Consider the following 57,409-nt stretch of genomic DNA (forward strand, 5'->3'; position numbering starts at 1 on the left):
TCGGGTAAGAAAGCCACGCGCGAAACCCTGGCCGGATAGGCGGCCTTCAGCCCGGTTACAACTGCCCGTGAAAACAGAAAAGCCGCTTTTGAGCGGCTTTTCTGTTTGTTGCTGACGTAGCAAGCGGGCGGCGCGTTGCTTAGACGACGTGCTGCTCGTCTACTTTCTTACCGCCGATGTGCAGCGTCGTGCCCTTGCCGTACTGCTTCGAGAGCAGATCGCGATACAGGCCCGGCCGCTGGCGCAACTCTTCGGGACTGCCGTCGTCGATCACCTTGCCCTGGCTCATCACGATGATCCGGTCGAAGTTATTCAGCGTCGACAACCGGTGTGCGATCGCAATCACCGTGCGACCCACCATCAGCCGGTCGAGCGCCTTCTGGATCGCTTCTTCCGACGCGCTGTCGAGTGCCGAAGTGGCTTCGTCGAGCAGCAGGATCGGCGCGTTTTTCAGAATCGCTCGCGCAATCGCGATCCGCTGGCGCTGTCCGCCGGACAGCTTGACACCGCGGTCGCCGACGATGGTGTCATACCCTTCCGGCATGGCTTCGATGAAGTCGCTGCAACGGGCTTCGCGCGCGGCGGTGAGCACTTCTTCCCGGCTTGCTTCAGGGCGGCCATAAGCGATGTTTTCGTACACCGTGCGATGGAACAGCGAGATATCCTGGGGCACCAGTGCAATGGTATGGCGCAGGCTGTCCTGGGTGATCGTGGCGATGTCCTGGCCGTCGATCTTGATTGCGCCGCCCTGCGTCTCGTAGAAACGCTGCAGCAGTGCCAGCACGGTGGATTTACCCGCGCCCGACTTGCCGATCAGGCCGACCCGCTGGCCCGGCTCGATATGCAGATCGAAGTGGTCGAGAATCGGCCGGCGGCGCGGATAGGCAAACGTCACGCTTTCGAAATCGACCCGGCCGCCTTGTGGCACGAGTTCGGTGGCGCCGTCGCGATCCGGCATGCCGTGCGGCTCGAGCAGGGTGCGAACGGCTTCCGCGAGCCGCGCGACGTGCTGCGTGACGTCGACCAGCGCCACGGCCAGATCGCGCGTGCCGTGCAGAATCGTGAAGCCGAGCGAGCTGACCAGCACGATATCGCCGGAGGTTGCCTTGCCTTGATCCCACAGCCACAGCGCCCAGCCCAGCAAGCCCGCCGACAGCAGCGCGGTAATCACGGCATGCAGCAGGCGCAGCTTTTCCAGATAAAGCAGGCTCTGCTGGCGCGCTTCCATTTCCGCTTTGACGGTCGCACCGAAACGCTGCTGTTCGCGAAACGTCATGCCGAACGCACGCACGAGGCCCATGTTGCTGATCACGTCGACCAGTTCGCCGTCCACCGACGCGGCTTTCGTGGCGAAATGGTGATGCCGCGCCGAGCCACGCCCAGCGAGCTTGTAAAGCACGACCGACAGAATGGCCGAACACAGCATGAGGCCGCCTGCCATCAGCGGATTCACGGCGATGATCATGACAATTGCGCCGAGCACCGCGATACACGGCGGCAGCACGTTCCAGGCGGTGGTGTTTTCGGCGGTGTAGACCGCATTCGAAGTTGCCGTGATGCGGCTCGCCAGCATGCCCGGCTGTTTCTCCGAGTAGTAAGTAGGCGAGTGCCCGCTCAAATACTGGAACAGGTCGCGCCGCAAGTCGCCGGTGACAGCGACGAACGTATGCGCGGCAACCCAGCCGCCGACCCGCCACAGCATGTTGTCGGCGGCGATCAGGCCGACCAGGATGGCGAACGCGCCCCACAGTGGACCTGGGTGATGCCGGCCTTCGCCGAGCACGTCGATCAGATGCTTGATCGCGTATTGCGAAGCGAGCGCACAGCCCACGGCCGCAAATACGCTGCACAGGACGATCGCATGGGCGAGCGGATGGCGGCGGATAAAGCGGAAAAGAAACGCAAGCGGCCTATGCGCATAGCTCGCAAGCTTTGCGTTCTGGGCATTACGCTGGGCGATGGTTAAGTGTTCCAATTGATCGTGAGGTTTGGTGTGTTCAGGTTGTGCATGCAAGGCATGGGCCACAGCAAAAGCGTTCGCCGCGAAGCCGATGCTTCGCATTGTAAACATGCAAAAGCGATTGCGCCCTGTGTATCCGGGCAATGGCGCGACTGATTTCGCGATAGACGACCGCGACCTACTGTTGCTCGACCCGCCGATGGAGCGGTGGTTCACGCAGGTTGCGGAATATTTCGGGATATAATTACAAATTGCATTCAACTGCGGTGCGGCAATTCTTCAATGCCTGCCGGCAAAGTTGACACAGGAGCTTACAGCTGCCGCCTTCGGGTCAGCGTTACAAGTCAGTTGCTACTGTAGAACTGTCTTATAAAACAAGGGTTTGTAAAGTGTTTCACCTTTGTAACAACGTAAAGACTTTGAAATGTTGTGGTGCAGCGAGATGCCCGGCACCGATAATGCATGCTTTGTTGGCCCACCGAAATTTCTGACAGTTTGTCAACGTAGGTGCCATGTGTGCGTTTACCGGCACATGCGCAGACAGCGAACAGCTGAACTGGGCTCACTACCCAAGCGATCCATCGCAGGATTTCTCGAAAGAATCAGGCCCGCGCCGGCATATCCGGCCAGACTGCCCTGGCGAGCAAGCGAGTCGCTTTTACCAAACGCAGTATTTTTGCCTGATTTTTTACGAGGAGTTCTTCATTATGCGAATCGCTCAAATCGCTCCCTTGCACGAGGCGGTTCCTCCCAAGCTTTACGGTGGTACGGAACGCGTAGTGTCCAACTTGACCGAAGCGCTGGTTGAGCAGGGCCATGACGTTACGCTTTTCGCAAGCGGTGATTCGCAAACCTCGGCGAAACTCGAAGCCTTCTGGCCGCAGGCGCTGCGCCTCGACCCGACCATCCGCGACGTGATGGCGCCGCACATGCTGCTGCTCGAAGAAGTGCGCCGCCGCGCGGACGAATTCGACGTGCTGCATTTCCACATCGATTACTACCCGTTCTCGCTGTTCGCCCGCCAGCCGGTGCCGTTCCTGACCACGCTGCATGGCCGCCTCGATCTACCGGAACTGCAACCGATCTTCAATACGTTCAGCGACGTGCCGGTGGTGTCGATTTCGGACAACCAGCGCATCCCGCTGCAACAGGCGAACTGGCTGCAAACCGTTTATCACGGTCTGCCGGAAAACGTGCTCACGCCGATCAAGGACGTCGAGCCGGGCTACCTCGCATTCCTCGGCCGCGTCTCGCCGGAGAAGGGTCTCGACCGCGCGATCCGCATCGCCGGCCAGGCGGGCATGAAGCTCAAGGTCGCCGCCAAGATCGACAAGGCCGATCGTGCCTATTACGAAGAAGTGATCAAGCCGCTGATGGCACTCCCGCACGTCGAATACATTGGCGAAATCGGCGAAGCCGAAAAGCGTGAATTTCTCGGCAACGCGCATGCACTGGTGTTCCCGATCGACTGGCCAGAGCCGTTCGGCCTGGTGATGATCGAAGCCATGGCGTGCGGTACGCCGGTCGTCGCGTTCAATCGCGGTTCGGTGCCGGAAGTGATCGAAAACGGCGTGTCGGGGTTCGTCGTGGAAGACGAAATCAGTGCGGTTGCCGCTGTGAAGCGTCTGCACACGCTGCCGCGCGCCAAGGTGCGTGCAGCGTTCGAATCGCGTTTCTCGTCGAAGGTAATGGCGCAGAACTACGTCGCCACCTACGAAGAGCTGCTGCGTCAGAAGCATCGCACGGTGCTGCGCGAAGTCAACGCCAGCTAATGTGCGGTAAGTAAAGGCAGTTGGACCGCCTTGCTGGAGCGCTTTCGGCGCCCCAACTCGGCGCCCCCAGCGATCAGATGGTCCGGCTGCGCCCCAGGAACGCCCCGCGTGCATCTCGCCCACGGGGCGTTGTTGCGTGAGCGCCGCGTTTTGGCGCGTGAGTGGCAGAAAGTACGGTTTTGGGGCCGGCAGCATGAGCCTGTCTCCGTAATATCCCTATAATGGCCGTGCCGCAAATTTGGCTGCGGCGCCGCCGACGACAGGAGGATGCCTTGGCGAGAACGAAAGAGACGCGTGCGAACGCGGCGCCCGGCGCCGGAACGATTTTCGCGCTGCGCGCCATCGGTCTCGTGCTCCTCGCTCGTTGGCTTTTTTCGATGGCGCAGATGGACCTGGGCTCGTCGCTGTCGGCGATGGTGTCCTCGCCTTGGGCGTGCATCAACCTGGTGTTCCTGTTCCTGCTGATCTTCCTGCCGGGCGCGCGTGCCGTGGCTGAGCGTCCGCTGCATCCGTTGCCACAATGGTTGCGGCAAGCGCTGCGCGTGTTTGCTTTCCTTGGATTCCTGTTTGCGGTCTGGTCGGTCGGTGCGTTTGCGGCGAGCGCCGGCTGGCGGCGCGCTGCACAGGCGGTGGCGGCCACCAACGGCTGGCTGTTGGCGGCACCGGCGTTGTACGCGGCGGTCGTGTGGATTTGCCGGCCGCGCGCACTGTGGCGAACCAATATCGCCGCACGACGCTTTGCGATCGGCCGCTATGCGGTCGCGCTCGATCCGGCCACGCGCACAGTGGTCGTCTGGGCCGAGCGTCGCAAGGTGGGTCAGTACGACGCCCGCGAATTGTCCGTGCGATGGGCGACGGGTCAAGGCGGGAGCGCAAGGCCGACGCCTGCTCCTGCGGTGGCGTTCGGTGTTGCCGGCGAACCAGGTGGGCCTGCTGCGCCGCTCGGCTCGGCCGGCGGCGCGCCAGCGTTGGCGCGCAGTGGTTTTGGCCGCCGTCCCAAAATCGAATTGCTGTGGGATTCGCCGGCTGCGGCAGGCCACAATCGACAAACCGTGTTCCGCGCCGCACTGACTACCGAGGGCGATCGGGTCGCCGCACGTGCGCTCGACACATCGTTGCAGCAAGTCTGAATCTGCCGCATTGTTCAGTCGGCCGCACCCGGCGGCCGAAGCTGGCGTCGTAAAGTAAGCTGTAGTCGATAATAATAAGAAGAAGTGCCGCCCCGCGTTTCCAGTGGGCGAGTGGGACATACATCGATCGTATTGCGTCGTTTGCAGGAGTCGCTATGCTGGTTCGCTGGTTGCTTGCCGCCCTTCATCTGCTCGCTTTTGGCTTCGCCCTTGCGTCGATTCTCCGGCGTACCTGGTCGCTGCGGCGAGCCAGCGTGCCCGCAGCGTTGCGATCCGTATTCCGCGCCGACACGAGATGGGGTATTTCGGCGCTGGTGCTGATCGTCACCGGTCTGATGCGCGCCTTCGGCAGTTTCGAAAAGGGCGCCGACTACTACCTGCATGAGCCGCTCTTTCACGTCAAGATGACGCTGCTCGTGCTGATACTCATCCTCGAAGTCCCGTCAATGCTCGCGCTGATGCGTTGGCGCGCCTCTGTCAGAAAAGGCACTCCACCTGATTTGCGAAAAGCGCGTTTGTATGCGCATCTCAGCGTGATCCAGACGGTGCTGCTGGTGTTGATGGTGTTCGCGGCTACCGGCATGGCGCGCGGTATCGGGTTGCCTGCGGGCGTGGTCTAGTCGCGCGTTGAAGCGCTGGCCGGTTCGATCGCGTTCGTCGCATTGGACAGCGATGCGCCGAATGCATGCAGAACCGTCAAGCGGGTTACGTGAGAATCGTGGCGGATGAACGAAGGAGGGCGTGCGTAACCCCAGCAGAAAACGCCGCTTACCGGCGGCTTCTGCGTGACGCTCCGCACGCTTGCAACAATTTACTTCTCTACCACCAGGCTTGAATCATCGAGCCGATTCGCCTTCGCGCCGTCGGTCTTGTGCGTGATCTCCGAATCGCTCAAGCCCTTGATCAACTCCAGCGCCTGACGTTCGAACAGCCGCCTGTAGAGGCCGTTCTCGAGTCTGATCAACGCCTCGTGACTGCCTTCCTCGGTGACCTTGCCCTTGTCCAGCACCAGCAGCCTGTCCAGCGCGCGCACGGTGGAAAGACGGTGCGCCACCACCAGTGTCGTGCGGCCGACCATCAGCCGCTCCATGGCGTGCTGGATAAGCACTTCGCTTTCGCTGTCGAGGCTCGAGGTCGCTTCGTCCAGAATCAGGATCGGCGCGTCCGCGAGAAACGCCCGTGCGATAGCCACGCGCTGACGTTCGCCACCCGAGAGTTTGACGCCGCGTTCACCCACCAACGTGTCGTAACCTTGAGGCAGTGTCGCGATAAAGTCATGCGCACTGGCGAGCCGCGCGGCGCGTTCGATCTCGGCGCGGCTTGCGCCGGGCCGTGCATAGGCGATGTTCTCCGCCAGCGAGCGGTGAAACAGCAACGGCTCCTGCTGCACGATCGCGATCTGGCTGCGCAACGACGCCTGCCGTACACGGGCAATGTCCTGACCGTCGATCGTGATCCGGCCTTCCGAAATGTCGTATAGCCGCTGGATCAGCTTGATGAAGGTCGTCTTCCCGGAACCCGAGTGCCCAACCAGCCCAACGCGTTCTCCTGGCGCGATACGCACGGAGAAGTTGTCATAGAGCGGCGTGGTTTTCGCGCCATAGTGGAAAGTGACGTGCTCGAAGCGAATCTCGCCTTTGCCGATCGCGATCGGGCCCGCGCCGGGGCGGTCTTCGATACCTAACGGCTGGTTCTCCAGCGACACCAGTTCTTCCATGTCGTTGACCGAACGCTGCAGGTTGCGGATGTGCATACCCACATCGCGCAGATAGCCTTGCAGCATGAAGAACATCGTCAGCGCGAACGTGATGTCGCCAACGCTCGCTTCACCGCGTACCCACAACAGCAACGCGACGCTGAGAATGGAGGCCTGGATTGCCACCAGCATGCCACCCTGCAAGCCGCCGTTGATCGTGCCGCGCGTCCACGTCCGGCGCGTGCGATGACGCCACTTGCCGATCACGCGTTCAAGCAGAACCTCTTCACGCTCTTCGGCGCCGAACGCTTTCACCACGCCATTGCAGCTGACGGCGTCGGCGAGGGCGCCGCCCATACGCGTGTCCCATGCGTTAGCGAGCCGTGCGGCGGGCGCAACGACGCCGAGCGACACGGCCACGGTCACCGTGATATACAGCACCGAGCCGATACCAACGACCGCGCCCATTACCGGCCAGTGCCAGCCGAGCAGCACCGTTGCGCCGACCAGCATGGTCAGCGATGGCAGCAGCGCGACCAGCAACGTGTCGTTGAGCAGATCGAGCGCCCACATGCCGCGCGTGATCTTGCGTACCGTGGATCCGGCAAAGCTGTTGGCGTGCCAATCCGTCGAGAACCGTTGCACGCGATGAAACGCGTTCGCGGCGATGTCACTCATCATCTTGAGCGTCAGTCTGATGAGGTTGAAGAACACGCCCTGGAGAAGCAGCGTGGCGCTGAGCCCAAGCACGCCCAGCACGCAGAAAGCGGTAATCGCAGCGTGCCACGCGACGGCGTCGCCGGCAGAGCCCGATGCGATCGCGTCGACGAGCCGGCCGGCGAACATCGGCGTGAATATGTCTGCCAATGCCGAGAGCAGCGCCAGCGCGGCAATTGCGAAGATGCGCCAAGGCTGTTTGGCCCAGTGACGGAAGGTGAAGCCGAGGACATCCCTGAAGGCTTGTCCACGAAAGTCGAGTTTTTTTCTAGTCATTTGTCACGACCCGGTGGCGCGTGAGCGCACCGAGGTTCCAGTCAGAAGCGAAAGGAAGAGACAGTCAAGCAAGCCGGGATGTGTTGCCGACAACGATGCCGGCAACGAGACTACGGACTGTCTGGAATTTGCGCGGACGGTCTGTTCAGGCAGAACCGCGTGAGCGACGACGCGACTAACTTAAAGTCGCGAGAATGGTCGTGAGACCATCCCAGGGACGACGATATGCACTGCGAACATGTGACGCCTCCCTGTAGTCGAATGAGGTGGTGAAAATAGACGGGGCGAGTGCCCGAGGACTGACTATATCAGCAGTATTTGGCGACTGCAATCGTACGAATGTTCGGTATTGACTTCGACACGGAGGAGGCGCATGTACGCTTCAGTGCGCCCGTACGTGATCAATCCGCAGCATGCCTGCGTGCAAAAGCAAAAAAGCCCTCGACTTACGTTCGAGGGCTTTCTCTTGCGGGTCACGCGAATCTGGTGGGTGGTACAGGGATTGAACCTGTGACCCCTGCCGTGTGAAGGCAGTGCTCTACCGCTGAGCTAACCACCCGAAGAGAGCCGAATTATGTCAGGGTTTTTTACGCTCGTAAAGTACTTTTTAAGCGGTTTGCTCATCCGCTGCCGGCGTGGGTTCGAGGCGCCACACGCTCGTGCCTTTGACCGCTTTGTCCAGACCGTCGAGGACGGCTTGATGTTCGGCGACTTCGTTGTCGCTCGCGGCAATCACGACCAGATTCAGCGAATCGATCGCGATGCGTGGCGCGTGCGCGTCGCCACCACCGTGCGAATCGCCGAGCATGTCGATGACGAGGCTTTCCTGGCCGCGTGTCATCGCCAGATAAACCTCGGCGAGCAATTCAGAGTCGAGCAGCGCGCCGTGCAGGGTGCGGTGCGCGTTGCTGATGCCGAAGCGATCGCATAGCGCGTCGAGTGAATTGCGCTTGCCCGGGAACATCTGCTTGGCGCGCGCCAGGGTATCGATGATCTCCCCGCAGTAGGTTTTTACCGGCGGCAAGCCCAGCAGCGCAAATTCGGCGTCGAGAAAGCCAATGTCGAACGGCGCGTTGTGAATGATCAGTTCCGCGTCTTGAATGAAGTCGCGAATCTGATCGGCGATCTCGGCGAATTTTGGCTTGTCGCTGAGGAATTCGGTGGTCAGCCCGTGAACCGCGAGTGCGCCGGGATCGCTCTCGCGTTCCGGGTTGATGTAGAAGTGCAGGTTGTTGCCCGTGAGCCGGCGGTTCACCATTTCGACGCAACCGAGTTCAAGGATCCGGTCGCCGGTTCGTGCATTCAGGCCGGTGGTTTCGGTATCGAGGATGAGTTGACGCATGTCGGATTAGCCTGCTCTAAAAAAATCAGCGAAAAAGAAGGGCGCGCGCTTAGTGTTGCGGCGGACATCACGGCACGCATCATATTTCTGCGAGTGACGCGACACCGCGATTGGCCAGTTGATCCGCACGTTCGTTTTCCGGGTGGCCGTTGTGACCGCGCACCCAGCGCCATTCGATTTCGTGCTGCGCGACGAGCGCGTCGAGCCGCTTCCAGAGATCGGCGTTCTTCACCGGCTGCTTCGCCGCAGTGATCCAGCCTTTTTTCTTCCAGCCGTGAATCCACTCGCTGATACCTTTCTGCACGTACTGCGAGTCGGTGTGCACGACGGCCTTGCAGGGGCGCTTCAGCGCCTCGAGCGCGGCAATCACGCCCATCAGTTCCATGCGGTTGTTGGTGGTGTTGGGTTCACCGCCGAACAGTTCTTTTTCCTGGTCGCCGAAGCGCAGCAGCGCGCCCCAGCCGCCACGGCCGGGGTTGCCCTTGCAGGCGCCGTCGGTATAAATATCGATGATGTCGGAAGTCATTGGGTGTGGTTGCGTGTGTTCGGAGTGGCGGCGGGCGCGAGGCCCGCGGCGAGGACAGGTTTCTTCACTTTCAGCGGGCCGACGAGGCGCATGCCGCGCACGCGCTTGATCGCCTTGATCATGTAGGTGGCGCCGAAAATCGGCCACCAGCGGTCGCCGGCGGCTTCCATGAAACCGTAGCGGGACAGCCATTGATCGCTGCCGAGCGGCGGACGATAGCAGCCGAAGCGCCCGCGTTCAAGGTCGAAACCCAGCAGCTTGATCCAGTCTTTCAGGCGAGTGAAGGCGATCAGGTCGACTGCCGCGGGCACGAACGGCCGGCCGGTCATCTTGCCGACCGATTGACGCGCGCCCCAGAGCGACAGCGAATTGAAGCCGAGAATGATCAACTGGCCTTCGGGCATCAGCACGCGCTCGGCTTCGCGCAGCAGCCGGTGCGGGTCGCTCGTGAATTCCAGCGTATGCGGCATCACGATCAGGTCGACACTTTGTGCTTCGAACGGTAAGTCGAGCAGGTCGCACCAGACAGCGCTGCGTCCGGCCGGCGCAGGCAACCCCGCCGGCCGACGTTGGGCGGCGCTGTTGCCCGAGCCATTCGCGGTACGCCCCAGGCCGCGCGGAAAAGTGTAGGGCGCGCTTGCGCCGCTCGCTGCGTCGAGCACGAGTCCGCGGCACGGCATGCGGTTTTCGCGCAAGGCGTCGAGTTGCGGCAGGCCGAGTTGCAGCGCATGGTAACCGAACACGTCCGAGACCACGCGGTCGAGCTGGGTCTGCTCCCACTCGAGTACGTAGCGGCCGGGTGGCGAATCGGTCCAGGCAGGCCAGTCTATAATTGCTCGGTCAGTCATTTCAGAGAATGCGTCGCCTATGAATGCGCTCGAGTACGTACCGGTCCCGGCGTTTGAAGACAATTACATCTGGGTCGTTTCCGACGGGTATCACGCGGTGGTCGTCGATCCGGGTGAGGCCGCGCCCGTGCGCGCCTATCTGGCGAAACGGGGTTGGCGGCTGAGCGCTATTTTACTCACGCACCATCATCAAGACCATGTCGGTGGGGTGGCCGATCTGCTGAATGGCCAGGCCGTTCCCGTGTATGGCCCCGCCGGTGAAGCGATCCAGCACCTTACGCACCGTCTCAAAAACGGCGATCACGTGACGATTGCGGCTCCCGCACTCGAATTCAGCGTGCTCGACGTGCCTGGTCACACGAGCGGTCATATTGCCTATTTTCAGGCCGCCGACCCGCGCGGCACGCCGCACGTGTTTTGTGGCGACACGCTGTTCGCGTGTGGCTGCGGCCGCTTGTTCGAAGGCACGCCCGCGCAAATGCTGGCGTCGCTGGATTCGCTTGCCGCGCTCCCCGGCACGACCGAGGTTCACTGCGCACACGAGTACACGTTGTCGAACATCCGCTTCGCGCTCGCCTGCGAGCCGGGCAACGTCGAACTGCACGCCTGGCGTGACACAGCGAGCGAATTGCGTGCGCGTCACGTGCCGACGCTGCCCACCACCATCGCCCACGAACGCGCGGTGAATCCATTTTTGCGCGCGAGCAATCCGGCGATTCAGGCAACCCTGCAAGAGCAACTGCACGAAAAAGTGCCCGATCGTTTGGCGGCGTTTACGCTGATGCGCGAATGGAAAAACCGCTTCCGTTGACCCGTTCGGCATCAGGGTATTCCTCACGCGAAGAATCGCAAAAATTCGCCAAGCCCAAGATTTCCTTGATTTTTTTCGTAATTTTCCGATTGACGTAAACGTTGCCGTTTCGTACTATCGGCTGCAAATTCCAGCCCTTGTGGAAGCCGAGACGTTCATGCGATTTATCTTTAGTGCGTTGTTGGTCCTGACGCTCGCCGCTTGCGCGAGTCAGGGACCGGCGACGAATAGCCCGACCACCGCAACAAACCCCGCCAGTCAGCAAGCCGTAGCCGATGCCCTTCGCAAGACAGCCACCGCCAAAGAGACGATCAACGTCGACCAGGGCTCGGTCACTCAACTGACGAGCGCGGACGCCGACTTGTGGGGTCGTATTCGCCGTGGTTTTCAAATGCCGGATCTGCAAACCGACCTCGTCGACATGCAGGTCAACTGGTATGCGCAACGCCCGGACTACGTGCAGCGCATGACCGAACGCTCGCAGAAATATCTGTACCACATCGTCGAAGAGCTCGAAGCACGCCATATGCCGACCGAGCTCGCCTTGCTGCCGTTCATCGAATCCGCGTACAGCCCGCAGGCTCTATCGGTGGCGAAGGCCGCCGGCATGTGGCAGTTCATGCCGGGCACGGGCCGCACCTACAACCTCAAGCAGAACATGTGGCAGGACGAGCGCCGCGACGTGCTGGCCTCGACCAGCGCTGCGCTCGACTATCTGTCGCGTCTGCATGACATGTTCGGCGACTGGCAGCTGGCGCTCGCCGCCTACAACTGGGGCGAGGGCAATGTGCAGCGCGCGATCGCGCGCAACGAAGCGGCAGGGCTGCCTACCGACTACCTCAGCCTGCGCATGCCGAACGAGACGCGCAATTACGTGCCCAAGCTGCAGGCGGTGAAGAACATTGTGATGAACCCGCAGATGTACGGGCTCACGCTGCCGTCGATTCCGAACCACCCGTATTTCGTGACGGTCACGACCTCGCACGACATCGACGTGGACATGGCGGCGAAACTCGCAAATCTCTCCACGGATGAATTCCGCTCGTTGAACCCGTCGTTCAGAAAGCCGGTGATTCTCGGTGCCACGCAGCCGCAGATCCTGCTGCCGTTCGACAACGCGAGCGCGTTCGAGCGCAATCTGAAGGCGTACTCTGGTTCGCTGTCGTCGTGGACCACGTACACGGTCACGGAGCGCGCCGCGCCGGCGGCGATCGCGCAAAAGATCGGTGTCGACGCCGACACGCTGATGGAAGTGAACAAGATTCCGGTCGGCATGCGTTTGAAACCAGGTTCCACGATCGTCGTGCCGCGTGGCTCGGACGATGACGAAGACATCAGCGCCGACGTTGCCGAAAGCGCGGTGCTGGCCATGGAGCCCGACGTCCCCGATACCCGCAAGATGCTGATCCGCGTACGCCGCAATCAGTCGATGGCCGCGATCGCCGTGCGTTACGGCGTGTCGATCGGTCAGTTGAAGGCGTGGAATCGTACGCATCGCGATCAGGTGTCGCGCGGGCAAGTGATCGTGCTGCACGTGCCGGTCGGCAAGGCGATGCCGAGCGAACCCGGTCCGGAGCGCATCGCGACCGACGTGCAAGGCGGCGGTGTCGAGAAGATCGGTACCCGGGTCGCAGACACGAGGAGCGATTCGCGCTACGATAAGAAGAAGGGCCGTGGCCGCTCCGCCGTGGTGAAGGTGTCTGAGCCGGTGGGCAAAGCCAGTAAGCCGACAACGTCCGGCGCCAGCAAGGGCAAGGTGGCGAAAGTGTCGGCTTCCACGTCCAGCAAGGCGTCGAAGGCCGCGGCGAATAGCCGCCCGAAGACCGCGGCCAACGCGAAGAAGGGTAAGTAGACCAAAAGCGGCTCCCACGGTAGTGACCACATGCGTTGCGGGGGCAGCGCGTGGATTGCGCTCCGATCACGCACCGTGTTATTCCAACGCCGTCACCTGTGGTGACGGCGTTTTTCATTCTGCAGATCAATTCAGGCGAATTTCGCGCATTTCATTTATCTTTCGTGCTTCGGCTTTCCCGGCCGCTCATTCCAAAGCTTATGTCGTCGACCCAGTTGCGCGTTTTTCTTCTGTTTTCCGCCGGTTACTTCGTTTCGTACGTGTTTCGCGGCGTCAATCTCGGTTTTGCGCCTTTCATCACGCACGATCTCGGTCTGTCGGCCACTGATCTCGGCTTGCTGACCAGCCTGTATTTCCTCGGTTTCGCGGGCGCGCAGATTCCAGCCGGCGTGCTGCTCGATCATTACGGCGCGCGCCGCGTGACGGCAGTCACCATGTTGTTTGCCGCGCTCGGAATATGGATGTTCGGCGCAGCGCACAGCGTCGGCATGATGATGTTTGGGCGGTTGCTGATCGGCGTCGGCGTCTCGGTATGTCTAGGCGCTGCCTTCAAGGCGCTGGCGCAGCATTTCGAGCCGGGGCGTCTGCCGTTGATGAACGGGCTGGTGATGGCGATTGGCGGTTTCGGCGGCGTGATGGTCGGCTCGCCGCTCACGTGGGTGCTGAGCTTCGCCAGTTGGCGTGCGGTCTGTATCGGTCTGGGCCTGCTGACGGTGGTGGTGGCGGTGGCGCAGTGGACGCTTGCGCCTGATGCCAGGGAAACGCACCGCCAGGCCGGCATCGGCGCTCAGTTCAAAGGCACTCTGCATATCTTGAGAAGCGGCGCGTTCTGGAAGATCGGGTCGTTTTCCATCGTCACGCAAGGTGTTTTCTACGCGATGCAGTCGCTATGGGTCGGTGCCTGGCTGCGCGACGTGCAGGGTTTCGCGCCGCGTGAAGCCGCATCGCTGGTGTCGATTCTCGGCTTTGCGATGATGGCCGGCTGCGTTGGTTTCGGCGCGGCGGCACGCGGTCTGGAGCGGCGCGGAATCTCGTTGTATGTGTTTTGCGGCATCGGCATGGCGCTCTACGTGCTGACCCAACTGCTGATCATGTTCAACGTGCCGCTACCGGCGAGCCTGCTGTGGGCGGCATATGGAGTCTTCGGCGGCACCGGCATTCTCAGCTACGCGGTGATGGCGCGGCACTTCCCGGCGCAGATGATCGGCCGGGTGAATACCACGCTGACGCTGATCATTTTTCTGCTGATTTTCGGCTTCCAGATTGGCGTCGGCGCTGTGCTGTCGCGCTGGCCGGCCAAAGACGGTCATTATCCGGCGGCCGCGCATCTAACCGCCTGGGGCATTCTGGTGGCGTTACAGGTGTTGAGCGCGGTCTGGTACGTGTTGCCCGGCCGCGCACGGCTTCAGCCAGTGCGCGTGCGCGCCGAACAGGAGGTTTAAAGCCGTCGCGCAGGGTTTCGCAGGGTGGCGTCATATTTACCGGTCTTATCCCGATTCTGACCCGTGTAAATTTTGTCCAGTGGCCTCCGGGTCATGCGCAGCAAGGCTTTGACCGGCTTCATGTCTTACCCGGCTAAGCCGGCCCGCCATCTCGGATTTGGAAGGACGGGTAGTTTCGCGCTATAATTCCAAGGTTTGAGCTTATCAACCCGCACCCTAGCGCCTACCTCTCCCATACCGTTCATCCGCCGCGCGCTTTTGACGCCCCGCACCCCAGCCGATCAGTCCACACAATGGACCCATCGCGCCCCTTGCGACGTCACTAGCAGTACGCGAGCGAGTCTGCGCGCGCATCATCGATGCGTTTCGCTGCGGCTCGCAGTCGGATAGACAGGTCGGCAACAGGGTGTTCCCCAAGGAGTCTCCCGTGTTGCCGTCATTTTCTCCCGCTTTGCTCGCACTCGCCGACGGCACGGTCTTTCGTGGTTACTCGATCGGCGCCCCCGGGCATACGATCGGCGAAGTCGTGTTCAACACTGCTATCACCGGCTATCAGGAAATCCTGACTGACCCGAGCTACGCGCGCCAGATCGTGACTCTCACGTATCCGCACATCGGTAACGTCGGCGTGAATGCCGAAGACGTCGAAGCTACGAAAGTCCATGCCGCCGGCCTGATCATCCGTGATCTGCCGGTTCTCGCGTCGAACTTCCGCATGGAGCGCACGCTCCCGCAATACCTCAAGGACGAAGGCGTGGTCGCCATCGCCGGCCTCGACACGCGCATGCTGACTCGCGTGCTGCGCGACAAGGGTGCGCAGAACGGCGCGATTCTCGCCGGCTCGGATGACGAAGCCAAGGCAATCGAACTCGCGCGTTCGTTCCCGGGTTTGTCGGGCATGGACCTCGCGAAAGTCGTGTCGACGAAAGAAAGCTACGAATGGACCCAGACCGAATGGCGTCTGGGCACCGGCTACGGCACGCAGAACGCGCCGAAGTACCGCGTGGTCGCATTCGATTACGGCGTGAAGTACAACATCCTGCGCATGCTGGCCGAACGCGGCTGCCACGTCACCGTGCTGCCGGCGCAAGCTTCCGCTGCCGACGCGCTCGCGCTCAACCCGGACGGCGTTTTTCTGTCGAACGGCCCCGGTGATCCGGAACCGTGCGATTACGCGATCGCGGCCACCAGGGAGTTGATCGAGCGCGGCATCCCGACCTTCGGCATCTGCCTCGGCCATCAGATCATGGGCCTCGCGCTCGGCGCCAAGACCCTCAAGATGAAGACGGGCCACCACGGCGCGAACCATCCGGTGAAGGATCTCGGCGACGGCCGTGTGGTCATCACGTCGCAGAACCACGGTTTCGCGGTCGACGCCGACACGCTGCCGGCCAATGCCCGAGTCACGCACATCTCGCTGTTCGATGGCACGCTGCAAGGCTTTGCGCTGACCGACAAGCCGGCGTTCTGTTTCCAGGGCCACCCGGAAGCGTCGCCCGGTCCGCATGACATCGCCTATCTGTTCGACCGCTTCACCGCGTTGATGGACACGAAAAAGGCAGGCAAGACCGCCGCGGCCGCAGCGGCATAAGCAGCAGCGTGTGATGCGCCCCGGCGGCGCGCGGCTCGCGACGTGAACAGCGCTCTCAGCGCATGCACGGCGAGCCGCACACAACAGAGCGCGCGCAACGCTGAAACGCAGCGCGCCGACGGAAAGAATTCAGGAATACATTAGCGAGAGCGTTATGCCCAAGCGGACAGACATTAAAAGCATCCTCATCATCGGCGCGGGTCCGATCATCATCGGCCAGGCGTGCGAGTTCGACTACTCGGGCGCGCAGGCATGCAAGGCGCTGCGTGAGGAAGGCTACAAGGTTATTCTCGTCAACAGCAATCCTGCGACGATCATGACCGACCCGAACACGGCCGACGTGACCTACATCGAGCCGATCACGTGGGAAGTGGTGGAGCGCATCATCGCCAAGGAGCGCCCGGACGCGATCCTGCCGACAATGGGTGGCCAGACCGCGCTGAACTGCGCGCTGGATCTCCATGCGCATGGCGTGCTGGACAAATACAAGGTCGAGTTGATCGGCGCCTCGCCGGAAGCGATCGACAAGGCGGAAGACCGCCAGAAGTTCAAGGATGCAATGACGAAGATTGGCCTCGGTTCGGCCAAATCGGGCACTGCGCATTCGATGGAAGAAGCGCTGCAGGTGCAGGCCGACATCGCTGTGCAAACGGGTAGCGGTGGTTATCCGGTCGTGATCCGTCCGTCGTTCACGCTCGGCGGTTCGGGCGGTGGCATCGCGTACAACCGCGACGAATTCGAGGAAATCTGCAAGCGCGGTCTTGACCTGTCGCCCACGCGCGAACTGCTGATCGAAGAATCGCTGCTCGGCTGGAAAGAGTACGAGATGGAAGTGGTCCGCGATAAAAAGGACAACTGCATCATCGTTTGCTCGATCGAGAACCTGGACCCGATGGGTATCCACACCGGCGACTCGATCACCGTCGCGCCGGCGCAAACGCTCACGGACAAGGAATATCAAATCCTGCGAAACGCGTCGCTCGCCGTGCTGCGCGAGATCGGCGTGGACACGGGCGGTTCGAACGTGCAGTTCTCGATCAATCCGAAAGACGGCCGCATGGTCGTGATCGAAATGAATCCGCGCGTGTCGCGTTCGTCGGCATTGGCGTCGAAAGCCACGGGTTTCCCGATCGCCAAGATCGCGGCCAAGCTCGCGGTCGGCTACTCGCTCGACGAACTGAAGAACGAAATCACTGGCGGCCAGACCCCGGCTTCGTTCGAACCGACAATCGACTACGTCGTCACCAAGATCCCACGTTTCGCGTTCGAAAAATTCCGCGAAGCCGATTCGCGCCTGACCACGCAGATGAAGTCGGTCGGCGAAGTGATGGCAATCGGCCGCACCTTCCAGGAATCGTTCCAGAAGGCGCTGCGCGGTCTGGAAGTGGGCGTAGACGGTCTGGACGAAAAGACAGACAACCGCGACGAGATCATCCGCGAGATCGGCGAAGCCGGCCCGGATCGCATCTGGTACGTCGGCGATGCCTTCCGTATCGGCATGACGGCCGAAGAGATCTTCGAAGAGACTTCGATCGACCCGTGGTTCCTCGCGCAGATCGAACAGATCATCCTGAAGGAAAAGGCATTGGCAGGCCGTACGCTGGCAAGCCTCTCGAAGGAAGAACTCAAGTACGTGAAGCAAAGCGGCTTCTCGGATCGCCGCCTTGCCAGGCTGCTCGGTGCGAAGCCGGCAGAAGTGCGTCAACGCCGTATCGAGTTGAACGTACGCCCGGTCTACAAGCGCGTCGACACGTGCGCGGCCGAGTTCGCCACGAAAACCGCTTACATGTACTCGACCTACGAGGAAGAGTGCGAAGCGAACCCGACGAACAACAAGAAGATCATGGTGCTGGGCGGTGGCCCGAACCGGATCGGCCAGGGCATCGAGTTCGACTACTGCTGCGTGCACGCCGCGCTCGCCATGCGCGAAGACGGCTACGAAACGATCATGGTCAACTGCAACCCTGAAACCGTTTCGACCGACTACGACACGTCTGATCGCCTGTACTTCGAATCGCTGACGCTCGAAGACGTGCTCGAAATCGTCGACAAGGAAAAGCCGGTCGGCGTGATCGTGCAATACGGCGGTCAAACGCCGTTGAAGCTCGCGCTCGACCTCGAAGCGAACGGTGTGCCGATCATCGGTACGTCGCCGGACATGATCGACGCCGCGGAAGACCGCGAGCGTTTCCAGAAGCTGCTGCAGGACCTCGGCCTGCGTCAACCGCCGAACCGTACCGCGCGTGCTGAAGACGAAGCGCTGAAACTCGCCGAGGAAATCGGCTATCCGCTGGTGGTGCGTCCTTCGTACGTGTTGGGCGGCCGCGCCATGGAAATCGTCCACGAGCCGCGTGATCTCGAGCGCTACATGCGCGAGGCCGTGAAGGTCTCGCACGATTCGCCGGTGCTGCTCGACCGCTTCCTCAACGACGCGATCGAATGCGACGTGGATTGCATCTCCGATGGCGAAGCCGTGTTCATCGGCGGCGTAATGGAGCACATCGAACAGGCGGGCGTCCACTCGGGCGACTCGGCTTGCTCGCTGCCGCCGTACTCGCTGTCGCAGGAAACCATCGCGGAACTGAAGCGGCAGACCGGCGCAATGGCGAAGGCGCTGAACGTGATCGGCCTGATGAACGTGCAGTTCGCGATCCAGCAAGTGCCGCAGGCAGATGGTTCGAAAGAGGACGTGATTTACGTGCTCGAAGTGAATCCGCGTGCATCGCGTACCGTGCCGTATGTCTCGAAGGCGACCAGCCTGCCACTCGCGAAAATCGCGGCGCGCGCGATGGTCGGCCAGACGCTCGCACAACAGGGCGTGACGAAGGAAATCAACCCGCCGTACTTCAGCGTGAAGGAAGCCGTGTTCCCGTTCGTCAAGTTCCCGGCAGTCGATCCGGTGCTCGGACCGGAAATGCGTTCGACCGGTGAAGTAATGGGCGTGGGGCAGACGTTCGGCGAAGCCTTGTTCAAGTCGCAGCTCGCGGCGGGTTCGCGTCTGCCGGAGTCCGGCACGGTGCTGTTGACCGTGATGGATGCAGACAAGCCGAAGGCCGTCGAAGTCGCGCGCATGCTGCACGAACTCGGCTATCCGATCGTCGCGACCAAGGGCACGGCTGCCGCGATCGAAGCGGCCGGCGTACCGGTCAAGGTCGTCAACAAGGTGAAGGACGGTCGTCCGCACATCGTCGACATGATCAAGAACGGCGAAATCGCGCTGGTCTTCACGACCGTCGACGAAACCCGTGCTGCGATCGCCGACTCGCGTTCGATCCGCATGAGCGCACAGGCGAACAAGGTCACGTACTACACGACGATGTCCGGCGCACGGGCTGCAGTTGAAGGTTTGCGCTATTTGAAGAACCTGGAAGTCTATGATTTACAAGGCCTCCACGCTCGCCTAAACTAAGGCTTCGAATACCTGTCCAAGATGTAAGTGCCGCGGTTAAGCGGCGTTCCGCAGGTGCTGTGGCCCGGGTTTTGCCCGGAACGTCAGCCTCCGCGGGATGCACTTAACCGCGGTGATTTTTTTTACGGCTGTTTTTTGCATAGAGTTGTTTATGAGCACTGTTCCATTGACTAAGCGCGGCGCGGAAATGTTGCGCGATGAATTGCAGCGCCTGAAATCGGTTGAGCGTCCCTCGGTGATCAATTCGATCGCGGAAGCGCGTGCCCAGGGCGATCTGTCTGAAAACGCGGAATACGACGCGGCGAAGGAAAAGCAGGGCTTCGTCGAAGGTCGTATTGCCGAAATCGAATCGAAACTGGCCGGTGCGCAGGTAATCGACCCGTCCAAAGTGGAGGCGGACGGCCGCGTGGTGTTCGGCGCCACGCTCGAACTCGAAGACCTCGATTCGGGTGCGAAGGTCAAATACCAGATCGTCGGCGACGACGAAGCGGACATCGACCACGGTCTGATCTCGATCAGCTCGCCGATTGCGCGCGCGTTGATCGGCAAGTCGGAAGGCGACGTTGCCTCGGTGCAGGCGCCGGGCGGCGTGCGCGAGTATGAAATCATCGCAGTTAGCTACGTTTGAAGGCCGCTCCGGTGTCCTTGATGCCGCATCGACTGTTCCGTCTGCTGACGGTGGTGTGGGTCGGTAGTCTGTTGACTATCGGCTATGCCGTCGCGCCGGTGCTGTTCACCTCGCTCGACCGGATGACGGCGGGCGCGGTGGCGGCGCAACTGTTTCGTATTGAAGGTGTGCTGGGCGCGGTGTGCGGCATTTTGCTGCTGGGTCTGGCGAACGTGCTGGTTCGCCGCGGCAGCGACGTTTATCGTCGTTTGCGCTGGTTGATCGCCGGTATGCTGGTGTGCGTGCTGGTGGGTTACTTTGCGTTGCAGCCGTTCATGAATGCAATGCGCATTGCCGCGCTGGAGGCGGGCAGTGATGTCGGACATTCGGCTTATGCGACGCGTTTCGGCATTCTGCACGGCGTGTCGAGCCTGTTTTACCTGATCGAAAGCCTGCTGGGCCTGGCACTGGTGTGGAAGCTGCCGGCAAGCGTCGGCGTGGAGACGGCAGAGCAGGGCGCTCGCAGCGCTACGGGGAAGGTCGCTGGTTAAATGCTGCTGTTCGGCCTTGCTTGAGCGGGGTTTGGCTGTAGAGTTACAGTTACTCAAGCGGCGTTACCCAAGTGGCCTGAGCCGTTCACGCCAAGGTGCGGACACCGCCCGCACCCCTCACACCCGCTTACTTCGACGACTGGTGTGCGCGCTTCGCGCTGGTCTGGCGCTTCTTGGCGCGCTTGACGTTGCCGCCTTGCGTAACGCGTTCATTGCCGCGCACCACGACTGCTTTTGCCTTCGGCTTGCGCATCGGGATTTCGCTGGGTTTCACTACCGTGACCACGCGCGGTGCGCGGCCTTTACCCGGTTTGGCTTCAACAGCCGCTTCGCGGGCGCTCGGCAGGGCGCCGCGCTTGGCCTTCACGGCCGGTTGTGCTGCTGCTTCCGGTTTCCAGATCACCAGCAGCTTGCCGATATGCTGGATCGGCGCGGCGTTCAGCGTGTCGCAGATCTGTTCGTAGATAGCGATGCGCTCTTCGCGTTCGTCGCCGAATACGCGGATTTTGATCAGCTGATGTGCGCCAAGGTGGACCTTGATTTCCGACAGCACAGCGTCGGTCAAGCCTTCGGCGCCGACGAGCACGACCGGTTTGAGCGCATGTGCCTGGGAGCGCAATTCGGCGCGTTGGTCGGAAGAGACTTTAAGGGCTGGCATGGAAAGTGGGAGACTCGACTAAAATGGCGGCACCTGCAGCCCGGATAGATTCGGGCCATGGCGCAGGGCGGCGCGTCAGAACAACAGAATCGCGGATGACTGCCAGTTTTGGCGGTGGCCGCGCGAATTAACCGCGTATTATCCCCTAAAGCGCGACATCACGCAGCAAGAGTTCTACCTTTAATGGCAAAAAACAAGTTCAATACCGCGTGGCTGCACGATCACATCAACGACCCGTACGTAAAAATGGCGCAGCGGGAGGGTTACCGCGCCCGCGCTGCCTACAAGCTGAAGGAAATCGACGAGCAGGACAAGCTGATCCGGCCAGGCCAGGTGATCGTCGACCTCGGCTCGGTGCCGGGCAGCTGGAGCCAGTACGCCCGTAACAAGCTTGCCAAGGGCTCGCAGCGCGATGCCGAGCGCGAGGGCGGTATCGACGGCACCATCATCGCGCTGGATATGCTGCCGATGGAGCCGATCGCCGACGTTCATTTCATTCTGGGCGACTTCCGCGAGGACTCGGTTCTCGAAAAACTCGAAGAATTAGTCGGGGAACGCCAGGTCGACCTTGTAATTTCGGATATGGCGCCCAACCTGTCGGGAGTGGCGGTGGCGGATGCCGCGCGAATCGAGCATCTGTGCGATATCGCGATGGAGTTCTCGCAAAACCACCTGAAACCGGATGGCGCCCTTTTAGTCAAATGTTTTCATGGCAGCGGTTACAGCCAGATTGTCGAAAAGTTCAAGCGCCAGTTCAAGGTGGTAGCGGCCCGCAAGCCGAAAGCCTCGCGGGACAAATCGTCAGAAACGTTTATTTTGGGTAAGCATCTCAAGCGGCCCGCGTAGGTTCGCTGCGGACCGTTCCGCATCTGCCGTTAATGTGCCGGAGGCGCCGGAAATTTGCGCTCTGATGGCCCGCTGCGCTATTTATGTGGTAGCGAAACGTTATGGCAGGGGTCTGCGGACTGGATTAGAATGCTTTCGTGGTGCCGCAAGGCAAATGTAGGCGCCCGTCTAAGTGAAGGAGTGGTGCTTTGAACAACAATATGTTTTCGAAAGCAGCAGTGTGGCTGGTTATCGCACTGGTGCTGTTTACGGTGTTCAAGCAGTTCGACAAACCCCGTGTCCAGGAAGGCGTTTCCTATTCGCAGTTCATGGACGACGCGAAGAACGGCAAAGTCAAGAACGTCATTGTCCAGGGGCGGAACCTTACGGTCACTCCAGCAGACGGCCAGAAGTACCAGATCGTGTCGCCGGGCGACATCTGGATGGTCGGCGATCTGATGAAGTATGGCGTTCAGGTGAGCGGCAAGGCTGATGACGAACCGAATGCGCTGGTGTCCGCGCTGTACTACCTCGGACCGACGATCCTGATCATCGGTTTCTGGTTCTACATGATGCGACAGATGCAGGGAGGCGGGAAAGGCGGTGCGTTCTCGTTCGGTAAATCCCGTGCACGTCTGATCGACGAAAACAATAACGCAATCAATTTCACCGACGTCGCCGGTTGCGACGAAGCCAAGGAAGAAGTCTCCGAGCTGGTCGACTTCCTGCGCGATCCGCAGAAATTCCAGAAGCTGGGCGGGCGCATTCCGCGCGGCGTGCTGCTGGTCGGGCCGCCGGGAACGGGTAAGACGTTGCTGGCGCGCGCTATCGCCGGCGAAGCGAAGGTACCGTTTTTCAGCATCTCGGGTTCGGACTTCGTTGAAATGTTCGTCGGTGTCGGCGCGGCGCGTGTGCGCGACATGTTCGAGCAGGCCAAGAAGCATGCACCGTGTATCGTGTTCATCGACGAAATCGACGCGGTCGGCCGTCATCGTGGCGCTGGTATGGGCGGCGGTAACGACGAACGCGAACAGACCTTGAACCAGATGCTGGTCGAGATGGACGGCTTCGAAGCGAACTCGGGCGTGATCGTGATCGCTGCCACGAACCGTTCGGATGTGCTGGATAAGGCGCTGCTTCGTCCGGGCCGTTTCGACCGTCAGGTGTACGTCGGTCTGCCGGACATTCGTGGCCGCGAGCACATCATGAAGGTTCACCTGCGCAAGGTGCCGATTTCGAACGACGTCGACGCAGCGGTTATCGCACGCGGCACGCCGGGCTTCTCGGGCGCCGATCTGGCGAACCTGGTCAACGAAGCGGCGCTGTTCGCGGCTCGCCGTGGCAAGCGCATCGTTGAAATGAACGACTTCGAAGACGCGAAAGACAAGATCTTCATGGGACCGGAGCGCAAGTCGGCCGTGATTCGCGAAGAATCGAAGCGCGCTACCGCGTATCACGAGTCGGGTCACGCGGTCATCGCCAAGCTGTTGCCGAAGGCCGATCCGGTGCACAAGGTCACGATCATCCCGCGCGGCCGTGCGCTGGGTGTCACGTGGCAGTTGCCGGAGCATGACAACGAAACGTATTCGAAAGACTACCTGCTGGACCGCCTCGCGATCCTGTTCGGTGGCCGTGTTGCGGAAGAGCTGTTCCTGAACCTGATCAGCACCGGCGCGTCGGACGACTTCAACAAGGCAACGGCTACGGCGCGTGCCATGGTGGCTCGCTTCGGCATGACGGACGCACTCGGGCCGATGGTCTACGTCGACGACGAAAACGACGCAACGCCGTTTGGCCGTGGTTTCACACGCACCATTTCGGAAGCGACGCAGCAGAAGGTCGACGCGGAAATCCGCCGCGTGCTGGACGAGCAGTACAACCTCGCCAAGCGCCTGCTCGATGAGAACCGCGACAAGGTCGAAGCCATGACCGCCGCACTGATGGAGTGGGAAACGATCGACGCTGATCAGATCAACGACATCATGGCAGGCCGTCCGCCGCGTTCGCCGAAGAGCTCGCCGCCGCCGGCAAGCGACGCCTCCTCGGGCGGCAGCCCGGGCACTGAGGTCAAGCCAGGCAGCGCGACCGCGCCGGCCTGATAGGCGACCAGTAGAAAGTGCGGGCCGGTGTGTTTCACACCGGCCCGTTTTGCATTTATCCGTTTTACGTGATTGACCACTAAGTGTCGAAAGTCGAATTTCCTTTTCTTCCCATCCCCGAACCGCTGCAATGCGGCCGCTTCAAGCTGACCTTTGAACGCCCGTTGGTCATGGGCATCCTGAACGTCACGCCCGATTCTTTTTCCGACGGCGGCCAATATGCCATGCGTGGCGATGCGCTGCGCCAGGCCGAGCGCATGCTGCTCGACGGCGCGGACATCATCGACATCGGTGGCGAATCGACCCGCCCAGGTGCACCGCCGGTGCCGCTCGACGAAGAACTGGAGCGGGTGATTCCGCTGGTCGAACAACTCCATGGCGCAAATGTGCCGCTGTCGATCGATACCTACAAGCCGGAAGTAATGCGCCATGCATTGGCGGCGGGCGCGGACCTGATCAACGATATCTGGGGTTTCCGGATGCCAGGTGCGGTTGACGCCGTTCGCCACAGTGAATGCGGTTTGTGCGTGATGCACATGCTCGGTGAGCCACAGACCATGCAGCTCGGTGAGCCCGTCTATGACGACGTGGTGAGCGAGGTTCGGCAGTTTCTCGAAGATCGGGTGGCCGTGCTGAAGCAGGCGGGCATCGCCCGTGCGCGCATCAGCGTGGATCCGGGCTTTGGTTTCGGCAAGGCGGTAGTCGAACACAATTACGCGCTACTCGCGCATCTGCCGGACACGGCGCCGCAGGCCGATCCGCCGTACCCCATTCTCGCCGGCATGTCGCGTAAGTCGATGGTCGGCGCGGTAGTCGGACGCCCGGCGCCGGAGCGCGTCGCGGGTAGCATCGCCGCAGCGGTGTGTGCCGCCGAACGCGGCGCGGCAATTCTGCGCGTGCACGACGTCGCGCAAACAGTGGATGCATTGAAAGTATGGGCGGCCATGCGCGACGCGGCGAAGCATAGCCCGCGCGCGGCTGAGTCCAAAAGCCAAGGAGGAAGATAAAACATGGCACGTCGTTATTTCGGAACGGACGGGATTCGAGGCAAGGTTGGCGAAGGGCCGATTACGCCGGAGTTTGTATTGCGGCTCGGCTATGCCGCCGGCAAGGTGCTCGCGGGCGCGGACCGCTGGGCGAGAACGGGCACGCGCCCCACGGTGTTGATCGGTAAGGACACACGGGTGTCGGGCTATATGCTCGAAGCCGCGCTCGAAGCGGGCTTTTCTGCGGCCGGCGTCGACGTCATGCTGGCCGGGCCGATGCCGACCCCGGGCATCGCCTATCTAACGCGCGCACTGCGGCTGGCCGCGGGCGTGGTGATCAGCGCATCGCACAACCCCTACTACGACAACGGCATCAAATTCTTCTCCGCCGACGGCAACAAGCTGCCCGACGAAGTGGAATTGCAGATCGAAGAGCAACTCGATCTGCCGCTCGCCTGCGCGGCGTCCGAGCAACTCGGCAAGGCGCGCCGCCTCGACGACGCAGCCGGCCGCTACATCGAATTTTGCAAGAGCACCTTCCCGGCAGCGTTTGACTTGCGCGGCCTGAAGCTGGTGGTCGATTGCGCGCACGGTGCCGCGTACGACGTCGCGCCGCATGTGTTCCACGAACTCGGCGCCGATGTGATTCCTATCGGCGTCGCGCCGAACGGTTTCAACATCAATGACGGCGTTGGCGCGACCGCTCCGGACGCGCTGGTGCGCGCAGTGCGCGCGAACCACGCGGACCTCGGCATCGCGCTCGACGGCGACGCCGACCGGCTGCAGGTCGTGGACGCGGCAGGCCGCCTGTATAACGGCGACGAGCTGCTGTACGTGCTGGTCAAGGACCGGATGGCGACCGACGGCAAGGTGGAAGGTGCGGTCGGCACCTTGATGACCAACATGGCGGTCGAAGTCGCGCTGCAGCGAGCCGGCGTGAAGTTCGTCCGCGCGGCGGTGGGCGACCGCTACGTACTTGAGCAGTTACGCGAGCACGGCTGGCAACTGGGGGCAGAGGGCTCCGGCCATATTCTCTCCCTTGACCGCCATTCGACCGGTGACGGCATCGTGTCGGCCCTGCTGGTGCTGGCCGCGATGAAGCGCAGCGACAAAACGCTCGCCCAACTGCTCCATGGCGTGACGCTGTTCCCACAGAAGCTGGTCAACGTGCGGATGCAGCCCGGCGCCGACTGGAAGGGCAGCGACGCGATCCGCAACGCTATCAGCAAGGCCGAGGAAGCGCTGAACGGTCGCGGCCGTGTGCTCATTCGCGCTTCGGGCACGGAGCCCGTTCTACGCGTGATGGTCGAAGCGGAAAATGTCGACGACGCGGTTCGCCACTCCGACGCGATTGCCAGCGCGGTCAAGCAAGCTACGGCCTAAACCATGCGTCTCGCCGGGAAGGCGAGAAACGACAGCGTCAAAATGCCTTCCCGCCGCTAATACGACAGCGGCGGGCGGCAAGCAACGCGTCCCGCCACGGGCCTGGCGGCAACGGGCGGCGGCCGGGGTTGTCCCGCTGCCGTCCCGCAGATGAGGGATAAGTACTCCGTCCTGCCCCGCGAACCGGCGAACTGCCAGCGAGCCATCAAAATTTTCTGCTGCACCCCTCTCTTCACACGCAAACGTTCGCGCCCCATCTTTTTCGCCTAATCTGTAGAGCGGTGCCCGAAACTCCGCTAAACCGGCAATTTGTGCGCATTAACACCTTTCACCTTGGTAATCCTACTGTCACAACGGTTTCACGGTTAGTCACGTTACTGTCACAAAGAGACCCTAAGCTTCGCGGTGTTCGTGTTATTCGCTCACACCGCTCACACCCTTGGAGGTCTCATGAAATTGATGCAAACCGTGTTCGCTGGCGTCGCTGGCGCGCTTTTCGCGATCGCAGCGCAAGCCGCAGACATCACCGGCGCGGGCAGCACCTTCGCAGCACCGATCTACACGAAGTGGGCTGACGCCTACCAGAAGTCGGGCGGCGGCAAGGTTAACTATCAAGGTATCGGTTCGTCGGGCGGTATCAAGCAGATCGAAGCGAAGACTGTCGATTTCGCTGGCTCGGACGCTCCGCTGAAGGACGATGAACTCACGAAGGCAGGCCTGTTCCAGTTCCCGACGGTTGTCGGCGGCGTGGTTCCGGTTGTCAACGTGCCGGGCGTGAAGGCCGGTGAAGTGACGCTGTCGGGCGAAGTGCTCGGCGACATCTACCTGGGCAAGATCAAGAAGTGGAACGATCCGGCGATCGTTGCGCTGAACCCGAAGGTCAAGCTGCCGGATACCGACATCGCCGTGGTTCGCCGCGCTGACGGTTCGGGCACGAGCTTCATCTGGACGAACTACCTGTCGAAGGTCAACGCAGACTGGAAGTCGAAGGTCGGTGAAGGCGCAACGGTCAGCTGGCCGACGGGTACGGGCGGCAAGGGCAACGACGGCGTCGCAGCCTTCGTGCAACGTCTGCCGGGCGCGATCGGCTACGTGGAATGGGCGTATGCGAAGCAAAACCACATGACGTACGTCAGCTTGAAGAATTCGACGGGTGCTGTGGTCGAGCCGAAGACGGAAACCTTCAAGGCAGCGGCTGCGGGTGCTGACTGGTCGAAGTCGTTCTACCAGATCCTGACGAATGAGCCGGGCAAGGACGCATGGCCGATCGTCGGCGCAACCTTCGTGCTGCTGCACACCACGCAGGAGAAGGCTCCGCAAGGTACGGAAACGCTGAAGTTCTTCGACTGGGCGTTCAAGAACGGCACCCAGGCTGCAAACGATCTGGACTACATCTCGTTGCCGGAATCGGTCACGGCTGAAATTCGCACGCAGTGGAAGTCGAAGGTGAAGGACGCTGCCGGCAAGCCGATCGCTGACTAAGCGTTGCAGTAAAGCATCCAGCAATACATTGGCCGTCCTCAATCGAGGACGGCCAATGGCATTACCCCGGCATTAGCCCAGCATCATCCGCCGCACGACAAGTGTCGTACGGCAACTGGAAACAGGTCCATCAGGCTCTCATGTCCGATATCCATTTAGCGCCTGGCACGGCGAGGTCGACGCCACCCGGCAGCGCGTCGCAGCAGAAAGCGCCCAGCCGCGCCGGCGACGTCATTTTCGGCGGCCTTGCCCGTCTCGCGGCCATCATCACCCTGTTGCTACTCGGCGGCATCATCGTTTCACTGGTCGTCGCCTCCATGCCGTCGATCAAACAGTTCGGCCTGGCGTTTCTGTGGACCGCCGACTGGGATCCACCTAGCAAGCAATTCGGCGCATTGGTGCCTATTTACGGCACGATCGCGACCTCGCTCATTGCACTCATCATCGCGGTGCCCGTCAGTTTCGGCATTGCGCTCTTCCTGACCGAACTCGCGCCCGCGTGGCTGCGCCGTCCGCTCGGTATCGCCATCGAACTACTTGCCGCGATCCCGTCGATCGTCTACGGCATGTGGGGTCTGCTGGTGTTCGCACCGATTTTCGCGGCGTGGTTCGAAAAGCCCCTCGGCGCCGTGTTGGGTGGCATCCCGTTCGTCGGCGCGCTGTTTCAGGGTGCGCCGATCGGCATCGGCATTCTGTGCGCAGGTGTAATTCTCGCGATCATGATCATTCCGTACATTGCCTCGGTGATGCGCGATGTGTTCGAAGTCACGCCAGTCCTTCTGAAGGAATCGGCATATGGCATCGGTTGCACGACCTGGGAGGTGATGTGGAAGATCGTGCTGCCCTTCACCAAGAGCGGCGTGATCGGCGGCGTGATGCTTGGCCTCGGCCGCGCGCTGGGCGAGACGATGGCGGTGACTTTCGTGATCGGCAACACCAATCTGCTCGATAACGTCTCGCTGTTTTCGCCGGGCAACAGCATTACCTCGGCGCTCGCCAACGAATTCGCGGAAGCGGATCCGGGCCTGCATACGTCGGCGCTGATGGAACTCGGGTTGATCCTGTTTGTGATTACTTTCGTCGTACTGGCGATCTCGAAGTTCATGCTGCTTCGCCTCGAAAAAGGGGAGGGCGCGAAATGAGGCAGCCCACCTTGAATATGCCGGGTTCGAACGACGCCGACGCGCTCGAAGCAATGCGCGTGCGCCTGCAAGGCCGCCGCCGCGCGAAGAATGCGCTGGCGCTGACCATGTCGCTCGCGGCCATGGCGTTCGGCCTGTTGTGGCTGGTGTGGATTCTTTATACGACGCTGCGGCTCGGCATCGGCGGTTTGTCGATCGAATTGTTCACGCAATCCACGCCGCCGCCGAACACCGATGGCGGCGGTCTCGCCAACGCGATTGTCGGCAGTGTGATGCTGGTTGCGCTCGCAACGTTCGTCGGGACGCCGATCGGCATTCTGGCGGGTGTCTATCTCGCCGAGTATGGTCAGAAGGGCTGGCTTGCGGGTCTCACGCGTTTCATCAACGACATCCTGTTGTCGGCACCGTCGATCGTGGTGGGTCTGTTCGTGTACGCGCTGGTTGTCGCGAAGATGGGGCACTTCAGCGGTTGGGCGGGTGTGTTCGCGCTCGCGCTGTTGCAGATTCCGATCGTGATCCGTACCACCGAGAACATGCTGAAGCTGGTGCCGAATGCACTGCGTGAAGCCGCTTTCGCACTCGGTACGCCGAAGTGGAAGATGGTGATGTCGATCACGCTGAAGGCCTCGATCGCGGGCATTATCACGGGTGTCTTGCTTGGCGTCGCGCGGATTGCCGGCGAGACCGCACCGCTTCTGTTCACGGCGTTGTCGAATCAATTCTTCTCGATGGACATGAACCAGCCGGTCGCGAACCTGCCGGTCACGATCTACAAGTTCGCGATGAGCCCGTTTGCGCAATGGCAATCGCTCGCGTGGGCCGGCGTCTTCCTGATCACGCTCGCGGTGCTGGGATTGAACATCCTCGCGCGCACGATCTTTTCGAATAAGTAAGGGCGGAGTGTAATCCGATGAATATGGCAGAAACTCAACTCAATCCGGCCACGCGTCCGACGGCGCCCGCCGGTTTCGATCCCGCCCAAAGCGGCCAGGCGCAAGCGCCGTCGCGTCCGAAGATTGAGATCAACGACCTGAATTTCTTCTACGGCAAGTATCACGCGCTGAAGAACATCAATCTGCGGATTCCCGAAGGCAAGGTGACCGCGTTCATCGGGCCGTCGGGTTGCGGCAAGTCCACCTTGCTGCGCACGCTCAACAAGATGTACGCGCTCTATCCGGAGCAACGCGCCGAAGGCGAGATCCTGATGGACGGCGAAAACCTGCTGACTTCCAAGCGCGATATTTCGCTGCTGCGCGCGCGGATTGGCATGGTGTTCCAGAAGCCGACACCGTTTCCGATGTCGATTTACGACAACATCGCGTTCGGCGTGAAGATGTTCGAAACGCTGCCGCGCTCGGAAATGGACGATCGCGTGGAATGGGCGCTGACCAAGGCCGCGCTGTGGAATGAAGTGAAGGACAAATTGGGCCAGAGCGGCTACGGCTTGTCAGGTGGTCAGCAGCAGCGTCTGTGTATCGCACGCGGTATCGCGATCCGTCCCGAAGTGCTGTTGCTCGACGAACCGTGCTCCGCGCTCGACCCGATTTCCACCGGCCGCATCGAAGAGCTGATCGCCGAATTGAAGAGCGATTACACGGTAGTGATCGTCACACACAACATGCAACAGGCCGCGCGCTGTTCGGACTACACTGCCTATATGTACCTCGGTGAATTGATTGAATTCGGCGACACCGAAAAGATCTTCATCAAGCCGGTCCGCAAGGAAACCGAGGACTACATCACTGGCCGCTTCGGCTAAGCCGCCGCGCAAAACAACGGAGTACGACATGTCCGATAAACATCTGTCCAGCCAGTTCGACGCCGACCTGAACCTCGTTTCTTCGAAGGTTCTCGAAATGGGCGGTCTGGTCGAGTCGCAGATCGTCAATGCGATGATCGCGCTCAACAACTTCGACCTCGATGTATGTGAACAGGTGATCGCGGCCGAAGAGCGCCTGAACACGATGGAAGTCGAGATCGACGAAGAATGCAGCAACATCATCGCGCGCCGTCAACCGGCCGCGCGCGACTTGCGCCTCCTGATCGCGATTTCGAAGACCATTACGAATCTCGAGCGCGCCGGCGACGAAGCTGAAAAAATCGCCAAGCGCACCAAGCGTCTGATGGAAGACGGCGCCTCGCGCAGCATCAATATCGCCGAAATCAAATTGTCGGGCGAAATGGCGGTGTCGATTCTGCGCCGCGCGCTGGACGCTTTTGCGCGTCTGGACACGGTTGCCGCCGCGCAGATCATGCGCGACGATAAGGCGATCGACGAGGAATTCCGCGCCTTCGTGCGCAAGCTGATTTCGTACATGACCGAAGATCCGCGTTCGATTTCGGTGGGCCTCGATTTTCTGTTCATCGCCAAGGCGATCGAACGGATCGGCGACCACGCGAAGAACATCGCTGAATTCATCATCTACATCGTCAAGGGCACCGACGTGCGGCACAAGTCGCGCGACGCGCTCGAACGCGAAGCACTCAGTTAATCAGTTATAAGGACCAGAGGTGCCGATGCCCAGCAGCATTCTCGTCATTGAAGATGAGCCCGCCATTTCCGAACTGATTTCGGTGAATCTTCAACACGCCGGGCACTGCCCGATTCGCGCGTACAACGCGGAGCAGGCGCAGAACCTGATCAGCGACGTACTGCCCGACCTCGTGCTGCTCGACTGGATGTTGCCGGGTAAGTCAGGTATCGCGTTCGCCCGCGATCTGCGCAACAACGAGCGCACCAAGCATATTCCAATCATCATGCTGACCGCACGTGGCGATGAACAGGACAAGGTGCTCGGCCTCGAAATCGGTGCCGACGACTACGTCACCAAACCGTTCTCGCCGAAGGAACTGATGGCGCGTATCAAGGCGGTGTTGCGCCGCCGCGCGCCGCAGTTGACCGAAGACCTGGTTGCGATCAACGGCCTCAAACTCGACCCGGCAACGCATCGGGTAGCGGCGCACGCCGAAGGCAGCGAGATCAAGCTCGATCTCGGCCCGACCGAATTCCGTCTGCTGCACTTCTTCATGACGCACCCGGAGCGCGTGCACAGCCGCACGCAACTGCTCGATCAGGTGTGGGGCGATCACGTATTCGTCGAAGAGCGCACAGTGGACGTGCATATCAAGCGTCTGCGCGCGGCGCTCAAGCCGGCAGGATGCGATGCTATGATTGAGACGGTACGCGGCAGCGGCTACCGGCTCGCGAAGAGCGCGTGACGTTGCGGTAGCACCTTTCTCTTCGATCGCTGGATTCGCTAGAACATGAACATCATCTGGGCGCGCTCCATCGTGTCGGTCGTGCTGCTGGCTGTTCTGTGCGTGGTGGTCGGCGCACTCCTGAACGTCAAGGCAGGGCTGGTCCTCGCGATTGTCTTGCTGCTCGCGCAGAGCTTCATCAGTACCTTCCACAAGCAGCGTTTGTGGCGCTTGCTCGACGCGCCGGTCTATGGTGAAGTGCCGAGCGCCCCCGGCATCTGGGGCGAAATCTATTACCGTCTGCATAAGCTTGCAAAGCGCTGGCATGCGCAGGTGCGTCAGGTCGAGCAGCAGCATTCGCGTTTCATTCAGGCAATTCAGGCCTCGCCGAACGGCGTGGCGATGCTCGACGATCACGATCAGATCGAGTGGTGCAATGCGATCTCCGAACTCCATTTCGGGCTTGATGCGAAGCGCGATCTGCGCCAGCACATCACGCATCTGGTGCGTCAGCCGGATTTCGTGCGCTATCTGAATTCGCATCGCTACGAAGAGATGCTGATCATGCGCGGCATGGGCGACAAGCGCCAGAACGTGCTGTCGGTGCAGGTGTTTCCGTACGGCGAAAATCGCAAGCTGGTGCTGTCGCAAGACATCACCGAACTGGAGCGTACCGACGCGATGCGGCGCGACTTCGTCGCCAACGTGTCGCATGAACTGAAAACGCCGCTCACGGTGCTCTCCGGTTTCCTGGAGACGATGCGAGAGCTGCCGCTAGGCGAAGCCGAGCGTGCGCGCTACCTCGAACTGATGGAGCAGCAGGCCTCGCGGATGCGTCATATCGTCAACGACTTGCTGGTACTCGCGAAGCTTGAAGGTGACAACAAGCCGCCGAGCGATCAGATGATCGACATGCGCGCGGTGCTGCGGCATCTGAAGGACGACGCCCAAAGCCTGTCGAGCGATCATCACAAGATCGTGTTCGACGCCGACGAAGGGCTGACCGTCACCGGCGTGGAAACGGAACTCCTCAGTGCGCTTGGCAACCTCGTGACCAATGCGATCCGCTACACGCCGGACGGCGGTGCAATCGCGGTGACCTGGCACGCCAACGGCGGCAGTGCGGTTTTTTCGGTCACTGACAGCGGGCTGGGGATTCCGGCTGCGGACATTCCGCGTTTGACCGAGCGCTTCTATCGCGTCGACCGCAGCCGCTCGCGCGATACGGGCGGGACGGGCCTCGGTCTCGCCATCGTCAAGCATGTGCTGCAACGGCACGATGCGCAGCTCGACGTGAAGAGCGAGGAGGGACGTGGCAGCACGTTCACCGTGCGCTTCCCGGTGTATCGCACGGCGCGTCGGCAACCGGCACCGGCCTGAGAATAGCGGCCTGAAAAAAAGCCCGCCTGTAACAAGGCGGGCTTTTTTATGCGTACTGCCGCTTCAGCGGTACGCAAACACAATCACGAACTCACGAACAGAATTTCCCCAGCAGGCTCATCTGCGCATTGCGCGAGGATTTTCCCGGTCGGCGGCGGCGATAGTGGCCGTCGCTTTGCATCAGCCACGCGGCCTGGTTGTCGCCGAGAAACGCTGACAGGCCTTCGGCAATCACACGCCGCTTCAGGCGGCGGTTGTTGACCGGGAACGCCACTTCCACACGGCGGAAGAAGTTACGATCCATCCAGTCGGCGCTCGACAGATATACCTGTTCCTTGCCGCCGTCGTAGAAGTAGTAAATGCGATGATGCTCGAGGAAACGTCCGACAATCGAGCGCACGGTGATGTTCTCCGACAAACCCGGCACGCCCGGCTGCAACGCGCACACGCCGCGCACGATCAGATCGATCTTCACGCCGGCCTGCGATGCTTCGTACAACTCGGCAATCACCGTGGGTTCGAGCAGCGCGTTCATCTTCGCGACGATGCGCGCCTTTTGTCCGACACGCGCGTGATCTGCTTCCGCGCGAATCGCATCGATCAGTTTCGGATGCAGCGTGAACGGCGACTGCCATAGCTCATGCAGCCTCAGTTCACCGCCGATGCCGGTCAGTTGCTGGAACACGTGGTGTACGTCTTCACAGATTTTCTGATCGGCGGTCATCAGGCCGAAGTCGGTATAAAGCCGCGCGGTGCGCGGATGATAGTTACCGGTGCCCAGGTGTACGTAACGCTTGAGCGTGGTCTTGCCGCCCGACGACACACGCCGCACGATCAACATCATCTTCGCGTGGCACTTGTGGCCCACCACGCCGTACACGACGTGCGCGCCCACTGCTTCAAGCTGTGACGCCCAGTTAATGTTGGTTTCTTCGTCGAAGCGCGCGAGCAGTTCGACCACTACCGTCACTTCCTTGCCGTTGCGTGCCGCTTGCATCAGCGCGTCCATCAGCGGGGAGTCGGTGCCGGTGCGATAGATGGTCTGCTTGATGGCCATCACGTTCGGGTCTTTAGCTGCCTGCAGCAGCAGCTCGAGCACCGGTTGAAAGCTCTCGTAAGGATGATGCAGCAGCACGTCGCCCTGATCGATCACGTCGAACATGCTGATGCTGTTGGCGATTTGCTGCGGAATCGCGGGAATATGCGGCACGAATTTCAGGTCGGGCCGGTCTACCATCTCCGGCAATTGCATCAGCCGTACCAGATTGACAGGGCCGTCGGCGAAATAGCAATCCTTGGTGGTCAGGCTGCTTTCATCCAGCAGGCGACGCACGACATGCGCGGGCGTGTCCGCCGACACTTCGAGCCGCACCGCATTGCCCAGATGCCGCGCGGGCAATTCGCCCTGCAACGCGACCCGCAGATTGGTGATTTCGTCTTCGTCGACGAACAGTTCGCTATTGCGCGTGATGCGGAACTGATTGCAGGTGCGCACCACCAGATTCGGGAACAGCTCGCCGACAAAGCGCTGCAGCAACGAGCTCAGCAGCACGAAACCATGCGGATAGCCCGACAGATCCTGCGGCATGCGCACGAGCCGGGGCAAAGCGCGCGGCGCCTGCACGATGCCCATCATCGCCTGACGGCCGAACGCATCCTTGCCTTCGAGTTCGACGACAAAGTTCAGGCTCTTGTTGAGCACGCGCGGAAACGGGTGAGCCGGATCGAGGCCGATCGGCGTGAGCACCGGCAGCAGTTCGTCGAAGAAGTAATTGCGTGCCCATTCGGTCTGCGCTTCGTTCCATGCTTCAGTGCCGTGAAAATAGATGCCTTCTGCTTCGAGCGCGGTGAGCACCGTGTCGTGCAGCATGGTGTACTGGCGATGCACGAGCCTCTGCGCGCGCTCGACCACGAGGTCGTACACGTGCTGGAGCGACATGCCGTCCGGAGACAGCGCACCCGGGTTGTCGCGCATCTGCTCCTGAAGTCCGGCCATGCGGACTTCGAAGAATTCGTCGAGATTGCTACTGGTGATGCAGATGAAACGCAAGCGTTCGAGCAAAGGGACGGCTGGGTCGGCAGCTTGTGCCAACACACGCTCGTTGAAACCCAGAATGCCCAGCTCGCGATTCAATAAGGGGTAGCGGATGGACATCGGCAGCGAGAATGGAATTTCAGGAAGGGAGACGAAAAGACGCTCGGAAATTCTCACAGTATGATGACGTTGTTATGACATTCTCAATGTTATAAATTCTACGCCGTATTCGTTGCGTGTCGTCATTATGACGCAGTGCATATGGGACCATAGGGCACCCCCATTACTGCGAGGCGACATCGTGAGGTCCGGTACGCTTAAAATGGCGTCTTTGAACAGCGCGGCCGGCCATAAGGCGCCCAAGATACCCGGTGGGCACCCGGCACCCTCTGCATCCAACGCCGCCGCGCACGCGCGCATGGAGTCCGCTTACCCGATGGTCAATACGCCACAACTCCTTGCTGCCGTCGACCTTGGCTCGAATAGCTTCCGGCTGATCGTGGGCCGGGTCGAGGAAACCGACGCGGGCAGCCAGATCTATCAGGTCGACGCATTGCGCGAGTCGGTGCGTCTTGCCGCCGGTCTGTCGCGCGACAAGATGCTGGATCGCGCCTCGCAGGTGCGCGGCTGGGACGCGCTCAAGCGCTTTGGCGAGCGGCTGCGCGACTTTCATCCCGATCACGTTCGTGCCGTTGCCACCAACACGCTGCGTATCGCCAAGAACGCGAGCGAGTTCCTCGGTGAGGCGCAAGCCGCGCTGGGCTTTCCAATCGAAGTGATCGCCGGGCGTGAAGAAGCCCGTCTGATTTATGCCGGGGCTGCCCACTCCGTGCCTGCGAGCGCGGGCAAGCGCCTCGTGGTGGACATCGGCGGTGGCTCGACGGAATTCATCATCGGTTCGCACTACACGCCCATCAAGATGGAGAGCCTGTATATCGGCTGCGTGAGCCATAGCCGCGCATTCTTCCCGGCGGGCAATGTCGACGAATACACGATGCGGCAGGCCGAACTCGCCGCGGGCCGCGAAATTCAGATCATTTCCGCCGAATACAAGAAAACCGGTTGGGAACAGGCCATCGGCTCGTCCGGCACCGCGCGGGCGCTCGCCGAACTGGTCGAGGCAAATGGCTTCAACGATCCGGGCATTACGCACGGCATCTCGCGCGGCGGGCTGGAGCGCCTCAAGCGCGCGCTGATCAAGGCGGAAAACGTCAATCGTCTGAAGCTGGTCGCGTTGAAGGGCGATCGCATTCCGGTGCTGGCCGGCGGGTTGTCGATCATGATCGCGGTGTTCGACGAACTCGGTGTCGATTACGTCGATACAACAGACGGCGCGCTGCGCCTCGGAGTGCTCTACGACTTGCTGGGCCGTTCGCAGCACGAGGATATGCGCACGGTGACGGTGGAGGGCTTCATGCGCCGTTATGGCGTGGATCGCGCGCAGGCGGGGCGTATCGGTGAACTCGCGGTGCGCTTTTACGACCAGTTTGCCGAGCCGGATCAGGAGCGTCGCGTCGAGAACCACATGTTCCTCGGCTGGGCTGCGGCCTTGCATGAAATCGGGCTGTCGATTTCCCACAGCGCCTATCACAAGCATTCGGCCTATATCGCCAGCAACGCCGACATGCCGGGTTTTTCGCGCACCGACCAGGCGCGGCTCGCCGCACTGGTGCTCGGCCACGCGGGGAAACTCGGCAAGCTGTCGCAAACGCGCGAAGTGGAATGGCCGTTGTTGTTCTGTCTGCGGCTCGCGGCGCTTTTGTGCCGCCGACGTGCGGATGTCGGCTTGCCGGGTATCGCGGTCGCGCAGGTCAACGGCGGTTATGAAGTGCGTTTGCCGAACGAGTGGGTGGCTAACAATCCCTTGACCGACTACAGCTTGACCCAGGAGGCAGCGGAGTGGGAGAAGGTTGGCATCCCTTATCGCGTGGTCTACACCGACGATTGAGCGTCATGCTGTGTAAATGAAAAAGCCCGGCGGAATGGCCGGGCTTTTTTTATGCGCCTTGTCGTCAACCGAATTAGCCGGCCGGTTTGCGCGCCGTGCCGTGCCGCTTAGCGCGGCGATGCGTCGCCGAGGAAGTGCCGTGCGTAACGCGCGTTGATATCCGTCAGACGCAACAGCGTCAGAAAGTCCGCCGTATTGAAGTCAGGATCCCAGGCCGGTGCGCCGCAAATCTTCGCGCCGAGGCGCAGGTAACCCTTGACCAGCGGCGGCGGTGCGACGTCGGCACCGGTTTGCAGTTCTTCGACCGGCAGCGGCGTGTGCGGGAACGCGCGATATTCCGGCGTCGTCAGCGCGTTGTCGCGCAGCGAGCAGTAAAGATTCGCCGCATAGTGGCCGCCGTCGACCATCGCGACGCTCGCGCAGCCGAGCATCGTCTCGTAGCCGTTATGCTTCATGTATGCGGCGAGCCCTGCCCACAGCGACATGATCACCGAGCCGCTGCGATAGTCCGGGTGCACGCACGAACGGCCCACTTCGACCATCTTCGCGCGCAGATGCGTGAGACGCGACACGTCGAATTCGCTTTCGGCATACAGGCGTCCGATACGGGCGGCCTGGTGGGGCGGCAGCGCGCGATATGTGCCGACCACCTTCAGCGTGTCGAGATCGCGCACCAGCACGTGATCGCAGTATGAATCGAACGAATCGACGTCGAGGCCGGCTGGGCCAGTCAGACGAGCACCCATTTCATCAGCGAATACACGGTAGCGCAGACGCTGGGCCTCGCGCAGTTCCTCGTCGGTGCGTGCCCACGTAACTTGCAGGCGATGCTGGGCGGTGACCGTCTCTTCGGCGCGCGGCAGGCGACGCGTTTCGAAGATCGAAGCCAGGGGCAGGGTGGGCGTCGGCAGTTCTCGCATGTGGCGTCCTGGTCGAAAAAAGGGAGATTTCTTTTTTCGCCAATGTAGTAACGCCTGGTGACGCTCGCATGGCAAAGCCATGACGATTGGATGACGGCCCGTAAGCTGCGTGCGCGCGGCTTGTAATGTCGTGGGCCGGGGCGGCCCGTGTGTTGTTTCTGCGCGACCGTTGCGACTTGCGGGCCCTGCGGCTGCTTTGCTCGCCAGGCCGCGTAGCCGGTTCAGATCAGATCGGGGGTCATTGCCGCGCGCAGCACGGCCTGGTCGTCACCATGGCGTTCACGGCTTTCGATCCACCATAGGCCGGCTTTCTTGAGCGGCCAACTTGCTTCGCTGTTGCCAAGCAGACGCGCCGCAACGTGGCCGAGCGTCGGTTGATGGCCGACGATCACCACGGTCTGTGCGATGCCTGCTGACCAACCGGCGGCCTTGAGCACATCGTCCGCGCTGGCGTTGGGCGCGAGTTCGCGCACCACGCGATACTGGTCGCTCAAGGTCTCGGCGGTCTGAATGGTGCGCACTGCGGGGCTCGCGAGGATCACTGCGTCGTCGGGCAGGCGGGTGCGCAGCCACTTGGCGACGTTTTGGGCCTGTTTGCGGCCTCGCGTGGTGAGCGCGCGGGCGAGATCGCTGGCGGCGAATTCTTCAGCTTCGGCGTGACGCCAGAGGATCAGATTCATGCGTGTCTCCTTGACTCTGGTTGCGGCGTAGACAGCAGCGCCGGGTTTTCAATCACTGTCGCATGCGGGTTCGTTAGGACGCAAGGCGGCGGCGCGGGCGGATGGTATAAGCGTCGGATTATGCCGGTACACGTTGGTATGTGGGTTGGTGTATATGTCGAGGCGAAACGTATTGAGCGCTCGCGCAATTTTCACGCGGCTTTTACGTGGTTTTCATCGAGTCAGCACGTGATCTGTATGAAACCCATCGCGCCATAGGCCTGAGTTTGCATCAGTCCGCGCGGACCCCCGAGCGCCTGCCGCCCAAAAAGCAAAAACCCGCGAAGCCGAAGGCGACGCGGGTTTCGTATTGCTTTTTCGTGGTCGGAGCGAAAGGATTCGAACCTTCGACCCTCTGATCCCAAATCCTAAGTCTTAATCAAACCTTCTGACATTTGTAAACACTGGAATGCAGTCCTATAAAGCCTTTCGTGGTAAAGTGACGCACTTGGGGAAACTTGAGTAAACCGCAAAAAACCGCGAAAAAGTTACCCCTGAGTTACCCCGGCGTTACCCCAGCGAGGCGAGCATGGCTCAAACAATCAACTTCACGAAGGAAAGCATCGGCGCACTGCCGACCCCAGCAACGCGCGCCGAGTATGCGGACGGCGGCGGCCGGGCGAGCGTCAATGGCCTGCTGCTGCGCGTCACTCCGACCGGCGTTAAATCCTTCTGCGTGCTGAAACGGATCAAGGGCGGCAAGCTGGAACGCTTCACGCTGGGCCGGTTCCCCGATCTGACCGTTGAGCAGGCGCGACGGAAAGCAACAGACGTGCTTTCGACCGTGGCGAGTGGCGACAATCCTGCTGAAGTGCGCCGGGCGATCAAGGGCGAACTGACGTTTGCGCAAATGTTCGAGGAGTACACCCGCCGTCACGGCCAGGCGAACAAGCGGACATGGCGCGAGGACGTGCAACGGTTCGAGGACTATCTGGCCGCGCCGATTGGTCGCAAAAAACTATCAAAGGTTGAGCGGCGCGATATCCGGGCGATTCACGAAGAGATCACCAAGGGCGGGCACGCCACGACGGCTAATCGCGTCCTCGCGCTCATTTCTAGCGTGTTCGGGAAAGCGATTGAATGGGAGTACGCCGAGGCGAACCCGGCGACCGGCATCAAGCGCAACAAGGAGCGCTCGCGTGAGCGGTTCATCCAGTCCGACGAACTGCCGCGATTTTTCGCCTCGCTTGCCGAAGAGCCGAACGAAACCATGCGGGATTTCTTTCTCCTCGCGCTGCTGACCGGCGCACGCCGCAGCAATGTGGCGGGCATGAGATGGGCTGACGTGTCGATGGAGCGCGCGGAGTGGCGGATTGAGCGGACGAAGAACGACGATCCGCAGACTGTAGCGCTATCGCCCGAAGCGCTGCAAATCCTTGCTTACCGGCGCGAGGCGACGGATTCGGAATTCGTGTTCCCCGGCGAAGGCAAGCGCGGCCATATCGTTGAGCCGAAAAGCGGATGGCGGCGCATCTTTGACCGGGACGAACTGAGCCAGCTAATCACGCGCATTGAGGCGGCGGGCGAAGCGTTCGAAGGAAAAGACGGCGAAGCCATTGCGCGCAGTCTGACGCGAGCGCGGGAGCAGGCAGAGAAGCTGAAGATTCGGACGGATGGCGCGCGCATTCCCGATCTGCGCATCCACGATCTGCGGCGCACCCTTGGAAGCTGGCAGGCGGCGGCAGGGGCGAGCCTCGCAGTGATCGGCAAGAGCCTGAACCATCGCACGGTGACTGCCACGGCGATCTATGCACGGCTGAACCTTGATCCTGTTCGAGAGAGCGTAGGGCGTGCCACTTCCGCGATGATGGCGGCGGTGGGCGATGCCGGGGACGTGCTTCCCTTCAAACGACGGAGCCAGCAATGAGCGACGCATACGAGTTCGAGAGCGACTGTCTCAAAGAGGCATGCTGGGATAGCGAGCGGGCAGCGTACCGCCTCGCCGGAGTTGACCCTGACTGGCACGAACACGATGAGCAGGAAGGGCATACATTCGGATTTCTGCCGGGTGGCTGGTCGAACGGAAATACTCGCAACGCAGACAACATTCTGGCGGCGCTAGGCCAATGGCGCGTGCTTACAGATGAAGCTTTGAAATTTGGGCAGGTAAAGACGGGCAATCCGCGTGAGTGGATCGAGTGGGCGATTGCGCGCGGTCTTACGCCGGAATGGCTTGATGCTGCATATCGCGACCCGGCGATGCATGCCTTCCTGCCGCCGCCTGAGATTGAGCCCGCGATGCAGAAACTCTTCAATCCCACCAACACCCCGAGGGAGGAGCGCGATATCGCATGGTACGTGGGATGGGTAAAGGAGCAGATATATGCCTCAGTTGATTGCGATGATAGGGATACGTGGACTGACGACACGAAGAGCAAAGCCGTTCAGGCACTCTTGCTGAAAACCTTCCCTGAGTTGAGAGGGGGGCGCGCGAGGAGCATCGATAAGGAGGCGCGCCCAGCGTGGATGAAAGGGGGAGGACGGCCGCGAGGCAAGGCGTAAAAGGGGTAAAACCCTTTCATCTGTTTTCTTGAAGTGACTATCGGTTTAATGAGCCCTGTACCGCAACGCGAGAGTGTCTCGCACAGCGGAGAACCTTGATGAGGTATGGAGCCATGAAAACCAAAACGAATGCACCCGCAGCGCCGCAATCGACTGGACTGTCCGCGAACCTGACGCCTGAGCAGGCCGCCGAGATTCTCGGCGTCTCACCGTACACCCTCTCTAACTGGCGCGTTGGCAAGCGTCAGCCTCTCCCCTATGTGAAGCTGGGCCGCTTGGTCCGCTATCGACGCGCCGATATCGAGGCGTTTCTCTCGTCCAATCTCGTCTCCGACCTGTAACGGAGGCGATGATGGCTATTCGAGCATTCACCCCCGAACAGAAGCAGATACTCGTTGGCGACTTCGCGCGCCGAGCCGTGACGGACATCGGAGATAGAGAGATCGATGTTCATGCGCTGGCTCGTACTATCAGCGTCACGTTGAGGCATCAAGGTTTCCTGAACGCCCGCATTGATCCCGAGGATTTAGCTCGCGAATGCGCCAAGGCGAGGGAGAGCAAGAATGCGTGACGATTTCCACCCAAAAAGTATTCGCGCTCTGCGCAAAGAGCATCGTGATTCATGCGAGTGTAAGCGATGCCTCAGAAAGCGCGGCTTGAGAAAGAGAAGCGGCAGTAAGTGGCGGCACGGTAAGCGTATGGTGCGCGATCTCATGAACGGCCACATTGATCCCGATTTCTCCCTCGAAACATACAGAGCGGCAGGGGGCAAAAATGCCTGATGCCTTCGACCCGAAAAAGCGCATTCGCATTCCACGCGAGGGACATATCGAGGGGTGCGAGTGCAAGCGATGTCGCAGAAAGCGTAATGCCAGCATGTCCGATCCTTCGTTAGTGACGGAGAGCGAGGCACAGCGTCTCCTTGACGCGGCGAGAGTGACCGTTGCGCCAGTGCAGAAGTGGAAGTTACTTCGAGAGCCGCCTATAGAGTGCATCCAGTTCGGCCGCATGGTGCGTTACAGACGAACAGACGTATCGCGATTAATCAAGGCGTTGAGAGCATCCGGGGGCTAACAGATGAATGAGACCGCACAAAAAGAACGGGCCGCCGAGGGACAGGCAGGGCGGCCCAAAGATACGACGATGATGAGTAGGCAGGATAGCACGATGGTTCAAGCGGCTTTGCTGTACGCCGCCGAGGGGCTGTCTGTGTTTCCGGTCAACTCTATCGGGAGCGATGGCGAATGCACATGTGGCAAAGGTGCGAAATGCCGTACACCCGGCAAGCATCCGCTTATCGAAGACTGGCAACACAAAGCGACGCGCGATGCCGACACTATCCGCCAATGGTTCCGCAAACACCCGCACGCAAACATCGCGTGTCACGTTGGCAAGTCCGGTATGGCAGTCATCGACATCGACCCGCGCAACGGCGGCAATGAGAGCTTTGTGCAGCTACAGCACGAGCATGGTCCGATAGCAGCAGAGATGGAGGCATTGACGGGCGGCGGCGGTAAGCATCTCTACTTCCGCGCTCCCGCAGACGCTCACCTTCCCGCCAAGCTGGCAGACGGCATCGACCTTCAGCGGGGAGACAAATACGTTGTTCTCCCGCCCTCCCGTCATGCGTCCGGCAAGCGTTATGCATGGGCAGATGGCAAGGGTATCGACGGGCGGTGCATGCTCGATGACTTGCCCGAGTGGTGCGCCAAGGGTCCGAGGTTGAAGGTAGTGCAAGCCGCCGTATCCGATGACCTCGAAGACGATATGCCCGAGATGACGCGTGCGCTAAATATGTGGCGCAACGAAGCCGCAGAGCGCGACCTTGAGAGGGTAGCGAGCGCACTGAAGGCGATACCGGCCGATGATCGGGAGACATGGCTCAAAGTTGGCGCGGCGCTCGAAGGAGACTTTGGCGAAGATGGACGCGAGCTATGGGACGAGTGGGCGCAAGCGTCGCCTAAATACGATGGCAGCGACCAGGAGCGGACGTGGAATGGCTTCACGAGCAGACCGGGCGGCGTCACCATCGCGACCATCTTCCATCTCGCGAAAGAGCGTGGATGGGTTGAGCAGGTGGAAGTAACTTCCGGAAGCGCGGACGGTCTCGACACTGGCGGCGACATCTCCAATGGGCGACGATTCGCGGCGGCCTATCGCGGTCTGCTGCTGTTTTGCGGCGCGCTCAAGAAGTGGCTTCGATGGGATGAGTTTCGCTGGGTGTGGTGCAACGTCGGGGAGCCGGTGCAACTCGCTAAACGAATCGCAGAGCAACTTGTTAAAGAGGCGATGGTGGAAGCGAGACTCAGCCCAAGTGACGAAGCAAAACAGAAGTTTCGGCAGGCGGTCACGGTTCACAACACGGAGCGCCGCATTCACTCGATGGTTTCGATGGCGGCCCCCGAGCCGGGCATGCAGATCGCGCACCCCGGCGAACTCGACGCGGACCCGATGCTGCTGGGTGTACGCAATGGTGTTGTTGACCTTCGAAAAGGCACGCTGCTGGCGGCCGACCCGAAGATGCTGATTACGAAGCAGGTAGCAGCATCTTTCGACCGGCATGCCGAGTGCCCGCAGTGGGAGACGTTCCTCACGACTATTTTCAGCGGTGACCGCGATGTCATCGACTTCATACAGCGGGCACTTGGCTACACCCTTACCGGGCTGGTGGACGAAGAGAAAGTCTTCTTTATGTACGGTCACGGTGCGAATGGGAAGAGCGTGTTCGCAAACGTCATTGCAGGCGTGTTCGGAGAATATGCCGTCACGGTCGGGTCCGAGTTGCTTTCTCGGAAGGATGGAAGCGAGGGGGATCGGTACAAGGCGAAGCTTCCCGGCGCGCGGTTGGCACTCGCCAACGAGATCGGATCGGCCGACGTATGGGACGACCAGCGGCTGAAGGATATCGCCTCCCGAGAACGCATTGCCGCGCGGCAGCTTTACGGCGAGGCGTTCGACTTCATGCCGACGCACGCACTATGGATTCGTGGCAATCACAAACCGGGCATTCTCGATGCGGGGGATGGCATGTGGCGGCGAATTGTCCTGATCCCGTTCAAGCGGCAATTCGCTGAAAGCGAGCGCGTGCCTGACCTCGACAGAAGGATTCTCGACACGGAGCGAGATGGGATTCTCCGATGGATGTTGGATGGCTGTATCGAGTGGCAGCACAGCCGCTTACGCATTCCGGATGTCATCGCGGCAGAGACAGCCGAATACCGGGCCGATACGGACCTGCTGCGGTCATGGATTGAGGATCGTTGCGATGTCGGCTCGAATCGGCGTCTGTCGCGACAGGATGCATATCAGAGCTATCGCGGCTTTCTAGACAGTCAAGGCGTGAGAGCCCCCTCGCAGGTAGTTTTTGTGCGCCAGATGGAGGACCGTAACTTTGCCCGATTGAAAGTCATGGGCATCCGTTACTTCGGCGGGCTGGAATTGAGGGTAAAGAGCGACAGGGGATTCGCGGACGAGGCAGATGACCTGTGAGCGATAGGGGCAGGTAGGGGCAGCTTTTTGCCCTTTTCTAAAAACTATCCCATTTGCGCGCGTGAGAGAGAAAGTTGGAAATGCCTTAAAAGCTGCCCCTACCTGCCCCTAATCACTGTTTTTCAGCCCTTTCATCGCCCTTGAACTGAGAAATGCACGTTGGAAGTACTTCCAATAGCGCGATGGGGGTGGCGGATGTTCGACATATATCGAACAAAGGTGGTATAGCGCGACTGAGAAATTGTGCGGCAGCGGGGCTCTGCGCCCTCGCCCTGTAGTCAAAACCGCCAGATGGGACCCGCTCATACCTAATAGGACTCCTCTGCACTTAGTGAGACCTCAAGGCACTGCGGCACTGCGGAACCAACGAAGTAAGCGGCGTTGGAAGTTACTTCCGAAATGCGGCAGCAACGAACTGTGTGCTGGAAGTACTTCCGAACTGAGGCACTAACGGACGGCGCGATAGAAGTTACTTCCGAATCGCGGATTGGTTTATCAACGGTCGCATTGCGGCCATAACGGAGAGCAGCATGAAAGACAGCACGACGATGACATTTGACGAACTGGACGCACTGCGGGGCAGCGTGAATACGACTGTGGCGAAGCGGCGTAGTGAGATCGGCGCACTGGCCGAACGCAGCAGAAAGGCCAAGGCCGCGCTCACGAAGGCACTCGCAGACGCGACACCTGCACCCATTCCCGCCGAGGAGCGCGAGCGGCTTGAAGGTGTGATGCGTGACCTTAGCGCGGCACGGACTGTTGAGATCGGTGCGGCACACGCGGACGGCCGCAAGCCGAACACGACGAAGCTCGACAAGGCAATCAGCCAGGCTGAGAGCGACCTTGCCGCATATCAGGAGCAACTTGAGGCAGCGAAGGAGGCCGAGCCTGCGTTCGAGGAGAAGCGTGAAGCGGCGCGTGCTCGCCATGCTGCGGAGGTCACGGAGATCAATGCGAAGGTGGGGGCGATCAAGCGCGTTATTGCTGAACAGGAGCGGCTTCTGGCAGAGGGAGCGATGCGATACGCCTGCCACGCGGCGCTTGCTGCGGCGACCGATGAGATGGTGGCGGACCGGCTACAGCGACGCGGCGATTCGCAGAGCGAGACAGCGGGAAGGATGGAAGAGATGTTCAAGGGCAGCGCGTTCTCGGACCTTGCGCGGCACTTTGAAAGAGGCACTTCCGCCTTGCGCCGCCGTGACGTGGAGCTAGAACGTCTTGCTGCGGCAGGACTGGACGTTTCCAAGCCATTCGATCCGGGAGCTATTCCGACTGGTTCCACACACTTCGCGCGCACCGTACCGCAAGGGCCGCGTGTGATCGAGAGCGAGCCGACTGATCCGCGTGAGCGACGTTATATGCATGCGGGTGCGTTTGCGGCAGACGGACGGCGGATTAACTGATGAGAGCCGGGGCGGCCTTGCGCCGCCTCATTCACTATCGAGCGATCAAGGGGGATGCAATGCCAGCAGGAATGCAGTGCTTCGACGGGCAGGGGCGACTCACGGTGGACTTCACATCGCGCCTGTCGCGTGTGCTGGGCTCACTTCATATCGACGGGACTGCCGGGAGCATCTACGATCCGAATCTGACTCAGGGCGAGCCGTTCGTGTCGTTTCAGCAGGAGGGCGTTCTGTACCATATCTCCGGCGACACGGCGCTTCCGACATTCACTATCTCGGGAAGCACAATTTCGTGGACGTACAGCGGCGCGCAGACGAACTATCACACCAACGTGCAAGGGTGGATGTTTTACGGCGTTCGATAGGGAGACAGGGGCGGCGCAATGCCGCTCTTAGCGATGCTCGAAGCGATCCAGCACGCGATGTCCGATGAAGGCGACCAAGCCGAGCAGCAGCGCGCCATAGAACAGATGGCCGTTTATAGCGAGATAGGCGAACCCGGCGATGCCGGATACCAGAAGTGCCAGTAAACCCCATCCGAGACCAATCATTTTCGCCCCCGTCGCACTGCGTTGTGCGTTCGATTATGGACGGGCGGCCGGAGAGCGGCAAGCGATGGGCAAGTTACCCCTGTGTTACCCCAAAGAAAAAGGGCTTGCGACCCGAAAGCCGCAAACCCTTGCTGGTACTGGTCGGAGCGAAAGGATTCGAACCTTCGACCCTCTGATCCCAAATCAGATGCGCTACCAGGCTGCGCTACGCTCCGACGAATCCGAGATTCTACGTGGCATTGGGTGCCAGAGTCAATCACGAATTGCGTCGGGGTGAAAAAAGGTCTCGGGCGCCGGTAGCGGGCCGCAAAAAGTTGCGCCGCGGTGTGCGTTCGTTCGGGATGTGCACAAGCGCACGCGCGGCCGGTTTATCCCCTCAGTGCCGGCGACGCATCCAGTGTGGCATGTGCTGGTGTGTGACCCAGTGATGCAGCATGCCTTCGCCGTCGTGTTCGCGCTTGTAGGTTCTCGATTCGAAAATCGACAGGGCGAGCAGCACGAGCAGACCTATTGCAAGTCCGATCAGACCTGCGATCGATTCAGCGTCCATGGCAGTCCTCCTATGACACGCAGTCATGCCTTTATAGTAGGTCACGCGTAACAAAATGGGAGGAGGGAGACTGCCAGGCGCGACGTCGTCAAATACGAATTGCAGGTAGACTCTCGGCGCTTTGTTGCCGTTATTGTCATTCTGTCTCGAGAGTCTATGAACTGCGTTTTGTTGATTGCGTTGATGCTGGCTGCCGGGCTCGCCGGCTGTGCCAACGACCCTTCCGGGCATCATGGCGGTCCGCCGCCGAAAGATCCCGTCGATTACCATGGCGTGCCCACCGACGACCGGCCGCCCGTCATCGCGCCCACGCTTTGACCGCTTGCCGGGAATGAAAGCGAAGGCCCGGCGCGGGCACGCCGGGCCTTCTGACCCGCGCAGACTGTTTGCGCGGAAAGCGCGGGCTGCGTTTATTCTAGGACGAGGTGCACGCGTGATATGTGTGCGCTTGTTTCAAGCCGTAACTGCATGTGGCGTTGCGGGGATGAGCGCATAGCGCGTCGTTCATGTGCGGCGCTGCAAGCCGCGCGCGTTCGTAAGACAAAAACACACGGCGCATGGATGCCGAACAAGGGCTAGGCGCCCGCCATGCCACGCACGACGCCCGGCAAAAAGCGCGCGAGCGTGACACCGCGAGCGGCCATGAAGATCAGCATCGCGGCCCACAAGCCATGATTGCCGTACAGCGCCAGCAAGGCCCACGACGCCGCGATGAACACCGCAAATGACACTACCATCGACGTCATCAGCTCATGCGTGCGAGTGGCGCCGATAAACACGCCGTCGAGCAGAAAACCCCACACGGAAATCACCGGCAAGAGCGCGGCCCACGGCAGGTAAGTCTCGGCCGTGGCGCGCACAGCGGCCTGATTGGTCAGACCTTCGATGATCCACGAGCCCGCACCCCAGTACACCAGCGAGAAGCCCAGCGCGCCGAGCGCGGACCACAGTGCCGTCACCTTGATGGCCTGCGCGAAAGCATGCCGGTCGCGCGCGCCGATCGCCGCCCCAACCAGCGCCTCGGCAGCGTGCGCGAAACCGTCGAGTCCGTAGGCCATGAAGGTCTGAAAATTGAGCAGCAGCGCGTTGGCGGCAAGCGTGGCGTCGCCTTGCCTCGCGCCGAGATGCGCGAACCAGCCGAACGACGACAGCAGACAGAGCGTGCGCACGAAGATATCGCGATTCAGCACCACCAGACGCTTCAGCGCGGTTGCGTCGAAGAGGGCGGCGCGGTTCAGCGCGGGCAAATCGCGCGGCCTGCCATGCCACAACAACGCGGCGCCGAGCACGAAGCCGAGTGCGTCGGCGGTGGCCGTGGCCGCGCCGATTCCGGCCACGCCCCAATCGAATACGTACACATACAGCAGCACCGCCGCGATGTTCACGCCGTTGATGAACACTTGTGAGAGCAGCGCGAGCCGCACCTTCTGCGTACCGAGCAGCCAGCCGAGCACTACGTAGTTGCCGAGCGCGAGCGGCGCGGCCCAGATGCGTGCGTGGCAGTAGATCTGCGCGTTGTGCTGTACCGCGTCGCTGCCGCCGATCAAGCGCAACGCGTAGCCGATCAGCGGCACTTGCAGCAGAAGCACCGCTGCGCCGATCGCCGCCGCGAGCAACAGCGCGCGTACGACGTTGTTGCGCAGCTCCGCGCGATCCCCCGCGCCGTGCGCTTGCGCGACGAGGCCCGTGGTGCCCATGCGCAGGAAGCCGAAGCCCCAGAACACGAAATTGAAGAACAGGCCGCCGAGCGCCACGCCACCGAGATAGGAAGCACCGTCCAGATGGCCGGCGACGGCGGTGTCGACCGCGCCGAGAATCGGTTGTGTGAGATTGGCGAGGACAATTGGAAACGCCAGCGTGAGCACCCGGCGGTGCCAGCGCACAGGACCGGCCGCCGTTGTCGCGGCCGCGCCGCCCCTCACGGGTACGCCTTTCGGCGCGTCCGCGTTGCCGCTCAATTGCGTTCCTGCACGCACACCCATGGCGAGACGACCACCGCCCACAGATCCGGATCGCGTTCGGCGAAATCGGCGGCGGTTTCCGCCTGCACGCGTTCGACGAGGCCGGAAGACAGCCATTGCGTGACCTGCGTGGTGTCGTCGCTGGCGATGGCCTCGGCGACGCTCACCAGATCGATGTCGCGCGCGACGCGCAGCAAAATACCGCGGGCGAAAAAGCGTTCGAGTTCGGCCCAGCCGATTTTGGCGGTTTCGGCGAGCAGCTTGGCGTACAGCGGGCTATGAGTGGCGTCGTTGGAAGTCATCGTAAGCGGGTTCTGACGGGGCCGTTACTATAAACCATTGGCGCGGACCGCCAGGGCGGGGCGCGTTCCGGTACGCTTAGTGTCTTTCGAAATTCATTCTGAACCTTCATGTCACTGGATTCAACGGCGCCGGCAACAGGCGCGCAAGCTCATGTGGTAACCGGAGCTACCCTCGCGCGCACGGACCTGGAGCGCCTCCTTGCGGCGAATGGTGCGGCAAACAAGGCGGGCAATAAAGAACCGCTGCACTTCACCGACTGCGATTTCGAAGGCGCCGATCTATCGCGACTCGATCTGCGCGGCGCCGAATTTCATCGTTGCACGATCGTTGAAACCTCGTTTTTCGGCGCGACGTTGTCGCATACCCGCTGGGTCCGTTGTCGCGGCCGCGAGGCGGATTTCGCGTCGGCTGATCTGGTCGACGCGGCGTTTCAGTCGAGCGATCTGAACAACACCAGTTGGCGGCGCGCCAAGCTTGCCTCGGCGTCATTTCACAGCTGCAAGCTGACCGGCGCCAATTTCGAAGCATGCACGTCGCTCGGTTTAAGCTTCGTCGAAACCTTGCTGGTGGGCGCGCATTTGCGCGGTCTGTCGTTTCGTAAGGCCACGCTCCAGCAACTCGATTTCTCCGATGCCGATCTGGCCGGGGTCGACTTCCGCGAGGCGATTTTCGATGGCGGCAGTCTGAAGGATGCGCATCTGAAAGGCGCGCGCTTTGACGGCGCGGACCTGCGCGAGGCTGATTTGAGCGGCGTGCGGCTCGTCGATGCGGCGCTTTTCAAAGGCGCGACGATTTCGCATCAGCAGGCGGCGGTGCTCGTGACCGAACTCGGGTTGCGAGTCATGTGATCGTGTTTTCTAGCTGGCCGATTTTTAACCATTCGGCCAGTTTGAACGAATGGCTGCATCTGCTTATCATCCGATTTATCGATTAATTAAAAACAGCCGATTTTCGACTTCGCAATTTGTCGGTTGATTTGAAGATTTTTAATGTATTCGCCATTCGCGAATTTGTTGCGAGGAAACACGTTGCCTATGCGCGTCGCTCATTATCTGCTAATGCGTCGATATGGTGCGTTGGCGCACTAAAGGTTCGCAATGCGTAAAGCGTCAAAATCATACCGGGCGCGGCTAGCGGAAATCCGCCAGAGGGCTTTTGTCAGTCTTTTTCGGTGGCGCGCGGTAGATGTTTGATTCATAAGGTCTTGTGAGCGGCTCATGGGATTATGGGCTCGCCGTTTCCATGGTGTGTCGTCCGGAGCAGATAAGATAATTACCCCGCTTATTCCCGGTATTTTCCTTCACGTAATGCGGATTCCGTGCGCCGCGTCACATTATCTGCACAATTAATAGATTGCGCTTGTAAAAGCGGGTTGTTAGATTCAGTTCTGGCGCATGGTGAACCGGTCCTTTGCCGATATGCGCCGAACCCCCGTTAGCCCGGCCTCGTGCCGGGCTTTTTTTCTGCCCGGTCATTGCCGATTCCATCCTGAGTCATTGCGGTTTCACACGTGGCGCGGATCATGAAAAGTTACTTTTTCTTACCGCCGGTCATGACCTGGTTGATCATTTTCCTCGGCATCTGGCCGATTGCGCTCCGCGTGCTGTTCGCCTTCGCCGCACGTGTCGATCCGCGCTCCGGACGCTGGCGCCGCCGCTAATTCGAGCCGCGCTGTGCCTTGCATTGCTACGTTACCTTCACTGCTTGCAGCGAATCACCATCGACCGGTTCTTCACATTCGCACCGAAAATCCCACCGACCGAGCCGCCCGAGGTGGCGCCGTTGTCGACGTCCTTCGAAACGACGTCGTAGCCATAGTTGCCGCAGACTTCGCCGGCGCGCTTGTAGCACTCGGCCCAACTGGAGCTGGCGTCACTGCCGCTGCAATTGATGGCAAAGCCCGTGTCGCCGCTCGGCAGGTAAGTCATCGTAGTGGTGCTCGAGCAGCCGCTGAGGCTGCCGAGCGTAAGCAGGCCGAGGCCGATCGCCGCGGCCGTCGCGACGGACGCAATTGCGCTCTTCATTGCAGATTCCTTACAGATGACGGGGGAAGACGTGGCGCGAGGCCACGTCATGCATAGGATTGAGCGTTTTATAGCACGCCCGGTTCCCTCGACTGCACTTGCAGGGCGCGTGCCTGACCGCAGGAAGCGGGCGCAGAAGCAACGGCCCAACTCACTCTCGGAAGACCGCTAGCGCGGCGGCAGCGCCCGCGATGGGTCGATTGAGCGGCCCTGATAACGCAGTTCGAAGTGCAGCATGACGCGATCGGTGTCGGTGTCGCCCATTTCGGCGATCTTTTCACCGCGGGCGACCGACTGACCTTCTTTCACGAGCAGCACGCGGTTGTGTGCGTAGGCAGTCAGGTAATCGGCATTGTGCTTGATGATCAGCAGGTTGCCGTAACCGCGCAAGCCGTTACCCGCGTAGACCACTGTGCCGGGCGCGGCGGCGACCACCGGGGTGCCCGCCGCCGCGGAAATATCGACACCCTTCGAATTGGAGCCGTCGAAGCGCCGGATCACCGTGCCGTCAGCCGGCCACACCAGCGAGATCGTCGAAGCCGGCGCGGACGTCGGCGCGCTATCGGCCGGAGCCGAACGCGGCGCGGCCGAAGCGCTCGCGCTTCCTGAGCCGCTGCTGCGTATTGCGCCACTTGCGGACCCGCCCGCAGCGCCATTACCTGGCGGCGTGACGCGCAGCACCTGCCCGACCTCGATGCTGTCAGGGTTGGTCAGATTGTTCCAGCGCACGATGCTTTGCACCGACGCCCGGTTGCTGCGCGCGATTTTCGATAGCGTATCGCCCCGTTCGACGCGGTAAAAGCCTGGGCCCACCGGAGCGGACCCGCAGGCGGCAAGCACCGCCAGCAAAGACGCGCAGGCGAGCCGTTTCATCATTCTTGTTGGGTTAAGCATTGGACCTCGCAAAGCGCTGCCACGCGCCGATCCCGATCACGTGGCAGGTAGATGCAAAGCGTCCGATTCTAACGGTTTTGCGCTGCAGCATCCGAAAAACGGACGCAGAGGAGGATACGAACGACGGGAACGCGGCGAAAAGCCGCGTAATCCATCACGTCGCGATGAGCGGGGAACCCGCAATCAGCGCAGCTTGCTGACACCGATACGCAGCGCAGCCGTCTCGGTTTGCCCCGGTTCGAGCCAACGCAATCCCATGCCGTTGTGAATCGCGTCCGGCAGACCCAGCCATGGTTCGACGCAGTAGAAGTCCGAGTCAGCGGCCTCGGTCCATGTCGTCACCGCGTACCAGGGCACCGAGTCTGGCCGTTGCAGGTCGATCGTGATGAGCCGGTTAAGACCGGGCGCGACGAGGCGTACGGGTTGGTCCGGCGCACCGACGAGACAATGGAAGCGATCGTGAATACGCGCCTCGTCGAGCGTGTAGCGCGCCGCGCCTGGCTCGGCCGCGCTGATCGAGCCGTCGTCCTGCTGATAGCACCGTTCGGTGCGTGGCAGTTCCAGCGAGGTTTCGGCGCGCTGCGTGTGCGGCAGCGTGAAATAGAAGTGATGACCGGCGTAGTAAGGCAGCCGTGTGTCGCCCGTATTGGTGGTGCTCAGCGTGACTTCCAGCGTATGCGTATCGACGAGCCGGTATGCCGCTTCGAAACGGAAGCCGAACGGATAGCCGACGCGTGTCGCGTCGCTGTCGGTGAGGGTCATGCGCAGGCCGGCGCCGTGCACATCGGCGTGGGCTTCGAAGGGCAGGTCGCGCGCAAAACCATGCATCGGCAATTCGCGCACCGTGCCCTGTGCGTCACGCCAGTAGCCGATTTTGCCGTCGACGCGATGCCGGCCGAGAAACGGAAACAGCAGCGGGTTGCCGCCGCGGATCCTGGCGGGCTGGCTCCAGTCGGCGTTCTCGGGCCAATGAATCACCTCTTCGCCGTCGATCGTCCACGACAGAAGACGGCCACCGGCTTGCGGCGCGATACGGAGCACGGAGGTGTCCTGGGCGATCTCGAGAATGTCCTGTTGCGGGGAGAGGGGCATGGTCGATGGGCTGGTTGGTAAGGGTTTGAATGCGGGTTGAATGTGAATTCGAGCGTGAGAATGTGATTCAGATACGAGCTACGTGCGGGTCGAGCGTGGCTCGAACGCGGGTTGAGAACGGTTGAACGCGCCGCATGACAACTCGCGAGAGAACGATTTTGCGCTGCTTTGCGCTACGGGGAAACCCTTCTGGGGAAATTGCGGGTGTCGGAGAAGCACTATCTTTACCGATAATCCACGGACTGCCCGGTCACTTCAAAGACCGGGCGAGATCGGCTCAGGAGGCTTTATGGATCTCGCAATGGCAATGGGTGTGGTGCTGTTCGGCATGTTCGGGGTGAGCACGGTCTACTTCTTCTACAAGCTCGAGCGTTAATCCAGTCATCTGCTTCACCATCTGCTGGGCCGTCAACGCGGACCTGGCATGAGCCTCGCGCATCCAGCGCACCGAATCCTCAATCAGGATGGCAGGGCAGCCGCCGACGGCGCTCTGTTTCTTTTTCTGCGGCGTAACAACGGTTTCCAGTTGTGACGCAGCGCATCAATATTTCCCCAAATGCGGTTCAAACGCTTGGCGCTGACTTTGCAGCCAGGCATAATCGGTGCGCTTTTGACGCGCCGTGTATTTTCTATTGCGGCGCGCTGTTCCCCGACATTTTCCTTACAAGGACCGCCGCGTGAACCTGTCGTTTCTGATTTTCCTGAGCGTGCTGCAAGGCGTCACCGAACTCTTCCCGGTCAGCAGTCTCGGCCATACGCTGCTCGTGCCCGCATTGTTCGGTATGCATATCGACAAGCATGCACCGCAGTTGCTGCCGTTCCTCGTCGCATTGCACCTCGGTACAGCGTTCGCGCTGCTGTGGTACTTCCGCAAGCGCTGGTGTGCGCTGGTGCGCGGCTTCTTCGCTTCGTTCGGCGGCCGTCGCAACGACGATGCGCACATGATGTGGGCGCTCATCATCGGCACGATTCCAGCGGGTCTCGTCGGGCTGATCCTTGAAAAACGGCTCGAGCGAATTTTTCACGATCTGCGCATCGTTGCGATTGCGTTGATCGTGAACGGCGTGTTGCTGTGGTTCGGCGATCGTCTGCAGCGCTCGCGCGCGCATCAGCCGCCGGAGAAGCTGACCTTCCGCCAGGCGTTTTTCGTCGGCCTCGCGCAGATCGGCGCATTGATTCCGGGCTTTTCGCGCAGCGGTCTGACGATGATCGCCGGCAATGCGGCCGGTCTCACGACTGAGAAGGCCGCGGAGTTTTCGTTCCTGCTCGGCACGCCGATCATCTTCGCGGCCGGCGTGCTCGAATTGCCGAAACTGTTCCATGCGCCCGGCCAACTCGCCGATGCATTGCTCGGCGGCGTGCTGACTGCAATCGCCGCTTATCTCAGCGTGCGTTTTCTGATGCGCTATTTCGAAGGCCGCGGACGTCTGGCTTCATTCGGCGTGTACTGCGTGATCGCGGGAATCCTGTTCCTCGGCTGGTTTATGTTGCATCCGCAGCCGGTCTGATTGCGTTCGATATGCCTGCTACTGCCTGCTAATTGCTGACGGGCGGTGGCGGGTAAGAAGTGATCGGTTATAATCCGGGCCCGACTCAACCTGTCGGGCCCGTTTTGTTTTGTGGCAAGGTGGGTTGACTGCAGATCGGCGTTGCCGCGCGGCGGATCAGATTTCCAAGCCCCGGCCCGGTCAGTTAGAATTTCGGTATCCCGCGAACCCTGTGGCAGCGATATTGCACAGGTTCCAATGCCCGATATGGGATCTCATTGCGGGCGATGCATGCTGTACACGTTCGTCGTGTCGCATCGCCTCACGTCAATACGGCAGTAGCTCAGCTGGATAGAGCATCGGCCTTCTAAGCCGAGGGTGGGGGGTTCGAGTCCCTCCTGCCGTACTTCAAATGCCTCGCGCCGCGCATCGAAGCCCCACAGCTGCGATGCGCGCCTGGCCGTTTACCCTGCCGGCTGCACGTCGATGGAATCGACCCGGTTCGGATAGAACGCCAGATGCTGAGCGATCTCTTTCACCGCTGCGTAGGGCGACTCGTAGGTCCAGACCGCGTTCACTGTCCGCTCGCCGCCAATCGGAATGCTGTAGTACGCGCATTCGCCCTTGTACGGGCAGTAGGTCGCGTGATCGGTGCGCTCCAGCAGCGTCATCTCGACGTCATTGCGCGGAATGTAATACACCGGCGGATACGAAGCCTCACGAAGCACGAGCGCATTGCGTGTATCCGCGATCACGCGGCCGGCTACCTTGACCACCACACGGGCTGTGTCCGGTTCGACCGTGATCGGATGATCGGGACCGGGGACCTTGATGATTTTTTCAGTCATGCTGTCGAACTCCTGGATGAGTGGGCAAACCTGCAATACGTCGCTAAGGGTTTCGAGCCGCCATCGGCGGGAATGATCGCGCCCTGCGTCGAAGCATACGCCGGTCATGAAAACGTAGTGTGTCGCCGCTTGCGTCTTTCACGAGTGTCGTGCATCGCCGGTTAGCGCGTGCGACGAACACAAAAAAGGGCAGCCGAAGCTGCCCCGTCAAAGTCCCGCCATCAGGCGGACTGTTGCTTACTGATATTCCTGGTCGACAGATCGCGGACCGGTTAGCGTTGCGCGTCACTTGATGAGCGTTTGTTGCCGTCCGCTCATCGCTGAAGGCATTGCCGAGTGCTTACTGCTTGATGTTCAGCGCGGCCGTCAGGTCGCCCATCGGCTTGCTGCCATTGCTGACCAGCGCAGCATCGCGCGTGGCGATGCCTGGCAGCGTCGGCAGCGAAAAGCGGTGCGTGATGAAGCGCAGAATCGACGTCGTGTCGTACTGCGTGTGATCGACGAAACCCTTCTTCGCATACGGCGAGATGATCAGCGCCGGAATCCGCGTGCCCGGACCCCAACGATCGGCCTTCGGCGGCGCCACGTGGTCCCAGAAGCCGCCGTTTTCGTCGTACGTCACGACCACCAGCATGTTGTTCCACTGTGGGCTTTTTTGCAGATGCGAGATCAGGTCGGCAATGTGCTGGTCACCTGAAGCGACGTCGGTGTAACCCGCGTGCTCGTTCAGGTTTCCCTGCGGTTTGTAGAACGACACTTGCGGCAGTGTGCCGGTATCGATCGCCTTGATGAACTCGGAGCCTGCCAGACCGCCGTCGAGCAGATGCTGCGAACGGTTCGCGGAGCCCGGTGCGAGATCGGCGAAGTAGTTGAACGGCTGGTGATGCGGCTGGAAGTTCGGCGCCGTCAGATTCGCGCCGTAGATCACGTTCGACGTGCCGGTTTGCGCCGCCGACACTGCCGCGCCCCACGCGCCGCCGTACCACGCCCACGACACCTT

At 61.1% G+C, this 57,409-nt stretch carries 52 protein-coding genes and 3 tRNA genes (2 of these 55 running past the window's edge); 35 read left to right on the top strand and 20 right to left on the bottom strand.

Annotated features, from left to right (window positions below):
• On the top strand, positions 1–39 hold the end of the coding sequence (gene otsA / locus PQR40_RS06445) for an alpha,alpha-trehalose-phosphate synthase (UDP-forming) (RefSeq protein WP_408508628.1). Its footprint begins 1,422 nt before the window's first position; the window shows 39 of its 1,461 coding nt (coding positions 1,423–1,461); its start codon lies beyond the left edge, outside the window; its stop codon occupies positions 37–39.
• Positions 40–139: 100 nt separating this feature from the next.
• Here the strand turns inward: otsA and PQR40_RS06450 are convergent, their stop codons facing one another.
• Positions 140–1,975: an ABC transporter ATP-binding protein gene (locus PQR40_RS06450; protein ID WP_408222158.1), complete on the bottom strand. Its 1,836-nt coding sequence runs from the start codon at positions 1,973–1,975 to the stop codon at positions 140–142.
• Between the two features lie 692 nt (positions 1,976–2,667).
• On the opposite strand from PQR40_RS06450, the gene PQR40_RS06455 reads away from it, so the two are divergent.
• From PQR40_RS06455 to PQR40_RS06465, 3 genes are all read left to right on the top strand, one after another.
• Entirely contained in the window at positions 2,668–3,732 is a 1,065-nt protein-coding gene (locus PQR40_RS06455; protein ID WP_408205950.1) for a glycosyltransferase family 4 protein, read from the top strand.
• A gap of 272 nt (positions 3,733–4,004) precedes the next feature.
• Positions 4,005–4,862: a hypothetical protein gene (locus PQR40_RS06460; RefSeq protein ID WP_408334027.1), complete on the top strand. Its 858-nt coding sequence runs from the start codon at positions 4,005–4,007 to the stop codon at positions 4,860–4,862.
• A gap of 155 nt (positions 4,863–5,017) precedes the next feature.
• Entirely contained in the window at positions 5,018–5,482 is a 465-nt protein-coding gene (locus PQR40_RS06465) for a DUF2214 family protein (protein ID WP_408222154.1), read from the top strand.
• A gap of 191 nt (positions 5,483–5,673) precedes the next feature.
• On the opposite strand, the gene PQR40_RS06470 is transcribed toward PQR40_RS06465, so the two are convergent.
• The 5 genes from PQR40_RS06470 to PQR40_RS06490 form a co-directional block, all read right to left on the bottom strand.
• The gene (locus PQR40_RS06470) at positions 5,674–7,551 is read right to left on the bottom strand and encodes an ABC transporter ATP-binding protein (protein WP_408508629.1); all 1,878 of its coding nucleotides are present in this window, start codon (positions 7,549–7,551) and stop codon (positions 5,674–5,676) included.
• Positions 7,552–8,035: 484 nt separating this feature from the next.
• Positions 8,036–8,110 (bottom strand) — tRNA-Val (locus PQR40_RS06475).
• Between the two features lie 48 nt (positions 8,111–8,158).
• Entirely contained in the window at positions 8,159–8,893 is a 735-nt protein-coding gene (dnaQ, locus tag PQR40_RS06480) for a DNA polymerase III subunit epsilon (protein ID WP_408391104.1), read from the bottom strand.
• A 79-nt stretch (positions 8,894–8,972) separates the two neighbouring features.
• Positions 8,973–9,419: a ribonuclease HI gene (gene rnhA / locus PQR40_RS06485; RefSeq protein WP_179733338.1), complete on the bottom strand. Its 447-nt coding sequence runs from the start codon at positions 9,417–9,419 to the stop codon at positions 8,973–8,975.
• Positions 9,416–10,267 carry a class I SAM-dependent methyltransferase gene (locus tag PQR40_RS06490; RefSeq protein ID WP_408222146.1) on the bottom strand — a complete coding sequence of 284 codons (852 nt, stop codon included), beginning with the start codon at positions 10,265–10,267 and terminating at the stop codon, positions 9,416–9,418. The genes rnhA and PQR40_RS06490 overlap by 4 nt, the downstream gene beginning before the upstream one ends.
• 19 nt (positions 10,268–10,286) lie before the next feature.
• Between PQR40_RS06490 and gloB the strand changes: the two genes are divergently transcribed.
• From gloB to PQR40_RS06525, 7 genes are all read left to right on the top strand, one after another.
• On the top strand, positions 10,287–11,078 hold the full coding sequence (gene gloB, locus PQR40_RS06495) for a hydroxyacylglutathione hydrolase (RefSeq protein ID WP_408508630.1): 792 nt from the start codon (positions 10,287–10,289) through the stop codon (positions 11,076–11,078).
• Positions 11,079–11,235: 157 nt separating this feature from the next.
• Positions 11,236–12,930 carry a transglycosylase SLT domain-containing protein gene (locus tag PQR40_RS06500; protein WP_408222142.1) on the top strand — a complete coding sequence of 565 codons (1,695 nt, stop codon included), beginning with the start codon at positions 11,236–11,238 and terminating at the stop codon, positions 12,928–12,930.
• Between the two features lie 200 nt (positions 12,931–13,130).
• Positions 13,131–14,372 (top strand): MFS transporter, encoded by a 1,242-nt coding sequence (locus tag PQR40_RS06505; RefSeq protein WP_408508631.1) that lies wholly within the window; start codon positions 13,131–13,133, stop codon positions 14,370–14,372.
• Positions 14,373–14,799: 427 nt separating this feature from the next.
• Entirely contained in the window at positions 14,800–15,963 is a 1,164-nt protein-coding gene (gene carA, locus PQR40_RS06510) for a glutamine-hydrolyzing carbamoyl-phosphate synthase small subunit (protein WP_408334034.1), read from the top strand.
• 154 nt (positions 15,964–16,117) lie between these two features.
• Positions 16,118–19,372 carry a carbamoyl-phosphate synthase large subunit gene (gene carB / locus PQR40_RS06515; RefSeq protein WP_408508632.1) on the top strand — a complete coding sequence of 1,085 codons (3,255 nt, stop codon included), beginning with the start codon at positions 16,118–16,120 and terminating at the stop codon, positions 19,370–19,372.
• 151 nt (positions 19,373–19,523) lie between these two features.
• Complete coding sequence (greA, locus tag PQR40_RS06520) at positions 19,524–20,000, top strand: transcription elongation factor GreA (protein WP_097389983.1); 477 nt, start codon at positions 19,524–19,526, stop codon at positions 19,998–20,000.
• A gap of 20 nt (positions 20,001–20,020) precedes the next feature.
• Positions 20,021–20,530 (top strand): DUF4149 domain-containing protein, encoded by a 510-nt coding sequence (locus PQR40_RS06525; protein ID WP_408508633.1) that lies wholly within the window; start codon positions 20,021–20,023, stop codon positions 20,528–20,530.
• Between the two features lie 127 nt (positions 20,531–20,657).
• Here the strand turns inward: PQR40_RS06525 and PQR40_RS06530 are convergent, their stop codons facing one another.
• Positions 20,658–21,188, bottom strand: a complete 531-nt coding sequence (locus tag PQR40_RS06530; RefSeq protein ID WP_408222132.1) for a YhbY family RNA-binding protein — start codon at positions 21,186–21,188, stop codon at positions 20,658–20,660.
• Positions 21,189–21,371: 183 nt separating this feature from the next.
• Here PQR40_RS06530 and PQR40_RS06535 point away from each other — a divergent pair, with 183 nt between their 5' ends.
• The 11 genes from PQR40_RS06535 (at position 21,372) to phoR (ending at position 33,683) form a co-directional block, all read left to right on the top strand.
• A complete protein-coding gene (locus PQR40_RS06535; protein WP_408222130.1) occupies positions 21,372–22,034 on the top strand; it encodes an RlmE family RNA methyltransferase in 663 nt (220 codons plus the stop codon).
• A 188-nt stretch (positions 22,035–22,222) separates the two neighbouring features.
• Positions 22,223–24,112, top strand: a complete 1,890-nt coding sequence (gene ftsH / locus PQR40_RS06540; RefSeq protein ID WP_408222128.1) for an ATP-dependent zinc metalloprotease FtsH — start codon at positions 22,223–22,225, stop codon at positions 24,110–24,112.
• A gap of 170 nt (positions 24,113–24,282) precedes the next feature.
• On the top strand, positions 24,283–25,119 hold the full coding sequence (gene folP, locus PQR40_RS06545) for a dihydropteroate synthase (RefSeq protein WP_408508669.1): 837 nt from the start codon (positions 24,283–24,285) through the stop codon (positions 25,117–25,119).
• Positions 25,120–25,122: 3 nt separating this feature from the next.
• Entirely contained in the window at positions 25,123–26,481 is a 1,359-nt protein-coding gene (gene glmM / locus PQR40_RS06550) for a phosphoglucosamine mutase (protein WP_408508634.1), read from the top strand.
• A gap of 450 nt (positions 26,482–26,931) precedes the next feature.
• Positions 26,932–27,963 (top strand): phosphate ABC transporter substrate-binding protein PstS, encoded by a 1,032-nt coding sequence (gene pstS / locus PQR40_RS06555; RefSeq protein WP_408508635.1) that lies wholly within the window; start codon positions 26,932–26,934, stop codon positions 27,961–27,963.
• Between the two features lie 140 nt (positions 27,964–28,103).
• On the top strand, positions 28,104–29,105 hold the full coding sequence (gene pstC, locus PQR40_RS06560) for a phosphate ABC transporter permease PstC (RefSeq protein ID WP_408508636.1): 1,002 nt from the start codon (positions 28,104–28,106) through the stop codon (positions 29,103–29,105).
• Complete coding sequence (gene pstA / locus PQR40_RS06565) at positions 29,102–29,998, top strand: phosphate ABC transporter permease PstA (RefSeq protein WP_408334046.1); 897 nt, start codon at positions 29,102–29,104, stop codon at positions 29,996–29,998. Before pstC ends, pstA begins: the two co-directional genes overlap by 4 nt.
• A 17-nt stretch (positions 29,999–30,015) precedes the next feature.
• Complete coding sequence (pstB, locus tag PQR40_RS06570; RefSeq protein ID WP_408222120.1) at positions 30,016–30,864, top strand: phosphate ABC transporter ATP-binding protein PstB; 849 nt, start codon at positions 30,016–30,018, stop codon at positions 30,862–30,864.
• Between the two features lie 28 nt (positions 30,865–30,892).
• A complete protein-coding gene (gene phoU, locus PQR40_RS06575) occupies positions 30,893–31,597 on the top strand; it encodes a phosphate signaling complex protein PhoU (RefSeq protein WP_408222118.1) in 705 nt (234 codons plus the stop codon).
• Positions 31,598–31,622: 25 nt separating this feature from the next.
• A complete protein-coding gene (phoB, locus tag PQR40_RS06580) occupies positions 31,623–32,324 on the top strand; it encodes a phosphate regulon transcriptional regulator PhoB (protein WP_028199153.1) in 702 nt (233 codons plus the stop codon).
• Between the two features lie 45 nt (positions 32,325–32,369).
• Positions 32,370–33,683: a phosphate regulon sensor histidine kinase PhoR gene (gene phoR, locus PQR40_RS06585; RefSeq protein ID WP_408222116.1), complete on the top strand. Its 1,314-nt coding sequence runs from the start codon at positions 32,370–32,372 to the stop codon at positions 33,681–33,683.
• Positions 33,684–33,774: 91 nt separating this feature from the next.
• Here phoR and ppk1 read toward each other — a convergent pair whose 3' ends face one another.
• Positions 33,775–35,838, bottom strand: coding sequence for a polyphosphate kinase 1 (gene ppk1 / locus PQR40_RS06590; protein WP_408391113.1), 2,064 nt, complete (start codon positions 35,836–35,838; stop codon positions 33,775–33,777).
• A gap of 202 nt (positions 35,839–36,040) precedes the next feature.
• Between ppk1 and ppx the strand changes: the two genes are divergently transcribed.
• Positions 36,041–37,666 (top strand): exopolyphosphatase, encoded by a 1,626-nt coding sequence (gene ppx, locus PQR40_RS06595; protein WP_408508637.1) that lies wholly within the window; start codon positions 36,041–36,043, stop codon positions 37,664–37,666.
• Positions 37,667–37,773: 107 nt separating this feature from the next.
• On the opposite strand, the gene PQR40_RS06600 is transcribed toward ppx, so the two are convergent.
• A complete protein-coding gene (locus PQR40_RS06600) occupies positions 37,774–38,586 on the bottom strand; it encodes a GNAT family N-acetyltransferase (protein ID WP_408222110.1) in 813 nt (270 codons plus the stop codon).
• A gap of 221 nt (positions 38,587–38,807) precedes the next feature.
• Positions 38,808–39,266, bottom strand: a complete 459-nt coding sequence (gene sixA / locus PQR40_RS06605; RefSeq protein WP_408222108.1) for a phosphohistidine phosphatase SixA — start codon at positions 39,264–39,266, stop codon at positions 38,808–38,810.
• A gap of 568 nt (positions 39,267–39,834) precedes the next feature.
• Between sixA and PQR40_RS06610 the strand changes: the two genes are divergently transcribed.
• From PQR40_RS06610 to PQR40_RS06640, 7 genes are all read left to right on the top strand, one after another.
• Positions 39,835–41,172, top strand: coding sequence for a tyrosine-type recombinase/integrase (locus PQR40_RS06610; protein WP_408508638.1), 1,338 nt, complete (start codon positions 39,835–39,837; stop codon positions 41,170–41,172).
• Positions 41,169–41,807 carry a hypothetical protein gene (locus tag PQR40_RS06615; RefSeq protein ID WP_408508639.1) on the top strand — a complete coding sequence of 213 codons (639 nt, stop codon included), beginning with the start codon at positions 41,169–41,171 and terminating at the stop codon, positions 41,805–41,807. Before PQR40_RS06610 ends, PQR40_RS06615 begins: the two co-directional genes overlap by 4 nt.
• 113 nt (positions 41,808–41,920) lie before the next feature.
• The gene (locus PQR40_RS06620; protein ID WP_408508640.1) at positions 41,921–42,148 is read left to right on the top strand and encodes a helix-turn-helix domain-containing protein; all 228 of its coding nucleotides are present in this window, start codon (positions 41,921–41,923) and stop codon (positions 42,146–42,148) included.
• Between the two features lie 8 nt (positions 42,149–42,156).
• Positions 42,157–42,378, top strand: coding sequence for a hypothetical protein (locus PQR40_RS06625; RefSeq protein ID WP_408508641.1), 222 nt, complete (start codon positions 42,157–42,159; stop codon positions 42,376–42,378).
• A gap of 506 nt (positions 42,379–42,884) precedes the next feature.
• Positions 42,885–45,296, top strand: coding sequence for a phage/plasmid primase, P4 family (locus PQR40_RS06630; RefSeq protein ID WP_408508642.1), 2,412 nt, complete (start codon positions 42,885–42,887; stop codon positions 45,294–45,296).
• Between the two features lie 530 nt (positions 45,297–45,826).
• A complete protein-coding gene (locus PQR40_RS06635) occupies positions 45,827–46,699 on the top strand; it encodes a hypothetical protein (protein WP_408508643.1) in 873 nt (290 codons plus the stop codon).
• A gap of 59 nt (positions 46,700–46,758) precedes the next feature.
• Positions 46,759–47,064, top strand: coding sequence for a hypothetical protein (locus PQR40_RS06640; RefSeq protein ID WP_408281602.1), 306 nt, complete (start codon positions 46,759–46,761; stop codon positions 47,062–47,064).
• Positions 47,065–47,091: 27 nt separating this feature from the next.
• Here the strand turns inward: PQR40_RS06640 and PQR40_RS06645 are convergent, their stop codons facing one another.
• The 3 genes from PQR40_RS06645 to PQR40_RS06655 form a co-directional block, all read right to left on the bottom strand.
• A complete protein-coding gene (locus tag PQR40_RS06645) occupies positions 47,092–47,250 on the bottom strand; it encodes a hypothetical protein (protein ID WP_408508644.1) in 159 nt (52 codons plus the stop codon).
• A gap of 138 nt (positions 47,251–47,388) precedes the next feature.
• Positions 47,389–47,465 (bottom strand) — tRNA-Pro (locus tag PQR40_RS06650).
• Positions 47,466–47,626: 161 nt separating this feature from the next.
• Positions 47,627–47,800, bottom strand: coding sequence for a hypothetical protein (locus PQR40_RS06655; RefSeq protein WP_201070012.1), 174 nt, complete (start codon positions 47,798–47,800; stop codon positions 47,627–47,629).
• Positions 47,801–47,956: 156 nt separating this feature from the next.
• On the opposite strand from PQR40_RS06655, the gene PQR40_RS06660 reads away from it, so the two are divergent.
• Positions 47,957–48,118 (top strand): hypothetical protein, encoded by a 162-nt coding sequence (locus PQR40_RS06660; protein WP_408508645.1) that lies wholly within the window; start codon positions 47,957–47,959, stop codon positions 48,116–48,118.
• Between the two features lie 257 nt (positions 48,119–48,375).
• On the opposite strand, the gene PQR40_RS06665 is transcribed toward PQR40_RS06660, so the two are convergent.
• Both PQR40_RS06665 and PQR40_RS06670 read right to left on the bottom strand, forming a co-directional pair.
• A complete protein-coding gene (locus PQR40_RS06665) occupies positions 48,376–49,782 on the bottom strand; it encodes an MATE family efflux transporter (RefSeq protein WP_408508646.1) in 1,407 nt (468 codons plus the stop codon).
• Positions 49,755–50,063, bottom strand: coding sequence for a DUF2288 domain-containing protein (locus PQR40_RS06670; RefSeq protein WP_408222103.1), 309 nt, complete (start codon positions 50,061–50,063; stop codon positions 49,755–49,757). The genes PQR40_RS06665 and PQR40_RS06670 overlap by 28 nt, the downstream gene beginning before the upstream one ends.
• 108 nt (positions 50,064–50,171) lie before the next feature.
• On the opposite strand from PQR40_RS06670, the gene PQR40_RS06675 reads away from it, so the two are divergent.
• Complete coding sequence (locus tag PQR40_RS06675) at positions 50,172–50,912, top strand: pentapeptide repeat-containing protein (RefSeq protein ID WP_408334058.1); 741 nt, start codon at positions 50,172–50,174, stop codon at positions 50,910–50,912.
• A 674-nt stretch (positions 50,913–51,586) separates the two neighbouring features.
• Complete coding sequence (locus tag PQR40_RS06680; RefSeq protein WP_408205892.1) at positions 51,587–51,724, top strand: hypothetical protein; 138 nt, start codon at positions 51,587–51,589, stop codon at positions 51,722–51,724.
• Positions 51,725–51,761: 37 nt separating this feature from the next.
• Here the strand turns inward: PQR40_RS06680 and PQR40_RS06685 are convergent, their stop codons facing one another.
• The 3 genes from PQR40_RS06685 to PQR40_RS06695 all read right to left on the bottom strand — a co-directional run bounded on the left by PQR40_RS06685 (position 51,762) and on the right by PQR40_RS06695 (position 54,074).
• Positions 51,762–52,088 (bottom strand): hypothetical protein, encoded by a 327-nt coding sequence (locus tag PQR40_RS06685; RefSeq protein ID WP_408222099.1) that lies wholly within the window; start codon positions 52,086–52,088, stop codon positions 51,762–51,764.
• Between the two features lie 168 nt (positions 52,089–52,256).
• A complete protein-coding gene (locus PQR40_RS06690) occupies positions 52,257–52,982 on the bottom strand; it encodes a peptidoglycan DD-metalloendopeptidase family protein (protein ID WP_408222097.1) in 726 nt (241 codons plus the stop codon).
• Between the two features lie 183 nt (positions 52,983–53,165).
• The gene (locus PQR40_RS06695; protein ID WP_408508647.1) at positions 53,166–54,074 is read right to left on the bottom strand and encodes an aldose epimerase family protein; all 909 of its coding nucleotides are present in this window, start codon (positions 54,072–54,074) and stop codon (positions 53,166–53,168) included.
• Between the two features lie 677 nt (positions 54,075–54,751).
• Here PQR40_RS06695 and PQR40_RS06700 point away from each other — a divergent pair.
• Both PQR40_RS06700 and PQR40_RS06705 read left to right on the top strand, forming a co-directional pair.
• The gene (locus PQR40_RS06700; RefSeq protein WP_408222093.1) at positions 54,752–55,582 is read left to right on the top strand and encodes an undecaprenyl-diphosphate phosphatase; all 831 of its coding nucleotides are present in this window, start codon (positions 54,752–54,754) and stop codon (positions 55,580–55,582) included.
• A 311-nt stretch (positions 55,583–55,893) separates the two neighbouring features.
• Positions 55,894–55,967: transfer RNA gene (locus tag PQR40_RS06705), tRNA-Arg, on the top strand.
• Between the two features lie 58 nt (positions 55,968–56,025).
• Here PQR40_RS06705 and PQR40_RS06710 read toward each other — a convergent pair.
• Both PQR40_RS06710 and PQR40_RS06715 read right to left on the bottom strand, forming a co-directional pair.
• Positions 56,026–56,409, bottom strand: a complete 384-nt coding sequence (locus PQR40_RS06710) for a DUF427 domain-containing protein (protein WP_408508648.1) — start codon at positions 56,407–56,409, stop codon at positions 56,026–56,028.
• 340 nt (positions 56,410–56,749) lie between these two features.
• Positions 56,750–57,409 carry the final stretch of an acid phosphatase gene (locus PQR40_RS06715; RefSeq protein ID WP_408508649.1) on the bottom strand. 921 nt of this gene lie beyond the right edge of the window, so 660 of the gene's 1,581 nt are visible here — the last part of the coding sequence; its start codon lies off the right edge, out of view; the stop codon is at positions 56,750–56,752.

This window comes from Paraburkholderia sediminicola (assembly GCF_046026855.1).
In the GTDB taxonomy this organism is placed as follows: domain Bacteria; phylum Pseudomonadota; class Gammaproteobacteria; order Burkholderiales; family Burkholderiaceae; genus Paraburkholderia; species Paraburkholderia sediminicola_A.

Coding starts and splice junctions, on each gene's coding strand:
- PQR40_RS06665 (WP_408508646.1), bottom strand. CDS start 49,782: ATGGGTGTGCGTGCAGGAACGCAATTGAGCGGCAACGCGGACGCGCCG.
- PQR40_RS06690 (WP_408222097.1), bottom strand. CDS start 52,982: ATGCTTAACCCAACAAGAATGATGAAACGGCTCGCCTGCGCGTCTTTG.
- carB (WP_408508632.1), top strand. CDS start 16,118: ATGCCCAAGCGGACAGACATTAAAAGCATCCTCATCATCGGCGCGGGT.
- glmM (WP_408508634.1), top strand. CDS start 25,123: ATGGCACGTCGTTATTTCGGAACGGACGGGATTCGAGGCAAGGTTGGC.
- greA (WP_097389983.1), top strand. CDS start 19,524: ATGAGCACTGTTCCATTGACTAAGCGCGGCGCGGAAATGTTGCGCGAT.
- PQR40_RS06530 (WP_408222132.1), bottom strand. CDS start 21,188: ATGCCAGCCCTTAAAGTCTCTTCCGACCAACGCGCCGAATTGCGCTCC.
- PQR40_RS06695 (WP_408508647.1), bottom strand. CDS start 54,074: ATGCCCCTCTCCCCGCAACAGGACATTCTCGAGATCGCCCAGGACACC.
- sixA (WP_408222108.1), bottom strand. CDS start 39,266: ATGAATCTGATCCTCTGGCGTCACGCCGAAGCTGAAGAATTCGCCGCC.
- PQR40_RS06680 (WP_408205892.1), top strand. CDS start 51,587: ATGAAAAGTTACTTTTTCTTACCGCCGGTCATGACCTGGTTGATCATT.
- PQR40_RS06625 (WP_408508641.1), top strand. CDS start 42,157: ATGATGGCTATTCGAGCATTCACCCCCGAACAGAAGCAGATACTCGTT.
- PQR40_RS06600 (WP_408222110.1), bottom strand. CDS start 38,586: ATGCGAGAACTGCCGACGCCCACCCTGCCCCTGGCTTCGATCTTCGAA.
- PQR40_RS06455 (WP_408205950.1), top strand. CDS start 2,668: ATGCGAATCGCTCAAATCGCTCCCTTGCACGAGGCGGTTCCTCCCAAG.
- PQR40_RS06620 (WP_408508640.1), top strand. CDS start 41,921: ATGAAAACCAAAACGAATGCACCCGCAGCGCCGCAATCGACTGGACTG.
- PQR40_RS06655 (WP_201070012.1), bottom strand. CDS start 47,800: ATGGACGCTGAATCGATCGCAGGTCTGATCGGACTTGCAATAGGTCTG.
- ppx (WP_408508637.1), top strand. CDS start 36,041: ATGGCGTCTTTGAACAGCGCGGCCGGCCATAAGGCGCCCAAGATACCC.
- phoU (WP_408222118.1), top strand. CDS start 30,893: ATGTCCGATAAACATCTGTCCAGCCAGTTCGACGCCGACCTGAACCTC.
- folP (WP_408508669.1), top strand. CDS start 24,283: ATGGGCATCCTGAACGTCACGCCCGATTCTTTTTCCGACGGCGGCCAA.
- dnaQ (WP_408391104.1), bottom strand. CDS start 8,893: ATGCGTCAACTCATCCTCGATACCGAAACCACCGGCCTGAATGCACGA.
- PQR40_RS06710 (WP_408508648.1), bottom strand. CDS start 56,409: ATGACTGAAAAAATCATCAAGGTCCCCGGTCCCGATCATCCGATCACG.
- PQR40_RS06635 (WP_408508643.1), top strand. CDS start 45,827: ATGAAAGACAGCACGACGATGACATTTGACGAACTGGACGCACTGCGG.
- PQR40_RS06645 (WP_408508644.1), bottom strand. CDS start 47,250: ATGATTGGTCTCGGATGGGGTTTACTGGCACTTCTGGTATCCGGCATC.
- PQR40_RS06490 (WP_408222146.1), bottom strand. CDS start 10,267: ATGACTGACCGAGCAATTATAGACTGGCCTGCCTGGACCGATTCGCCA.
- PQR40_RS06465 (WP_408222154.1), top strand. CDS start 5,018: ATGCTGGTTCGCTGGTTGCTTGCCGCCCTTCATCTGCTCGCTTTTGGC.
- gloB (WP_408508630.1), top strand. CDS start 10,287: ATGAATGCGCTCGAGTACGTACCGGTCCCGGCGTTTGAAGACAATTAC.
- PQR40_RS06640 (WP_408281602.1), top strand. CDS start 46,759: ATGCCAGCAGGAATGCAGTGCTTCGACGGGCAGGGGCGACTCACGGTG.
- ppk1 (WP_408391113.1), bottom strand. CDS start 35,838: ATGTCCATCCGCTACCCCTTATTGAATCGCGAGCTGGGCATTCTGGGT.
- PQR40_RS06685 (WP_408222099.1), bottom strand. CDS start 52,088: ATGAAGAGCGCAATTGCGTCCGTCGCGACGGCCGCGGCGATCGGCCTC.
- PQR40_RS06660 (WP_408508645.1), top strand. CDS start 47,957: ATGAACTGCGTTTTGTTGATTGCGTTGATGCTGGCTGCCGGGCTCGCC.
- PQR40_RS06615 (WP_408508639.1), top strand. CDS start 41,169: ATGAGCGACGCATACGAGTTCGAGAGCGACTGTCTCAAAGAGGCATGC.
- PQR40_RS06470 (WP_408508629.1), bottom strand. CDS start 7,551: ATGACTAGAAAAAAACTCGACTTTCGTGGACAAGCCTTCAGGGATGTC.
- PQR40_RS06500 (WP_408222142.1), top strand. CDS start 11,236: ATGCGATTTATCTTTAGTGCGTTGTTGGTCCTGACGCTCGCCGCTTGC.
- rnhA (WP_179733338.1), bottom strand. CDS start 9,419: ATGACTTCCGACATCATCGATATTTATACCGACGGCGCCTGCAAGGGC.
- pstS (WP_408508635.1), top strand. CDS start 26,932: ATGAAATTGATGCAAACCGTGTTCGCTGGCGTCGCTGGCGCGCTTTTC.
- PQR40_RS06505 (WP_408508631.1), top strand. CDS start 13,131: ATGTCGTCGACCCAGTTGCGCGTTTTTCTTCTGTTTTCCGCCGGTTAC.
- PQR40_RS06630 (WP_408508642.1), top strand. CDS start 42,885: ATGAATGAGACCGCACAAAAAGAACGGGCCGCCGAGGGACAGGCAGGG.
- PQR40_RS06610 (WP_408508638.1), top strand. CDS start 39,835: ATGGCTCAAACAATCAACTTCACGAAGGAAAGCATCGGCGCACTGCCG.
- pstB (WP_408222120.1), top strand. CDS start 30,016: ATGAATATGGCAGAAACTCAACTCAATCCGGCCACGCGTCCGACGGCG.
- phoB (WP_028199153.1), top strand. CDS start 31,623: ATGCCCAGCAGCATTCTCGTCATTGAAGATGAGCCCGCCATTTCCGAA.
- pstA (WP_408334046.1), top strand. CDS start 29,102: ATGAGGCAGCCCACCTTGAATATGCCGGGTTCGAACGACGCCGACGCG.
- PQR40_RS06675 (WP_408334058.1), top strand. CDS start 50,172: ATGTCACTGGATTCAACGGCGCCGGCAACAGGCGCGCAAGCTCATGTG.
- PQR40_RS06670 (WP_408222103.1), bottom strand. CDS start 50,063: ATGACTTCCAACGACGCCACTCATAGCCCGCTGTACGCCAAGCTGCTC.
- PQR40_RS06525 (WP_408508633.1), top strand. CDS start 20,021: ATGCCGCATCGACTGTTCCGTCTGCTGACGGTGGTGTGGGTCGGTAGT.
- PQR40_RS06535 (WP_408222130.1), top strand. CDS start 21,372: ATGGCAAAAAACAAGTTCAATACCGCGTGGCTGCACGATCACATCAAC.
- pstC (WP_408508636.1), top strand. CDS start 28,104: ATGTCCGATATCCATTTAGCGCCTGGCACGGCGAGGTCGACGCCACCC.
- phoR (WP_408222116.1), top strand. CDS start 32,370: ATGAACATCATCTGGGCGCGCTCCATCGTGTCGGTCGTGCTGCTGGCT.